This is a genomic window from Streptomyces sp. CB09001, from assembly GCF_003369795.1.
GTDB lineage: Bacteria > Actinomycetota > Actinomycetes > Streptomycetales > Streptomycetaceae > Streptomyces.
In genome coordinates, this window is record NZ_CP026730.1 from 7,581,727 (window position 1) to 7,637,131 (window position 55,405).

Here is a 55,405-nt window from a genome sequence, read left to right on the forward strand (position 1 = left end):
CTCGATGCGTGGCGCAACCCCGGCCGGCCGCCGTTCTCGGCCGGCGACGTTTCCCTGATCGAGGAGATCGCGTCCCGAGGATCGCTCAGCCTGGACAACGCCCGGCGCTATGTCCGGGAGCGGCGGACCACGGAAGTGCTCCAGCGCAGTCTGCTGCCACCGCCGGTGGTGCGCATGGCTGCCGTGCGGACGTCAGGGGCGTATGCGCCGGCCCGCACCGCCGCCGGAACCGGCGGCTGTTGGTACGACGTCGTACGTTTGTCGGGGGTCCGCACCGCCTTTGTCGTCGGCAAGGTCGCCGGGCACGGGATCCATGCCGCCGGCGCCATGGGGCGCCTGCGCTCCGCGGTGCAGACGCTGGCCGATCTTGATCCGCCTCCGGAGGAAATGCTCAGCCACCTCGACGACATGGTGCTGCACATCGGTGAGGACGAGAACGAGGACGGGCACGAACCGGAGCCGCCGGCCCTCGGCTCCCTGTCGAACGCGAGTTGTCTGTACGCGACTTACGACCCCATCACGGGCCAGTGTCAGGTCGCGACCGCGGGTGGTCTGTCCGCGGCCGTCGTCCGCGCAGGTTCCGCCACCGTGGACGAGATCCGCCTTCATCCGGGACCACCGCTCGGCGACGGCACGCAACCGTTCGAGACGGCGGAACTGCTCCTCCAGCCGGGAGACGTCCTGGCCCTGAGCAGCAGTCAACTCAACGTTGAACACATCCGTGACGGTGTCCACTCCGCCGCCGCACACGGAGACCTCTCGGTCACGGGCCTCACTGACAACGTGCTGGCACGGTTGCGGGACGAACCTCGCCACGAGGACCAAGCACTGCTCCTGGCCCACGTCGAGCGCATACCACCCGCACGGACTGCCTTCTGGCAGCTGTCCGCCGACCCCGCCCTGGTCGCGCGCGCCCGGGAACTGGTCAACGACCAACTCGTGGAGTGGGACTTGGAGGACATGGCCTTCAGTACCGAACTGATCGTCAGCGAGTTGATCACCAATGCCATCCGCTACGCTCACGGGCCCGTCGGCGTACGTCTCGTCAACGATCACCGTCTGGTGTGTGAAGTCTCCGACCCCAGCCAGTCCCAGCCCCACCTGCGGCGCGCACGCCTCTCCGACGAGGGCGGGCGCGGTCTGTTCCTCATCGCCCAGTTCTGCCATCGCTGGGGGAGCCGGTACACCCCGAACGGCAAGACCATCTGGACGGAGCAGCTCGTCGACGCCGGCTGAATCGACACGAGACGTTCGTCCGCATATTCGGAGACCACCCTCCGCTTGATAAGCTGACGTCATGGCAGCTCCGGGGAACACGCAAGCCGCCACACGGAAGCTCCGCGCGGATGCCCTGCGAAACAGGCAGCGCATCCTGGAGGCCGCCCGGCAGGTCTTCGAGGACCGGGGGCTGGACGCGCCGCTGGACGAGGTCGCAGAGCGGGCCGGTGTGGGCGCCGGCACGCTGTACCGCCGCTTTCCCACCCGCGCGGCCCTGGTCGAGGCAGCCTTCGAGAAGGAGATCCTGCAAGCCACGCGCATAGCCGAGGAGGCGCTGCATTGCGAGGATCCGTGGGTCGGGTTCAGCACGTACTTCGAGCGGCTCTGCAGCGCGATGGCCGCAGACCGGGGTCTGAGCGACCTGCTCACTCTGAGGCTGCCCACCTCAGATCTGGCCGCGGGGTGCCGGGATCGCCAGGCGCGCGCCGTGGCCGGCCTCCTGCGCCAGGCGCAGGAGGCCGGTGCCGTCCGGGACGACCTCGTCCCTGAGGACATCTTCCTGTTCCTTGTCGCCAATTCGGCGGTGACCAGCGTGACGCGCTGTTCCGCGCCCCACGCATGGCGGCGGCTGGTCGCACTACTGCTGGACGCCTGCCGGCCGGAGAACACCGGTCCACTGCCCGCAGCGCCGACTCCGCTGCAGACCATGCGGGCCGAACAGGAGCACGCGCAGGCCAAGGGGTTGGGATATGCACCCGGATCTGCACCCTCTCGCGGTGCGTGACACACGTCATACGTGTTACGGGAAATAAGCGGAGAGGAAAGTCCGGTTGTCCCTGATCGGAGAGCGGGAAATGCGTGAGCGCATTTCCCGCGCATTGCGACTCCGAATGATCAGGAGGCTACGAATGAGCCCGTCCAAAGCTGTGAAAAGCAGTACGTCCTCGTCGCCGGCCAGGCTGGAACCACCCCGGCGCGTCATGGCGCTCTGGGAGGCGGCCGCCGCCCACAACCTGGAACCTGGCTCCACCTACATCGTCGCCGGCGAACCTCGAAGACACGGCACCGGGGCGCCCCGGTGAGTTCCGCCGACGCCGGTGGCCATCACGGGTGGTGGCGGGCCCGGCGCACGGTGGACGCCGTCCGGTCCCCGTCGCGAGGGTCGCAGGTCAGGCGGGCCGTCGGAGGCGCGGTGGCGGGAGTGGCGGCGACCGCGGTCGTCTACATCGTGCTCCTGGTGATGCCGGGCCACGCGGAGACCTCGCACCATGCCGGCCCGATGCCGGTCTTCGCCGAACGTCTCCTCCAAGATGGGACCGCCCTTGGCGAGCGGGTGGCGTCGGTCGGACCGGATGCGGCCCATGTCCTGGAGCGCGTCAACACTCTTGCGCCGTGGTCGCTGGTCGCGCTCGGCCTGCTTTGGCTGGCCCGCCGTGACCAGACCCTCTATGTGCGGTTCGCGTCCGCACTGGTGCTGTGCGCCGCGGTGAATCTCGTCATCTTCCTTACCGGGCGGAGCGCACCGGTCCGCGAACTGCCGCTGGTCCATGGCTATTGGACCCTGCCCGCCATCCGCGCGGGCTGGTATGTGCTGCTGGCGCTGGTGGCCGCCGCCACCACTGTGAAGACATGGCCCCGGGTCGCTGTCACGCTGGTCGCGACGATCGAGGTGACGGTCGCGGTCGTGGGCACGGACCGGCAGATGCTCGCCGTCCTCTCCGCCGCGGTCGTACCCATCGCGGCGTGGTACTCCGCAGGGCGCCTCCGCCGCCGGAAGGCGAAGCCGCAGGCCGGCTCGGAGCCCTTGCCGTTGCCGCGGGCGGGCTGAGCGCCACGCGGGTCAACGTTCCGCTCGAGACAGCCGGATGGCATGAGCGGCGACAACCTCGGCCACAACACGCTCGCACGACACAAGCCAGTCCATCCATCCCTCACAAACAGCCCTTGCCAAGGTGATCTCCAGATGACTGAAAAAGTGCAATTCGAGAGCGTCGTCGGCCCTCAACTGGCCGGAACCATCGACCAACCGGAGGGCAAGATCCGAGGCTGGGGAATCTTCGTGCACGGGTTCACACTCGGCAAGGACTCACCCGCCGCTTCCCGCGTGAGTAGGCAACTGGCACGTGAGGGTATCGGAATGTTGCGCTACGACAACCTCGGGATCGGGGACTCCGGGGGCGATTGGGGGGACGGCTCCTTCACGATCAAGGTTCAGGACACCATCCGTGCAGCAGCACTGATGGCCGAGCGAGGCACCCCAGCAGACGTGCTGGTGGGCCACTCGTGGGGAGGCGCCGCGGCCATCGCCGCAGCAGCCGAGGCAACCGGAGTCCGCGCGGTGGCCACCATCGGGGCGCCTGTCGACCCCAGCCACGTCGAGAGACAGTACGACACGGTCATGGATCGCGTTCTCAGTGACGGGGCGCACGAATGGTTCGTCGGCGGGAGAACCCTGGTCCTCAAACGTGCCTTCGTCGACGACGTCCATCATGCTCGCCTGCGTGAGCAGATACGCGAATTGCGCCTGCCGATACTGGTCCTGCATTCGCCCATCGACAATACAGTCGACATCGCCAACGCCAGGGAAATCTTCCAAGAGGCGCGACACCCCCGAAGCTTCGTCTCCCTCGAGGGCGCAGACCATTTCCTGACCGGGCGAGGGCAAGCACAGCGAGCCGCCCGCGTCATCAGCGCTTGGGCCGACCAGTACGTCCACGAGTCGCGGCCTGCAGTGGACACATCACAGGCGATCAGAGTGCCGCACGGATAGCGTGTGGTCCAGGGAGGCGAGGTGGCTGTCGGTGACCTGCTTCAGGTACCCGGCGTCCGCCTTCGACGCGTGCGGGCATACGTCGCCTCCTCATGCGGGCCAGCCCGTCTCGCTGTACGGCTCCCCGTTTCGGATCCTTGCAATGGCCACCCGGGTGTAGGGGACGAGGTCGTCGGGGAGCGCGGCGGGGTCCCAGAACTTCCACTGGGTGCACTTGTCCGGCTCGCGCAGTTCCGGCTCGCCGCTCCAGGCGCGGACGCGGAAGAACAGGCCCGTGCGAGGGCGGTCCCCGGCCTTGTCGATGTGGTGGATCACGTGGGCGAGTTCGACGTCCTTGCGCTCGATGTGCAGGCCGGCTTCCTCCTGTGCCTCCCTGATCAGGCAGGTGACGGCGCTCTCCTGCTCGCAGTGGCCGGCCAGGACGTGCCAGGTGGACGGCGCGAACGCGGAGTCGGGGTGGCGCAGCCCGAGCAGTACCGTCCCGTCGGGCCGCTCCAGGTAGAGGTGGACTCCGATGACGTTGAGGACCGCGCCGTGCGGCGAAGCCCGGCGCTCCTCCTGTGGTGCGAGCCCGTTCTGCGGCGCGGTGCTGGGCGGGAGGCCGGAGGCGTGGCGCCGTACGAGGTCGCTGGTGGTGGACGCGATACGCAGGCGGTGGAGGTCGTGGGGGGCGAACCAGGCCAGCATCACCCCTTCTGTGAGTCGGAGGTCGCGGGGGTCACCGTTCCAGCGGCCGGCGTGGATGGCGATGGGCACCGTCGAGCCGGCGTCGTCGGTGGCGTACTCGGTGCCGAACGGTGTCAGGTCGGCGAGGTCGAGGCCGGCTTCCTCGGCCAGTTCGCGCCGTACGGTGTGTTCCAAGGTGGCGTCCTGGGGTTCTCGGCCGCCGCCCAGCAGGGACCACATGCCCGGCTCCCAGATCCGGCCGGGGAAGTAGTCGCGCAGGTGCAGCAGGTATTCTCCGCGGTCGTTGTAGATCAGCGCGGAGGCGTTGGCCCTCTCCGGTCCGGCCTGGAGCGGGAGCCCGAGGAGCTTCAGGCGCAGGGAAGGGGAGGCCGCCTTGTCCACGGGCCGCCACTCGACACCGCCGACCTGCTCGTCCCGCAACATCACCTCCACCTCCCTCGCGGTGTGCAGGCGGAAGAGGAACCGGAGGCCGAAGTGCTGGCGGCCCGGTTCGCCATCGCCCGGGTGGGCGTCGATGTCGTGGATGTCGATGTCGATGTCGAACGGCACCGTCTCGTAGCCGGGCCACGGCGCGACCGCCTGGGGCGGGATCCCGGTCTCCTCGTGCAGTTCCCGCAGCGCGGTCCCGGCCAGGGACTCGTCAGAGGGCTCGGCGTGTCCGCCGGGGACGAGGACCTTCCCGCTCGACCGGTGCCGAACGTGCAGGACGCGGCCGAGCGGGTCGAGGACGATCGCGCCGCAGGTGACATGTCCGGTGAGGGTGGAGCGGCCGGCGATGTCGGTGGGACGTTCGAGGGCGTCCAACAGTTCGCGGAGCCGCTCGATTTCGTGAGGGTGACGAGCGAGGTAAGTCTCGACGGCGGTGCGGATGTGGTCGTGCGACAGCGGCATGGGGCTACCTCGGGGGACGTGGAGCGGGACGAGTCGAGGCGGAGCGGGGTACGGGTCAGTTCGGTTCGGCTCAGCCGCGTCTCCTCCGCCGGCATCCCCTCGGCAGGGCGCCCCGCGGGCCGTGGTCCGGCCGTCTGGTGCAGCGCGGTATGGGCCATGGTGGAATGGTCCCGCACGAGCAACTCCTATGGGTCACTTCTGGACTCTGCCGATCTGTGCGGGCACCGTGTCGGGGCCGTGCCGGTCCTGAAGGCCGGCTGACGCAGCGTCCGTCCGACACGGCTGCCGACGACTGCCGCGGGTCGGGACGTGCGCAGCACTGCTGGACGCCGTCCTCGGCCCCGGTGACTGAGTCAGGGCCTCGCGGGCCGGAGTCCGCGGCCGTACACCCGCTGCCGCGAGAACGCCGTGACGGGGTCACTCCGACGTGTCACGGGGCAACAGGATGCGGAAGGTGGCGCCGGCACCCGGCGAGGTGTGGAGGTCGACGTGGCCGTTGTGGGCGCGTACCAGGGAGTCGACGATGGCCAGCCCCAGACCGGCGCCGCCCTCTCCCGTGCGGGCGCGGGCCCGGTCGGCGCGGTAGAAGCGGCTGAAGACCCGCTCGGCCTGGTCGCCCGTCATCCCCGGACCTTCGTCCGCGAACTCCAGGACGGCGTACTCGCCCTCGGTGCCGACCCCGATGCGGACCGGCGTGCCGGGCGGCGTGTGGGCGACGGCGTTGCCGACGAGGTTGGAGGTGACCCGGCGCAGCCGGGCCTCGTCGCCGAGGACGGGGGCGGCACCGGACCGTCCGCCACCCAGGCCGGTGAGGCCGACGGGCCGCCCCGGGTCGAGGGCGCGCAGGTCGTGCAGCGCGTCGACGGCCAGGGTGCGCAGGTCCATCGGCGTGAAGTCCAGTGGGAGCGCGGCGGCGGTGCCGTGCTCGTCGAGCCGGGCGAGCAGCAGGAGTTCCTCCACCATGTCGACCAGACGGGCGGCCTCCCGCTCGATCCGGCCCATCGAGGTGTCGACGTCGGCACGCTCGGGCATGCCGCCCATCCGGTACAGCTCGGTGAATCCCTTGATGCCGGCGAGCGGGGTGCGCAGTTCGTGGCTGGCGTCGGCGATGAACCGGCGCATACGCCGTTCGGAGTCGGCACGGGCGGCGTCGCCCGCCTCGATCCGGTCCAGCATGCCGTTGAGCGCGGTGGACAGCCTGTCCAGCTCCGTGTGCGGGGCGGCCAGCTGCGGAACCCGGCTGGAGAGGTCGCCGGACGCGATCGCGGCAGCGGTGGTCTCGATACGGCGCAACGGCCTCAGACCGGCCCGTACCGCGAACCACCCGGCGAACCCCAGAAGCGCCAGGACGACCGTGTCGAGCACCAGGACCCGGCCGGCGAGGTGCCACACGGCGTCGTCGACCTCGCCGAGCGAACCGGCCGCGACCACGCTGCCACCCCGGTCGCCCTGCTCGGCGGCGCGCGGCACCGCGATCACCCGCCAGTCTCCCGTGCCGCCCCCGCCCCGGGCGGTGAACGCCCTGCCCGACCGTTCGGCGACCGCCGGGCTGTCGAGCCGCGGCAGCGCGGGCGGCTCCCGGACGGCGGGCCGGACCACGCGCTCGATGCGACCGTCGGGGGTCAGGTACGTGACGTAGACGTCCCGCACCCACTGCGTTTCCACCGTGTCGCGCACCAGTGGGGCATCCTCCTCGCCGACCGCCCGCGGCAGCGCGGGAAGCCGTGCGGTCACCTCGGCCACGCCGCGGAGCCGCTCGTCCAGTTGCTCCACGAGGCCGCGCCGGAGCTGGTCGACGGCGATCCCGGTACTGCCGAGCAGGGCGGCCACCAGCAGGGCCACGGTGATCAGGAGCAGCCGGCCGCGCAGCGACAGGCCCCGGACACGGAACGGCAGGGCGTTCTTCACGGCCCTCACCTCGAAGGCCTGCGCAGTACGTAGCCGGTGCCGCGCACCGTGTGGATCAGTTTGGGCTCGGTGGCGTCAACCTTGCGGCGCAGGTAGCTGATGTACGAGGCGACGATGCTGTCGTCACCGCCGAAGTCGTAGTGCCACACGGCCTCCAGCAGCTGCCGTTTGGTCAGCACCTGGCCGACGTGTTCCATCAGCACCCTCAGCAGGCTGAACTCGGTGGGGGACAGCAGGACCGGCACCCCGCCGCGGGTCACGTGATGGCCCTCGGGGTCGAGAGCGAGGTCCGCGACGACCAGGTGGCCGTCCGGCTGCCGGCCGCCGGTGCGTCGCAGGATGGCCCGGATGCGCAGGATCAGCTCCTCCAGGTTGAACGGCTTGGTGACGTAGTCGTCGCCGCCCGCGCTCAGCCCGCTGATCCGGTCCTCGGCCGCGTCCCGGGCGGTGAGGAACAGCACCGGCGGCGGCCCGGCCGGCGCCGGCCGCCGCTGTCCGCCGTCACGCAGCCTTCGTACGACCTCGAACCCGTCGAAGTCCGGCAGCATCACGTCCAGGACGATGAGGTCGGGCGGTTCGTCCAGGACCGCGGCCAGCGCCTCGGCGCCGGTCGTGACCGCCCGGACCTCGAAGCCGGCCAGTCTCAGGCTCGCCGACAGGAGCTCGCGCAGCGTGCTGTCGTCCTCCACCACCAGGAGCTGTTCCGCCATGGCCGTCCCGTTCCGATCGCGCGTCCCGCTCGTTCTCGTCGGCTGCCGTGTACCGATCCTGCTACGCGTCCCGCCGGCGGAAGGTGAACAGCGCCGCGGCCAGCAGGACCGTCACGCATCCTGCCATCACGATGAAGCCCGGCCACGGGTTCAACAGGCCGGGGTCGTGGTAGCCGGTCACGATCTGCCCGCCCGCGGAAGGCGGCCAGTACTTCGCCACCCCGTCCGCGAGCGCCCCGGGGAGGGAGGGGGCCAGCGCGGGGACGACGAGTGTCGTCACGAAGAGAGTCGTCACCGTGGCCGTGGTGCTGCGGATCATGGTGCCCGCGGCGAGCCCGAGGAGCGCGGAGAGCGCCAGGAAGAGCCCACCGCCGAGGACGGCGCGCCACGTACCCGGGTCGCCGAGCGCGACGTACGGGGCACCTGAGGACTTCAGCGACGCCTGGCCCGCGAGGAAGCCCCCGAGTGTCGTCAGCAGTCCCGTCGGCAGTGCGATCGCCAGGACCACGACGGCCTTGGCCACGAGCACCCGGCCGCGGCGGGGGACCGCCGTCAGCGTGCTGACGATCGTGCGGCTGCCGTACTCGGACGCGATGGCCAGCCCTCCGAGCAGCGCAAGAGTGAGCTGCGCCAGCACGACTCCCTTGAGGCTGGTGGCCAGCGGGTCGAAGGTGAGCCTGTCCGCGGCCGACATCGCGGCGTACTCGTCGCCCGCCGAGGAACCGTTCAGGGTGCCGAGACCGGCCCCGGCGGCCAGGGTGGCCAGGACCACGTACAAGGTGGAGCGCATCGTGCGCAATCTGATCCACTCCGCGCGCAGGCTGTGCCCGAAGGTTGCCCGCCGCACGGGCCCCGCGGACGGAGCCTCGCGTCCGGCGCGCCGCGGCATCGCGGGCCGTTTCAGCCGTGACCTGCGGGTTTCGACCGTGCTCCGGCTCATCGCGCGGCCTCTCCTTCGGTGGCGTACTCGACGCTGTCGCGGGTCAGTTCCATGAAGGCCTCCTCCAACGACGTCTGGCGCGGTGCCAGTTCGTGCAGCTCGACGCCCGTGGCGGCGGCCAGCGCCCCGATGTGCGCGGCGTCGAGCCCGGACACGACCAGCTCGTCCTGCTCAAGCATCCGTACGGCGGCCCCGGCGGTCGCCAGCCGGCCGGCGAAGAGGCCCGCCTGGGGCGTGCGCACCACGACCTCCTGGTGGGCGACCGAGGCGATGAAGTCGGCCATGCCGGTGTCGGCGATCAGACGGCCGCGGCCGACGACGACCAGGTGGTCGACGGTGAGCTCGACCTCGCTCATCAGGTGGCTCGACACCATCACCGCCCGCCCCTCGGCGGCCATCCGCCGCATCAGCCGGCGGATCCACACGATGCCCTCGGGGTCGAGCCCGTTGAGGGGCTCGTCGAGCACGAGTACCGGTGGATCGCCCAGCAGGGCGCCCGCGATGCCGAGCCGCTGCCGCATGCCGAGCGAGTACGTGCCGGCCGCCCGGCGTGCCACTCCCGACAGCCCCACTTCCTCCAGCACGGCGTCGACCCGGCCGGGCCAGAAACCGTTGCTCGCCGCGAGCGCCAGCAGATGGTGGTACGCGCTCCGGCTCGCCAGTACCGCGCTCGCGTCCAGCAGGGCTCCCACGGCCCGAATCGGCACGGGATGCTCGGCGACGGGGCGGCCGCTGATGGTGGCGGTGCCGGAGGTGGGGGCGTCCAGGCCCAGGATCATCCGCATGGTGGTGGACTTTCCGGCGCCGTTCGGGCCGAGGAAGCCCGTCACCTCCCCGGGACGCACACTGAAGTTCAGATCGTCGACGGCCAGAACCTCGCCGTAGCGCTTGGTCAGCCCGCGAACCTCGATCATTCGCTCTCCCTGATCCGCTCGTTGACAAGCCGCACCGTCGTGTGCGGCGAGACCCAGACTCGCCGGGGCCGATGGGAGCGTCATGAGTGGTTGTGTGAGCCGGATGGGAAACGCGAGCGACAGTGGGACGACAATGGCCGAAATGTTCCCTTTGGGTGGCGGTTGGCCCGGTGTCGGCGAGGAGACTCCCAGAGCATTGTCAGGACAGCAGTGACGGGTCGACGCTCCATGAGTGGCACCACAGCCGCCGAGACGACCACGGCGACCCCACTCGCCACCGCCCCGGCCTCACCGCCCATCGCGCGCCCCTCTAACATCGCACTGCGTTCCGCAACGGACACAGATATTCGATGTCGGCCGTGCATCGCCGCCCGGCAAGGCAGGACCACGTCCACCGCGGGGGCGACGGACCGGCCGTCGAGAAGGGGGAAGACCCATGCGCGCCCGGAGCATCGGCACCGCCGCCGCAGCGGCATTGGCCCTGGTGGCCGCCCGCGACCTCGTCCAGAAGAAGCACGCGCTGCTGAGGAACTTCCCGCTGGTCGGGCACGCCCGGTACCTGCTGGAGACGATCGGGCCGGAGCTGCGGCAGTACATCGTGACCTCCAACGAGGAGGAGCGCCCCTTCAGCCGCGACCAGCGCACCTGGATCTACGCGTCGGCGAAGGAGGAGAACAACTACTTCGGGTTCGGCACCGACGTCGACGTCGAGCATGTGCAGGGACGCGCGTACGTGAAGCAGCGCACCTTCGCCGGCCGCCTGCCCGAGGCGCACGGCGGTCCGGGCCTCCCCGACGTCCTGCCGTCCGCCAAGGTGCTGGGGGGACCGCGGGGCCGGGCCAAGGCGTTCCGGCCGAAGAGCGTGGTGAACATCTCGGCGATGAGCTTCGGTTCGCTCTCCGGCGCGGCGGTCACGGCCCTCAACAAGGGGGCGGCGCTGGCCGGGACGATGCAGAACACGGGTGAGGGCGGACTGTCTCCTTACCATCGCAACGGCGCCGACCTCGTCCTCCAGATCGGTACGGCGTACTTCGGCTGCCGCGACGAGCACGGCGGCTTCCACCTCGACAGGCTCAAGGAAGTCGTCGCAAGTGCCCCGGTCAGGGCGATAGAGATCAAGCTCTCCCAGGGTGCCAAGCCCGGGCTGGGCGGGATGCTGCCCGGAGCGAAGGTGACCCCGGAGATCGCCGAGATCCGCGGCATCCCGGAAGGCAAGGACTGCGCCTCCCCGTCGCGCCACACGGCGTTCGGCGACGTCGACTCGATGCTGGACTTCGTCGAACTGATCGCCGCCGAGACCGGTGTGCCGGTCGGCATCAAGAGCGCGGTGGGCGAGATGGACTTCTGGCGCGAGCTGGCCAGGCTGATGGCACGCGGCGACCGCGGGGTCGACTTCGTGACCGTCGACGGCGGCGAGGGCGGCACCGGAGCGGCACCGCTCACCTTCACGGACTCCGTGTCGTTGCCCTTCCGGATGGGCTTCTCCCGGGTCTACGGCACCTTCGCCGAGCTGGGACTGACCGACGACGTGACGTTCATCGGCTCCGGCAAGCTCGGCCTGCCCGACAACGCCGCGGTTGCCTTCGCCCTCGGCGCCGACATGATCAACGTCGGCCGTGAGGCGATGCTGTCCATCGGCTGCATCCAGTCGCAGAGGTGCCACACGGACAAGTGCCCCACGGGAGTGGCCACCCAGAACCCGTGGCTGGCCCGCGGCCTCGACCCGGAGTCGAAGGCCACCCGGGCGGCCGTGTACCTGCGCACCCTGCGCAAGGAGCTGACGAAGCTCTCGGCGGCCGTCGGTGTGGCCCACCCGGGGCTCATCACGGCCACCGACATCGAAATACTCAACGGCGACTACGACGCCCGTACCCTGGCCGCCGTCTACGGCTACAAGGACGGCTGGGGCGAACTCGGCCCGCACCTCGCCGAGGAGATCACCGCACTGCTCACCGCCGGGCCGGGAACTCTCCGGGGCAGTCGGGAGGCCTGACCTCCGGTACGTGGGGGATGCCCGCGGCGGTGCAGGGGCGAGGGGAGCGAACCGTCAGGTCTCCACCTGGCGTTCGAGCGCCTGGCCGAAGGTCCCGAGTCCCTGGTCGCCTCCGCGCGGCCCGTCCTCGACCCGTCGGGACGGGACTCCGCCGAAGGGCTCCCGGTGCCGTGTCGGGGACGGCGCGTTCACGAGGTACGGCTTCCTGTCGGCCGGCCCGACGGCGAGCCGCAACCGGTGTGGCCGACGTGCACCACGGTCGCAACCGCGCGGCGCGCGAGCAGGGTGCGTCTGAGGCCGCGGGTGTTCTTCAGGAAGCAGGTCTGCCTGTGCTCGTCGGGCTTCGGCAGTGGTTCGGCAGTGGTTCGGCCGTGTGCGGTGCCATGGCGGCTTCCGCCCTGGCAGTCAGGAGGTCACCTTTCGGGCCCCGACGCCGTGGGACGCGGAGGGCAACAGCGCGGGGTTGTTCGACACGCTCCTCGCCCTGCGTTCCCCCGGCCGGCGGCACGTCCTGCGTGGGTCGGGCGGCAGGTCGTCACCAGGCCCCGTCCAAGCCGTTCGCAGCCCGACGTTCCTCACCCGGAACCGCGGCACCGATCACCTCGGCCGGCCAACGCTACGCTCATTCCATGCGCTTCGCCGTGGTGCTAGTACTGCTGCTTCTGGTCGGCTGCGGCAGTTCGCCCGAGCCGCCGTCCCCACCCGACCCCGATCCGCTTCCGGTTCCGGTCACCGGTGCCGAGCCGGACCGGGTCACCGACGACAAGGAGATCGAGGAGACGCTGCCGAAGTTGCCGGGAAACCCATCGCTGACTGAGAAGGTCCTGCACGAGATTCGCGTGGAGACCGTGAGCAACGCGGAGTTCATGGCCAGGACCAGTGCCGACTGCGAAGGCGGCAAGGTGAGCACGGAGCCGAACGCGATCACGAAGTGCCACGTCACGTACGACGACGTGACCGTGCCGTGGCGGGTCACCGTGGACTCCGGCGGCGACACCGCCCTCACCGTCTTCTACTCCACCGCGCCGCTCAAGGGTCTGCTGCTCGCCCGCGCCGTTCACGGTTCCTTCTGGAACGGCCACCAGAAGGACCACGAAGACCTGCGGTGCGGTGACATCCCGGAGATCTCCCTCGTCGAACTCGGCAACGACACCGGGTACCGGTGTCAGTACGCCCAGCGAGGGCCGGACGGATCGCTGGTGCGCGAGAACGTCGAGGTCCACCTCGGCGACCGGGGCCGAGTGGAATTCCACGTCCCCATGCCGTGACGACCCCGTCCCGCGTGATGGCCCGCCGCCCCTTCACCGGGTGTTCCGAGGCCCGGATGCGGGTCAGGTTCCACGCGGCTTCCGCGGCGGGCGGGTGCTGGTGAACGCCGGGTTGCGAACGAGGCGTTGGCGGCGTCGGCCGTAGCGCGTGAGAGCGATGCGGGTTGCCGCTCACCTCGCCGGAGTCGCGGGGCACCCTGGTGGGACAGGTCCAGCGCGAGCGTCGACACCTGGGCCAGGTGCTCGGCGCGCAGCTGCAGGTCGGCGAGCTGAGACAACGCTGGTCAACCTGCATGCCCGTGGGCATCGGGCTCAGACGAGGGCGGTGACCAGGCAGGCGAAGGCGACGACGATGACGGCGACGCGGACGTAGTGGTAGCGGTCCCAGCGGTTCATCTGCTCCTTCCAGTCCGCGGGCCGGTTCTCGGGGGTCCACGTCTTGCCCTGGTTGTTGATCGGGACGAGCAGCAGGAGCGACATGACCACGCTCACGATCAGCAGCGCAGCGGCGATGACGACGAGTCCGGCGCCGGAGCGGTCCCATCCGGCGACGGCCCAGATCGCGCTGAGGACGAGCGAACCGATGTACCAGAACGGCATGAGGGCGCCGAGCATCCGGCCTCCGTGGGCGCGGGCGAGCTGGTCACTGTCCTCGGGAAGGGCGTTGAAGATCCGGTTCATGACGAAGGCGACGGAGAACTCCACCCCCACCATCAGGCCGACGATCACGGTGGTGAACACCTGAAGTGCGTTGAGCATGATGACCCCTCCTGGGATCTAGCGTCGCTAGCTGATGAGGCAACGCTAGTACTACTGCCGCTCTCTTGTCTAGCGGTGCTAGGATCGAAGCATGTCGGTACAAGAACGCAAGCAGCGCGAACGGGCGGAGCGCGAGCGCCTCATCCTGGCGACGGCCCGCGAACTCGCCGAGCAGCAGGGCTGGGACGCGGTCACCACCCGCCGGCTCGCCGAGCGCATCGAGTACAGCCAGCCCGTCCTCTACAGCCACTTCCGCGGCAAGCGGGAGATCATCGGCGCCGTCGCCCTGGAGGGCGCCGCCGAGCTGGCCGCGGCGGTGCGTGCCGCGGCCTCCGCCGCAGACGGCCCACGCGAGCGGGTCGCCGCGCTCGCCCGCACCTACCTCGACTTCGCCGCACGCAACCCAGCGGTCTACGACGCCTTGTTCCAGCTCGACGGCGGCCTGCCGTACGCGCAGGAGGACACCCCGGAGCCGCTGAAGGACGCCTTCGCCGCCCTGCTGGAGAGCCTGGCCGAGGTCGCCGGGGACGGTGCCCACCCGGGGCTGTTCACCGAGGTGTTCTGGGCGTCCCTGCACGGCCTCGCGACCCTGACCCGGGCGGGACGGCTGCTGCCGGAGGACGCAGCGCAGAGGGTGGAGCTGCTGGTGGACCGGCTCGCCGTGGTCTGAGACACAGTTCCGGCAGGCACGCAGCCGGGCCCCTCGGGCCCCCGCCGCTGCCTGCGGCAACGCTTCCGGTCACTCGCGTCCACACCGGAGGTCTTCGCCATGATCAAGCCCGGTCGGCGCTGACAACGCTCGTGATCAATACACCTAGCGTCCCCTTCGCCGCGTGGCGATCCCATGGCCGATGAAGTCGCCCGCTCCCGTGCGGAGGCGATCAGCAGCGGGGCGGTACGCCCAGGAGGGCACCTACGAGCTGCAGCGCCGGCTCGCCGCGCACGGAATCCACCGGCGCGGTGGCCGCACACCCCGGCAGGTCCAGCACCGGACTCGCCCGAAACACCCCCGGCAGGTCCAGCACCGGACTCGCCCGAAACACCCCCGGCAGGTCCAGCACCGGACTCGCCCGAAACACCCCCGCGGCCCTTGGCTCCCGCTCAGCCGGCTCGCGCCGCTGATCACCCAGACACCGGCGATGGGCGCGCTGCCGACCCTGCGCGCCGCCACCGACCCCGCCGTGCTCGGCGGCCAGTACTACGGCCCCGGCGGACGCAACGAGGTCAAGGGCCACCCCCGGCTGGTCACCTCCAGCGCGGAGTCGTACGAGGGAGCCGTCCAGCAGCGGCTCTGGGCCGCTTCCGAAGACCTCACCGGGGCGAAGTTCGCCATCGCTCGGTCCGAGGAGAGCCCCCGTCCCTCCGGACCGGCCGCACCCACAGCGCGAAGACTTCGCTTCCGGACCCGGCGACGTCAGGCTTCGCGTACGAGCAGGTCGTGCGCGGACTCCCGGAAGTGGGCGACGAGCGGGTTGGCGTCCGAGTGTCGAGCGGCGACCACCACCTGGCAGGGTTCCACTCCCTGGACCGGGACGGTGGCGAGGTCGTCGCGGAGTGTGCACCGCCGGTCGTCGGCCGGCACGAGGGCGACGGCCCGGCCGTCGGCGACGACTTCGAGCTTGTCCTCGAAGGTGTCGACGAGCATGGGACCGAGCGGAGCCGGGCTGCCGTCCGGACGCGGGTCGAGCCGCCAGAACCCGGTCCACAGCGCCGCCATGCCGGCGCAGGCCACGAGGGGCTCGTCGGTGAAGTCGTCCGGGGTGACCGACTTCTTGCGGGCGAGACGGTGGAAGGCGGGTACGAGCAGCGCCCGGGGTTCGTCGTAGAGGACGGTCACGTCCAGACCGTCGCCCGGGATCGGCAGCGGCGTGCGCAGGACGAGCACGTCGACTCGTCCCTCGGGCAGGGCGCGGGCTTCGTCCCAGTCCAGGTGAAGGGTGCGGACGTGGGCGTCGGGGTGACGGCGACGCAGATCCCGCACCGCGGGGGTGATGACGAGGTCCTCCACGTAGCCGATGGTGACCGTACGCGGCGGCGCGGCGGCGCGTGCGCTGAGCACCGCCCGGTGCGCCGTGTGCAGGAGGATCTGTGCCTGCGGGAGGAAGGCCGCGCCGGCTGCGGTGAGGCGACTGCCCTGAGTCGTGCGCTCCAGCAGGCGCACACCGAGAGCGTCCTCCAGCCGCTGGATCTGACGGCTCAGGGAGGGCTGGGCAACGCGGAGCGCGGCGGCCGCCCGCGCGAAATTCAGATGCTCGGCGACGACCGTGAAGTACCGCACCAGTCTCAGATCCAGGTCAGGGCCAGGGCTGCGCAGGGTCGAGGGCAGGACTTCGTCGGACATACCGGCAGCCTACCCGTGATGCAGATTCTGCATGACGGGGTGCAGAACGGGTCTTGGACACCTGATTCGGACGGTTGTTGACTCGAACCTGTCCAGCGAGGTTCGACCGCTCGGACGTAAGCCAATAGCCGTAGCAACAGATGGAGTGTGTCCGAAATGGGCGAGTACGCAGGTAAGCGTGTGGTGATTACCGGAGGCAGCAGCGGTTTTGGACTGGCTACCGCGCAACTGCTCGTGGACGGAGGGGCACACGTGCTGATCACCGGGCGGAACCAGACCACTCTGGACGCCGCCCGAGACCGGCTCGGCGAGAGGGCGATCGCGGTCCGCAGCGACGCCGCATCGCTGCCCGACATCGACGCCCTGGCCGACCGGGTGAAGGCCGAGTTCGGCACGGTCGACGCCCTGTTCGCCAACGCCGGAGTCAACGGCTTCGCACCGTTCGAGGCGACCAGCGAAGCGCTCTTCGATCAGCTGCTGGCCGTCAACGCCAAGGGCCCCTACTTCACGGTGCAGAAGCTCGCTCCGCTACTGGCGGAAGGCAGCGGTGTCGTGCTCACCACATCCGTGGCGAACGTGCTGGGACTCCCGACGCTCAGCGCGTACGCGGCCGGCAAGGCAGCGGTGCGCTCGATGACCCGCAGCCTGGCCCGGGAGCTGCTCACCCGAAAGATCCGGGTCAACGCGGTCAGCCCCGGCCCGATCGACTCCGGAATCCTGGAGAAGTCGATGCCCCGGGAGGCGGCCGAACAGACCAAGGCACAGATGGCGGCCGACAACCCCATGCTGCGCATGGGCACCCCCGCCGAAGTCGCCAGGGCGGTGGTGTTCCTGGCCTTCGACGCCACCTACACCACCGGCGCCGAACTCGCCGTGGACGGCGGCGGCTCCCAGCTCTGACGCTCGGCGCCGGGAAGCGAGGAAACGTCCACGCGTGTAGTCGTCATCGGCACCAGTGGCCCCAGCAGTGGCCCACCTCGCTTCCCGAGCGCTCACTCCCAGGTCGGCAACCGGTTCTCGGGCACGCTGACCCGTGACTTTCTCACCGCGGACCTCCCCGCCGGTTCTGGAGGGCGCCTTCGGGTGGAACCCGGACGGATGGGGCACCTCCGGCCCTTCCTGGTGGCCGGTCAAATCGGGTGAGCAGCGCTCGCCGGGAGCGAGCTCAGCAACCGGCCGCTGCCCGCAGAAGCGGACGCTCCACAACGCGTACCGCTGCTGATCGGTACAGCGATAGGTCTTGCCGAAACCGTTGTCGAGGATCTCGGTCCAAGCGTCGCCCTGTCCGTAATGCGCGAACAGCCGGTCACTGCGCCGCGACGCATCCTCCCCGGACTCGGCCGGGGTCTGGTAGATCACCTCATGCAGTTGGCCGCGCCAGTGAGTGAGAAGCAGCCGGCCGCCGTCGACCAGGTAGGTGTCCACGACCGCGTCGGGAGCGTTCTGGTGAGGGCGTGAAGACTCGAGTTCGCCGGGGACCCGCGCTTCGTCGGCGGCGCACGACAACTCCAGCAACGGCAGGTCATCAGCGGATGCAAGTATGTGACCTGCGTGTTCTCTGTCGTACCCACAATTTTTCAAGCTCCTTCAACACGCATGTCGGGGGCCGCGTATCCCCTGGTGACCACATCGTCTGCGGAAATGGACGGCAACATGGCCCCCTGGCACGGATCGGACACGGACGGCCGTGTCGGTGAGCGGTAGCCCCGTGAAGTGGCTGCGTGGACGGTTCGCGTCGAAGGGCGTGGAGCCGACCGCGCTGCGCACCGACCGCCAGGTGCGGGCCGCCTACGATCTCTACGGGGGTGAACTCTTCGGGTTCGCGTTCAAGGCCCTGGACGACCGGCAGCTCGCCGAGGACGTGGTCCAGGAGACCTTCGTCCGAGCCTGGAAGTCGCCCCGCGGTTTCGACCCGGCGCAGGGGTCCATGCGGACCTGGCTGTTCGCCATCGCCCGGAACGCGGTGGTGGACGCCATCCGGCGGCGCAAGGTCCGCGAGGGCACGGGCTGCTCGTCCTGGGACGCGGTGGCCGAGTCGTCCTCGGCGTTCGACCCCGTCGATCAGCTCCTGGAGCGGATCCAGCTGGGGGAGGCGCTGGAGCGGTTGAGTCCGCAGCACAGGGAGGCGGTGGTGGAGGTGTACTTCGGCGGTCGTACCTGCGCAGAACTGGGTGAGGAGCTGGGGGTCCCGGCGTCCACCATGCGCAGCCGGCTGTACTACGGCGTGCGGTCGTTGCGGCTCATCCTCGAGGAGAACGGGTGGCTGGCACCATGAACAAGGCATGCGTCCCGTATCGGCCGCTCCTGACCGAACACCTGCTGCTCGGCACCCCGCTGTCCGAGGAACTCTCCCGGCACCTCGACCAGTGCCCGGACTGCGCCCGCGAAGCCGCCGAGACCGAGGACGTGGTGCGCACACTGCGACGGGCCGACCCCTTCGCCGACCCGGTGGGCGAAGGCGTCCCGGCGGTGCGTCCACGGCCTTCCAACGATCTCGGCGACCGTATCCGACGGGTCGTGGCCACCCCGCCGCGGCCCGCCCCCCGGCCCCGCTACCGGCGCCGTATCGCCCTGGGCGCGTCCGCCGCCTTCGTCACGGTGGCCGCGGCGGTCGTCCCGCTCACGCTGGACCAGGACCGGCCGTCGCCCACGACGACGGCGTCCGTGGTGCTTGTCCGTGACGGAGGGATGGTCGAGCACCCCGGAGGCACAGAGGTGCCGGTGGTGCTGTCCGGGCTCAAGAAGGGCGAGACCTACCGGATGATGACCGTCAACGCCGACGGCAAGCGCATGCCGGGCGGCAGCGTACGGGCCGAGTCCGACGCAGACGTCTCCACCCGCATGATGACGGCCATGCGCCGTGACACCATCACCGCCCTGCTGGTCGAGGACGAATCGGGGCGTGTGGTGACTCACGTCCGTGTGCCGGCGCCGCCGTCCTCGCCGTCCGCGTCCCGGCCGGCCTGACAGCCCCAAACACACATACCAACTGACGCCGCATGCACCGGGCGCTCGGGCGGTCCGCCGTACCCGAAATCCCCGGCGCTCCGCCCTGCCCGAAAACAACAGCCAACAGACAACGGAGACCCAAGATGTCTACTGCGCGTCGTGCGACATGGATGCTCATCGCCACGCTGGGAGTGGGAGGCGGCGGTGTCGCGGCCGCTTCCATCGCACAGGCGAGTTCCGAGCCCGCGTCCAAGACCGTGGCCACGGACCAGCACCGCCCGGTCCCGGTCTCGGGCCGGGACCGGATCTACACCGCCGACCAGTCGTCCAACACGGTGTCGGTGATCGACCCGTCGACCAACAGGACGCTGGGCACCATCGCCCTGGGCGACCAGCGCGTCGGCAGCGCCTTCAGCCCGCAGTACACCGGTGACTCCGGGGTGCACGGACTGGCCTACTCGCCGGACCACCGTCTGCTGGCCGTGGTGAGCGTCACGAGCAACACGGTGCACATGGTGGACACCAGGACCAACAAGGTCCTCAACACCACCGACGTGGGCCGCGCCGCCCACGAGGGCAGCTTCACCGCCGACGGCAAGGAGTTCTGGGTCGCCAACCGCGGCCGCGACACGATCTCCGTCGTCGACACCGAGCACGGCGGCGTCACCGGCACCGTACGCGTCGGCGACGGGCCCTCGAAGGTGCTCATGAGCCCTGACGGCCGGTACGCGTACGTCAACTTCACCAGCAAGGCCGAGGTCGACGTGATCGACGTGCGCTCCCACAAGATCGTCAAGCGGATCACCGGGCTCGGTTCCACCTTCTCCTCCGACCAGGCCATCTCCCAGGACGGAAAGCAGATCTGGGTCTCGCACAAGCGCGACGGCAGGATCACCGTGCTCGACCTCAGGCACGACGAGGTCGTCACGGTGCTGAACACCGGCCCGGACACCAACCACCCGCAGTTCGTCGACAACCGCAAGGGGAAGTTCGTCTACCTGACGATGGGCGGGCTCGACGAGACCTGGGTCTACAAGCGGACCGACGGCGCCCCCGAGCTCCTCACCAAGATCAAGAACCGTGGCCACGCCCCGCACGGCGCCTGGGGCAGCGGCGACGGCTCCCGCCTCTACATCGGCCTGGAGAAGTCCGACGCGGTGGACGTCATCGACACGGTCACCAACAAGGTGGTCGACACCATCGCCTCCGGCCAGGAACCGCAGGCCATCGTCTACGCCCCCCGGGCCACCGACCGGCCCGGCAGCGCTCCCAACCTCGGCCACCAGGGACTGGGCCAGCAGGCCCACAACGTGCCCACCACGCTGCCCAACGGCGAGCGCGGCGACACCCTGGACCCGGTCAAGGGCCGCGTCCTGGAGGCCACCATCCGCCCCGTGGCCGGACTGGACATGATCCAGCTGCAGGCGCGCGGGCTCAAGGCCGACACCGTCTACCAGGCCTACTCCGTGGCCGACAACGGCAGGAAGACCCCGCTGCGGACCTTCCCCACCGACAAGAACGGCACGACGCCCATGGCGCTGTCCTTCGGCGCCTTCGAGGGCAAGGGCATCTCCATCGAGGTCAAGGGCGTCGTGACCCCCGTCCAGAAGGCGGCCTTCGCCTCGCAGGCCGGCGGTCACACCCACGGTGTGAAGACCGCCGACCTCCTGTTCTGCGACTGCTGCTGACCTCAACCCCGATCCCGACCTGAGAGGACGTTGCCATGTCCCGCCGCACTCGACGGCACCTCACCCCACTGATCACTGTCGCCGGGGCGGCGGGCGCGGTCCTGCTCTCGGCCGGCGCCGCCACGGCCCATGTCCGGGTCATCGGCGACGTCATCCCCGGCAAGCCGGCGACCCTGCAGTTCCGCGTGCCCAGCGAACTGGCGGAGGCCACCACCGTCCGCATCACGGTCGAGGTCCCGAAGGACCTGATGATCACCTCGGTGCCGAAGCTCGACGGATGGAACCAGGAGACGCTCCCCGGGACGGGAGGCAAGGGTACGCAGCTGGTATGGACGGCGGAGCAGGGACACGAGATCCAGCCCGCCCAGAGCGAGACCTTCCAGGCGAACGTCGGCCCGATTCCGGACCGGTACTCCCTGACCTTCAACACGGAACAGACCTACTCCAACGGCACGGCCGTCGCATGGAACCAGCCCAGGACCGGTGCCGAGGAACCGGAGTTCCCCGCACCGGTCCTCGTCGTGGACCCCGAGGCCGGCCCGCCGCCCGGATCCGCCGACGGTGCCCAGCAGCCGGGCACCTCCGCAGCCGCCCCCGCGCCCTCCGTCGACGCGGCGACACCCGCACCGGCCGCCGCGGAGGACTCCGACTCCGGGTCGCCCCTCCCGCTGATCGCGCTGATCGGAGCGGGAGTTGCGGTGGCCGCGGCCCTCGCCGCCGCCGTACTGCGACGGCGGGGGGCGCGGGACGGCTCGCACGTGTAGCACCCCGGCCCACCAGGACGTCCGACCGGGCCGACGAGATCGTGGCCCGGATGCCCGCGAAAGTGGACGCGGTGGGGGAGCGGGTGGCGGCCGTGCCCGAGGCGGAACGGCCCACGTACTTCGTCTTCGACCTCGGACACGCGTGGGTGACAGGGCCGAACCCAGGACGAGGGCGGTGACCTTCATGACCGACCGGATCGGGAACGTCACCCGGCAGCGTTACCAACAGCTCGTCACCCAGGCCAAGGAAATGATCGCGCGGGTCGCCCGCGCGCCGCGTGCTGTGCGGAGATCTCCCCCGAGCGACGGCTAGTCTCCGGCTGGCGGTTCACCAGTAGCGGTCTGCAGCGACTCGATCGCACGAACTGCCTCGGCTACGCCGGGTGGTTCGGCAGGTGCCGTTGGTGTCGACGATGAAGCTTCTCCGGTCGGGCCGAGGAAGTCCACGGCAGCGGCGCCGCCCGCCTGGGTGCCTGCCTTGGCTCGCGGACCTCTCGCCGGGCGCCGATCACAGGGCGTTGTCGAGACCGACGAACACCTTCGCGATACGCCAGTCGCCTTCGGCGTGTCGCAGCGTGACCGTGTAGAAGCCGGTCGCGATCACGGCCGGGCTCCCGCCCGCGTTCGACGTCAGCATCAGGTAGGCGCACACCACTGCGGTGTCGGCCTCCGCATGCTGGAAGACCGTGTTGACCAGGTTGTGCCTTCGCTGGTCGGTCTGCGCTGCCGTCGCCTCTCGCACCAGGTCGACAACCGCCGCGCGTCCGACGAACGGGCCCTGCTCGACCGCACCGGCGATCGAGGCCGTCCAGGTGGAGTCCTCCGTCAGGATGCCCTCCAGCGCCACCAGATCTCCGTGATCCAGGGCGAAGGCGTAGCGCGCCAGCGTCTGCTGCACGGCGAGCCGCTCTGCGGGGTCGAGATTCACCTCCCCCGCAGGGGTTGTGGTGAGGTAGCTGCTTGCCCAGCCGAAAGCCGCAGTCGTCGTCATACCGAACCTCGTTTCGCTCTGTGGCCGCGTGAAAGAACAGGCGCGCACAGCGAGAGCGGCCGGCTGCCGTGTGCGGGGAGGAGAGAACGCGTGACGAGCGCGGCGCGGCGCCCCGCCCCGCGACCGACCGCTCGGCCGTCGGGGCGCCGGACCACTGCCGAAACGGCTCGTACCTAAGCGACCGTGAGAACGATCTTGCCCTGGATGTGTCCTCGGGCGGCACGTTCGTGCGCCGCCCGGGCGTCCGCGAGCGGAAACGTGCTGTCCACGGCGACGCGGAGTGTGCCCGCGTCCAGCAGGCGTCCCAGTTCGCCGAGCTGCGCGCCGCTCGAGCGGACCTGGGCGGCCGTGACCGTGACACCCAGCTTCGCGTTCTCCTCGTCGTCGAACTGGCCGAAGTACACCGGGTACAGGGACCCGCCGCGCTTGAGGGTGCGCAGGAAGCGCCTGCTGTCGGGACCCCCGACGGTGTCCAGGACGAGATCGACGTCACGGGCGACTTCCTCCGGCCGCTCCTTGGTGTAGTCGATGAACTCGTCGGCGCCGAGTTCGCGCAGGAACGTCTCGTGGGCGCCGGAGGCCACGGCGATGACGCGGGCTCCCTTCCACTTGGCCAGCTGGAGAGCGAGGTGCCCCACACCACCGGCAGCGCCGTTGACGAGCACCGTGGTCTCGCTGTCGAGCCTCATCGGGCGGTGCTGGGCCTCCTGGAACGGCGAGGGATGGTCGTGCCCGAGTTCGATCAGGAACTGCCACGCCGTCAGCCCCGACATGGGCAGGCCGGCGGCCTGCACGTGGTCGACGGCAGCCGGCTTGAGTGCGAAGTCCGATGCCGGCGCGGTGACGTACTCGGCGTACGCGCCGCCTTGGAGAGTGGCGGGGAAGTGCAGCAGGCCGATCACCTCGTCTCCGACCGCGAACCCGTGGGCGTCGGTGGCCACGGCTGCCACGACACCCGAGACGTCGGTCCCCGGAATCAGGGGGAGATGGAACGGGGGCTTGAGCTCGGGAGGTACGTCGGGCATTCCCTCGCGTGCGTACCAGTCGGGCGGGTTGACACCGACCGCGTGGACGCGGACGAGCACCTCGCCCGGCCCCGGTTCGGGAACCTGCACGTCCTCATGACGAAGCACTTCGGGACCGCCGAACTCGTGCAGCCGGATCGCCCTCATCGTGTCTGTCGGCATTGCTTTCTCCTGCCCCTGTCTGGGGATAGACTTATTCGGATCAGTGGTCCAGGTATCCGAACCACTGATCCGAATATATGGACCACTGATCCGGATAGTCAAGAGGGGACAGGGACCGATGCGGGCAGACGCCAGGAAGAACCGCGACCACCTGCTCGTAGTCGCGGGCGCCGCCATCATCGAGCAGGGCGTGGACGTATCCATGCGCGACGTCGCACGCAGGGCCGGCGTAGGGCTCGCGACGCTGCTCCGGCACTTTCCGACGCGCGAGGCGCTGCTGGATGCCCTGCTCCGCACGAGCTTCGACGACATGACGGCAAAGGCAGACGAGCTCGAGACGTCGAGCTCTCCCGAGGACGCTCTCGTTGCGTGGCTGCGCGACTGCGTCGCGTGGACGACGGAGTACCGGGGCGTGACCGTGCTGATGGCGGCCGCCATCGACGACACCGAATCCGCACTCCACGCCTCGTGCGTTACCTTGCGTGCGGCCGGTGCGCGGCTCCTCACCCGTGCCCAGGCCGCGGGCGTGGCGCGAAGCGACATCGATGGCGCTGATGTGTTCGCGCTGATATCCATGCTCGCCTGGCTCGGCGATCAACCATCGCTCGCGCCACGCGCCGATCACCTCTTCGAGGTTGTCGCGAGCGCGATTCTGACGACCGCAGGCAGCAGTCACACGGAGGGGGAGCACCGCCCTCAGGCCCGTAGCTGAGGAAGCGTGGTCCCGGACGCGCGGACGACGTCCTCCGTGTCCACCACGCGTGTGGTACGTGGGTGCCGACATCGTCTTCCGCGTGGCCACCGTCGGCAGGGGCGGCCCCGGGGACCCTTACGCCGCGTCGTCGAGGTTGTGGCCTTCCTCGATGTCGGCGAGCAGCCCGGGGTGCGTGGGCACCCACCCGAAGCGCTCCCGGGTCGGTGCGCTCGACGTCGGGTTGTCGAGCGCGCTGACGTACCGGGCGAGTCGGACCGCACGGCCGGCGGGAACACGGCCGGCGCGTTACGCCGGTGCACCGATGGCCAGCGGTTCGATCCCTCGCCGACGAGGGCGTCCGCGATCAGCTCCGGCAGGGCCGACTCGTCGTTACACGATCCAACGGCGGCAAGCTATCAGCCATACCCGAAACCTCTGGGTCCGCCGATCTTGCGAATGACCAGCTCAGTCGCTGCTTCTGAGGCCAAGTTCCCTGCCGGCGCTCGTTGAACTTTCAGGACATGTTCGACGAGTGACTCCCAGCATGATGCTCGAGCAGGAGTGCGGTGGCGGCGGCCCGTAGAGCACCTGCTGCTGGAATGTGCGGTCGGCGTCGTCGAGCAACGCGGCGAAGATGCCCGCCCGGCCGAAACGCCGGAAGACGGATCCCTTGGCCAGCGTGCCCAGCTTGGCCCGCTTGGCCCGCTCGGCCCGCTCGGCCAGTGCGTCCATGGTGACCCGCCTCGAGCCCCTTTCGGCGATCATCTCGCGCGCGACCTTCAGCAGGTGTTCACGGTCGCGGGCGGCGTCGGCACGCTCGGCGCCCGGGGGGCGATGTGCAGGCGGAATGTGTTCACGGTCACACACCCTACCCGAGCGGAATAACTAACCGGGGTAAAGTCCGTTTAGGGGGAAGTCCGCTTGTGATGGTGCGGGCCACGGAGCCCGCCTCACAACCCCGCCGCCCCAAGGGCGGGCAAGACCGACCAAGGAGTTGACCATGACCCTGTTCCGACTCGATGCCAGCATCCTGCCCGCGGCTTCCGCCAGCGCGGAGATCGCCGACGTGGTCGAGGCCAAGTGGGTGGCAGCGCATCCCGGCGAAGAGGTGGTGCGCCGCCACCTGGGGACCGACCCGCTGTCGCCCCACACCTGGGCGAGTGCCGTCGTCGCCGGCTTCATCCCCGAATCGGAGCGCACTCCCGCCCAGCGTGAGGCGCTCGCGGACGCCAAGGATCTCGTCGAGGAGCTGGCGTCCGCGGATGCCGTCGTCCTGGCCGTGCCGTTCTACAACTTCGGCGTCTCCCAGCACTTCAAGACGTGGGTCGACCTGGTGATCGCCGCCGCAGGTCCGACCACGCCCGTTCTGAAGGGCAAGCCGACGGTGCTGGTCACCGTGCGCGGCGGCGGCTACGGCCCGGGCACCCCGCGCGAGGGCTGGGACCACTCCACCCCCTACCTCAGGCGCATCCTCGCCGATGTCTGGGAGGCCGATCTGACCGTCATCGAGCGTGAGCTCACCCTCGCGGCCACCACCCCCGGCATGGAAAGCCTGCGCGATCTTGCCGCCGAGCTGCGTACCAGGGCTCTCGAGGAAGCCGACAAGGTCGGCACCGGCATCGCCACCATCTGACTCCGACCCCGGCGGTCTCGACCCGGCCACTGCCGAGGCCACCGCGACAGGAGAAGCGGCAGGGCGGCCTCAACGACCACGGCGCGCCCCACGCCCCACTCCACGCTGACCCTGACTGAACTCTCAACCCGCGCGCCCACACCAGCGGCGCTCCAAGAACCAGAGAACAAGCACCAAGTCATGCAGAGCGGCGCCCAACTGTGACGCCCGACCGAACGGAGTCCCCGATGTCCACGCAGATCACGCCCGGCCACTACACACTCGACCCGGCACGCAGCACGGTCCGCTTCCGGCGAAAGACGTTCTGGGGCCTGACGACCGTCAACGGCCTCTTCGGCTCGGTGCAGGGCACCGGCACGCTCGCGTCGGCCGGTACCGCCGATGGCGGTCTCGTCATCGACGTCGCCTCGATCGACTCGAAGCACACCAAGCGCGACACCCACCTGCGCAGCAAGGACATGCTCGACGCCGAGTCGTTCCCGAAGATCACCTTCGACGCCGACCGCATCACGCCCACGGGCCTGAACTCGGCCGACGTCCAGGGCAAACTCACCGTCCGCGGGACCAGCCGAAAGCTGAGCTTCCCGGCGAATTTCAGCCCGCAGGGTGCCAATGCGGTCGTGCTGCGCGCCGCCGTCGAGATCGATCCGGCGCAGTTCGGGCTCAAGAACCCTCTCGGCATGATGAAGGGCTCGGCTGTCATCGATCTCGACCTGCGCTTCACCGCGTGAACTGAACACGGCCCCGGCGCCGGCTCGGCCTCGACCGTGGGCCATACCTCGGACGAGCGAGAACACCGAAAGATCGAGAAGAAAGAGTCCAATCATGAGCAGCATCAGCATCGTCGGGACGGGGAACATGGCCCGCGTCCTGGGCAGCCGCGCACTCGCGGGCGGCAACGCGGTCGAGGTCATCGGCCGCGACGCTTCCAAGGCCGACGCTCTGGCGAGGGAGATCGGCGGCGGCGCCACGGCGGGGACGATCGGCGCGGCCCCGGCCGGCGACATCGTCATCCTCGCTGTGCCCTACGCCCACGCCGTACCGCTCGTGCGCCAGTTCGGCAACGCGCTGTCGGGCAAGGTGATCGTCGACATCACCAACCCGTTCAATGCGAACATCACGGGGCTGGTGACGCCCGAGGACAGTTCCGCCGCGCAGGAGATCGCCAAGGCCGCCCCCGCGGATGCGCACGTCGTCAAGGCGTTCAACACCGTCTTCGGCCACGTGCTGGCCGCCTACACGCCCGAGGACCTCCGCCCGCTGGACGTGTTCATCGCCGGCGACGACGCCGACGCCAAGGCGCGCGTGTCGTCGTTCGTCGAGAGCCTCGCGCTGCGCCCGCTCGACATCGGCGACGTGACGAGCGCTCGTTGGCTCGAAGGAACGAGCGTGCTGTTGATGCGCGCCATGTTCGGCAAAGCCGTCGACAGCAACAGCTTCACTGTCGGACTCACCGTTCGCGGCTGACGGCACGCACGCCTGTCATGCGCCAAACGGTTCACAGTGATCGCGGCTGTGAACGCCGCCCTGCTGGGCAACCCGGTCGAAGACGGCAAGCTGTTCGAAGACAAGCTGCTGCGATGTCGCAAGCCGCGCGTCGACACGACTGTGGTCGACGCCGACATCGACCACCTTACGGACCTGACCTCCTCGAACACGGAGTACGCAAACTGGGCCGACCGGTTGGGCGGATCAAGGCGTCCGGGGCAGCCGGCCGCACCCGCTTCCGTGATCGCAGCCGGTCGGCGGGGCGCCGCTTGAAGGAGATCTCGCGCATGCTGCGCCGACGTACCGGCCAGGCACTGGACGAGATCGATCGGCTCACCGGTGACAATGCCGCCATGGCCCGCGCGGGCGGGCGGGCCGCGGCGGCGGTGGAGCGCAGTGCCCGGCACCCCCTGGGCAAGCGGCCTTCGGGCCACTGACACACCTGATGGGCGAGCTGGCCGCGACCTCGGCCGGCACCCGCCGACTCCTGGAGCAGACCGACTTGCGGCTGGCGGGTATCCGCACCATCCCCGACCCGCTGATCTCGTGGGCGACCCCGACGCTCGACCGATCCGCAGGGAAAAGCCCCAGCATCCGACCCAGTTCGGCTACACCGCACTTGTGGCCGAGGACGAACGCGGCTTCATCGTCGATCACCAGGTCCAGCGCGGGAACAACCGGAGAGTCGGCATCGACGCCCGCACACTGTTCTCACCGGATTCCTGGCGCGGGTGCGGTGACGATGGCGTGTCCGGTAGGACGATCCGCGGTTCCGCTCGACTGCTGCGGGTCAGGGCTGGTCGCCCACGAGAGCGACTGCGCGCGTCTCGGGAACTCCCAGCATGAGCAGGCTCGTGATCGTCGCTGCTTGGGCGCCGAGGGTCCCGTCCGACAGGTCACTGTCCGCAAGGGCGAACACGACGCCGTAGGCAACCTGGCTCAGAATGCCCGCCGGCAGGTGCTGCGCGAACACTTCGCTGTCCTGGCCCCGTTTCACGAGGTCGGCGAGGAGCTCATCGACTGGCCCGAGCAGACCGTGGATCGCCTCGCCGTACTCGCCACGGCGCAGCGCCAACAGCACTCGGTACCGGTGGGCCACCGGCCAGACGCGGGCGATGAATTCGACCCACGTCGCGTCCGCTTCCGCGCCGGAGGCGTTGACGTCGGTGAGTACGGCCGTCACCTCGGTGACAGCCTGTTCCGTGAGTGTTTTAACCAGGTCGAGGCGCGAGGGGAAATGGTCATAGACCGTGCGACGGACCACGCCGGCAGCGGAGGCGATGTCGCCCATTCCGGCGTCGGGGTTCTCTCCCAGGACATCGAGGGCAACGTCGAGGATGCGACGGCGGGTCTCGATCATCGAGCGCACACGAGCGGACTGATTGGACACTGCACCAGTATTGCACATGGGTGTACAGTGAGCTTGGCTGTACACCCGTGTGCAGTGAAGAGTTGCGCCGCGCTTCGAAGCTCATGAGAAGAGGAGAAGGCAATGACCGCACCGGTGCCACCCCCCGCGACCCTCGTCCGCCCGTTCACCGTCACGATCCCCGAATCGGAGATCGACGACGTCAAGCAGCGACTGGCCAGAACTCGATGGCCGGATCCGGAGACGGTGGGCGACTGGTCGCAAGGGGTTCGCGTGGAGAACGCCAGATCTCTGGTCGACTACTGGGAGCGCGGCTACGACTGGCGACGCTTCGAGTCCGGCCTCAATCGCTTCCCCCAATTCCTGACCGAGATTGATGGGCTGGACATCCACTTCATCCACGTCAGGTCCAAGAATCTCAACGCGATGCCGCTGATACTCACGCACGGATGGCCAGGCTCGATCGTCGAGTTCCTGAAGCTGATCGGCCCGCTGACCGATCCGGTTTCGTTCGGGGGAGACGCCGCCGATTCATTCGACGTCGTCGTCCCGTCGCTCCCGGGGTTCGGGTTCTCCCAGAAGCCCACGGAGACCGGGTGGACGGTATCGCGCATCGCCGGCGCATGGGCGGAGCTGATGAAGCGACTCGGCTACACGAGATGGGCCGCGCAGGGCGGCGATTGGGGTGCCGTCGTCACCACCGCCCTGGGGGCCATGCAGCCTGAGGGGCTTCTCGGAATTCATCTGAACACCCAGTACGCCTTTCCCGCACAGATACCCGACACCTTGACGCCCGAACAGCGCTACGCCGTGGAGACCCTCGCCCTCTACGCCGGTGATCTCGGCGGGTCGAACCACCTTCAGGGCACGAAGCCGGAGACTGTCGGTTTCGCCCTGGCGGACTCTCCGGCCGGCCAGGCGGCCTGGATCTACGAGAAGTTCCAGTCCAAGACCGACAACCACGGGCTCGCCGAGGATGCTCTCAGCCGCGACGACATGCTCGATGCGATTTCCCTCTACTGGTTCACCAACAGCGCAGCGTCGTCCGGCCGCATCTACTGGGAGAACAAATCGCTCACTTTCGCCGGACCGAAGGTGACGCTTCCGGTCGCGGTGACCGTCTTCCCGAGGGACATCCCACGCGTGCCACGTAGCTGGATCGAAGAAACTTACAGCAACCTGATCCACTACGGCGAGGCCGACAAGGGCGGGCACTTCGCGGCCTTGGAACAGCCCGAAATCCTGGTCACCGAAATCCGCACCGGCCTGCGCGCCCTTCGTTCCTGACGCCAACGCGCGAGCTCTGGAGGGCACGGTGCCACTTCGAGACCGTTTCTGAAGGAGCCCGGCGCGCTCTGAGTGGGCCTCGATCGGGTTGGTCCTGGACGCGTGGATGTCTGGTGGGGCGGGTGGTGCCGTCTTGAGGACGAAGTCCTCGTCGTCAGGACCGAGCAGGCGGGGACGGCCTCTCGTCCACCGAGGGGCCAGGCGTGCCAGGGCGATCTCGTTGAGCCGGTGGATCAGGTCCCGGACGGTGTCCTCGTCGGCCTGGACCGGCTCGGCGATCACCGGGGCCCGATTCCCGCCGGCCGATGCCAGCAGCATCATCACGCACGGCCGGACCGGCCGGCGTAGTCACGCCGGTGAGGACCGTCGGCCCCTGTCGTCCGCCCCGGAGCCGCCCTTCTCCCCGGCGGCGTCCGTGCGCGGATCCGTGCGTGTGTCCGTCAGCGGATCTTCATCGGTGCGGCCGTCCATCTCCTGCCGCCACAAGCGGTGTTCCCGGTCGGCCCAGGTCCGCGAGACCGTCCCCCGCCACATGCCCTCCCGGGCCCCGGGGTCACCGGCCGCCTTCCAGACGTGACCGGCCAGCACCACCGCGATCGTCAGCGCGAGCCAGTCGTGCACGAAGGTCGCGCCCATGCGGACGGACAGGGAGGCCAGTTCGGGGAACCAGAGCAGCAGCCCCGTCCCCACCATGACCAGTCCCGCGCCCGCCGTCCAGGAGGCGTAGAGCTTCTGGCCGGCGTTGAACTTGCCGGAAGGGATGTTCGTCGTGCCGGTGCGACGGACCGCTGCCCGCAGCCAGCGTCGGTCGTGGGGCGCGAAACGGCCGAGCCGCCGCAGGTCCGAGCGCAGTGCTCGGGACACCATGCCCACCAGCACCGGTACGGGAAGCGCGATTCCGGACCACTCGTGCACCACGGTCACCAGCGGCCGGCGGCCGACGAGCTGGGAGAGCGGCGAAATGTACAGGCACGCGGCCGTGAAGACGCACACCCCCGCCAGGAGCGCGGTGGCGTGATGGGCCCAGCGTGCCGAGGCGGTGAAGCGCAGCAGCCGGCCGGCCCGTGACGGGGGCGAACCTTCGGCGGAGTCAGGCCGTGGGGGCATCGTCACGTCCGTTCGAGCGTCCCACCCATGCGTCCACGTCGTAGCCACGGCGTTCCCAGTAGCCGGGGATCACCTTGTCGGTGGCGTCGATGCCGGACAGCCACTTGGCGGACTTGTAGAAGTACATCGGGGCCACGTAGAGCCGGACCGGGCCGCCGTGGGCGTGGGTGACCGGCTCGTCCTCCATGCTGGTGGCCACCAGCACTTCGGGATGCCGGGCCTGTTCGAGGGTGAGGCTCTCGGTGTAGGCGCCGTCGAAGCAGGTGAACCGGATGGCCTTGGCCCTGGGCGACACGCCCACGGCGTCCAGGAGGGTGGACAGGCGCACTCCGGCGAACGGCGTCTTCGGCACCCGCCAGCCGGTCACGCACTGCACGTCCCGCACCAGCCGGGTCTGGGGCAGCGCGGCCAGGTCGGACAGTCGGAAGGTTGTCTCCTTGTCCACCAGGCCGCCGATCTGGAGACGGTAGGTCGTCTCGTCCATCTCGGGGGTGTCGGAAGTGACCGTGTAGTACCGGAAACGGTTCCCCGGCAACAGGTTCGCCAGGCCCGTCGGATCCTTCTGCGCCACGGTGTCGATGCCCTTGGCGACCACGTCCTGGATCGGACCCCCGGCCACGACGCCGAGGGCGCCCAGCCCGAGCATGCCCAGCATGACGCGCCGGCCCACCGGGGTGTCACCGTGGTCGGCCTCGGGGTCCGGGAGTGGGGACGGCACGTTGGAAGGATAGTCGTTCATGCCTGGTATACGCACGTGTGCGGCACGGTGTTGAAGGGACCTCGGCGGGCGTGCCGGCGCGGCGCCGAGCTCACCGGAGGTGGCGAACCGGGGAGATCCCGGTCATGGTCGGCGTCGAGATCAGTCCCCAGCCGCTCCACGGTGCCGGGACAGCCCGGACCGCCGCGTGCGGGACGACGACGCTGTCCGGGACGGGCTGGAACGTGCCCTGGGAAGAGGAGTTGAACCGCAGGAGCGGTCCGCCGGTACGGCCGCCGGACCGCTCTGAGTGGCCGAGGCGTCCGGGACTGTCAGTCACCCAGGACGTCGGTCACCCTGAGGTGCTCCACATCGACCTCGGCGACGGTGAGGTCGTCGCAGCACCCACGCCGTCTTTGAGTCGGCGCTGAAGCCGATCGCCTGGCGGGGGAGAGCGCGGCGCCGTAGGGCTTCTCACCCACGGGGACCGTAGTGATCGTCGTGCCGGACGCGGTGTCGACGACGGAGATATCGGCGGTCTCGGTGTTGGCCGCGTACAGGCGGTCGCCGGCGCGGTTGACCGACACCGCGCGCAGACCGTGGAACCCGCCGATCTGCCGCATCGTGCGGTCCTTGCTCCCGAGGTCGACGACCGTGACGGTGTCGGCCGCCGCGTTGTTGGCGTACAGCCACTTGCCGTCCCTGGTCTGCGCGGTGCCGAACACACCGGCCCCGAGCGGCAAACGCCGGGTGACACGGAAGCCGAACACGGAGATGCGGTCCACGACACCGCGCGCGCTGTCGGACACGGTGAAGCTCTTGCTGTCCGGGGCGAACAGGATGTTGCGCGGGCTGACGTACCCCTTGCTCTCGGCGATCTTCCGGCCGCTGTGCACGTCGATGACGACGAGGTGGTCGGAGTGGGAGTTCGTCGCTACGGCGAGCCTCTCGTTGGGGCTCACCGCGAGGGTGTTGTTGGTGGCGTCGACGGTGGGGTCCCGGTCCTCGGGCTCCTCGGGGTTCTCGACCTCGACCTCGCTGGTGTTGGCGCCGAAGTCCACCACGGTGGAGGCGAACCCCTTCGACGACGACTTCTTCTCTGGCTTCTCCGGCTTCTCCGGCTTCTCCGGCTTCTCCGGCGCGTCCGCGCCGGCCGTGGTCACCGCCGCACCGGACAGGGCGAGCGCGGCGAGCGCGGTGGTGGCGATCATCGTCCGGCGCGTGGTCCTGAGGCGTTTCACCTGGGCTGTCTCCTTGATCTGAATGTCCCCGCCGCGCATGACCGGTGTCCGGGCGTTTGTAGCGCCGGAGTCTCCACGAGGACCGGTTCGCGTGCTCTGTCGGCTCTGCAACCGTTGTCATGAGGGGTACGCCGCCGTGCCACGTTGTGTTGACGGAGAAGTGGATCAATCCCGAGGTGTCGCTCCTCCGCGTCACCCGAACATGCCTTGCGTTCTCCCCGAACCGGCACCGCTACCGGCCGGATCCCCCGGGAGGCCCCACCTGGCGCGGTAGTGCCTGCGCTACCGAGGCTCGGCAGCGCACGGGATCGAGATGCGGCGGACCCCGGAGGAGGCTGATCCGTGTCAGCAGGAGCGTCCAGCAGAGAGATTCCCCCGTGTCCCAGCATCGTGCCTCGAAGTCCCGCCTGCGCCGGCGTTCGGCCCTCGCGGTCTCCGCCCTCGCGGGCGGCGCGGCCGGGCAGCTCGTCGCCCGCCCCAGCGACGTCAACCGCCTCCTGACCGCGCTGATGGACGGCAGGCTCCTCAAGCCCGCCCAGCTCAGGGAGATGCGGACCACGGTCGAGACCAAGGGCCTGCACGACGGCTGGCGCGCTACGGCCTCGGCATCGTCGAGATACCGCTGAGCTGCGGCGGTGTCGCCTGGGGCCACGGCGGCGACTTCGACGGCTACGAGAACCGCAACGGCGTCACGGACCGCGGCCGGGCGGCCACCGTCGCCGTGACGGCGACGCCTTCCACCCTGGAGGGCGCGGAAGCCGTCAACAAGGCCCTGGACACCGCCCTGTGCACGTGCTGACCCCGATTTCGCCCATCCCGCCCATCCTGCCCTCCCGCTTCCGCGTTCCGCGTTCCGTGTTCCGTGTTCCGCAAGGAGATCTCCATGTCCAAGCCCAGCCGACGTCGTACCCTGACCGCCCTGAGCGGGGTCGCCGCGGCCCTCGCCCTGTCCGTGCCCGCGGCCGACGCGTTGACGAGCCACACGACCGCCACCCCGGCCGAGCACAGCCAGGACGCCTTCAAGAGCCGGACCGACGCTGCCGTCCGCAAGAGCCTCACGTCACTGGTGAAGAAGGACGGCTTCCCGGGCGCGCTCGCCTCCCTCAGCGATCCGGACGGCCGCGCCCGCAATTACACGGCGGGAGTGGGCAACCTGAAGACCAGGTCCAAGGTGCCCACCGACGGCCAGGTGCGCATCGCCAGCAACACCAAGATGTTCACCGCGACCGTGGTCCTGCAACTGGTCGGTGAGGGCAGGATCGACCTCGACGTGCCGATCGAGACGTACCTGCCGGGTCTGGTGCGCGGCGACGGCATCGACGGCCACGACATCACCGTGCGCCAGCTGCTCCAGCACACCAGCGGACTGGCCGACTACGACGAGGAGGTCGTGCAGGACTACCTGACCAAGCAGCAGCACCGCTACTTCGAGCCCCGCGAGCTCGTCGAGTTCGGGCTCGGCAAGAAGGCGCTGTTCGCCCCCGGCACCGGCTGGAGCTACAGCAACACCAACTACGTCCTGGCCGGCCTCCTCGTGCAGAAGGTCACCGGCCGCCCCATCGGTGAGGAGATCACCAACCGCGTCATCGAGCCGCTGGGCCTGCGCCACACCTACTGGCCCGGCGTCGGCGACCAGACCATCAAGGGCCGCCACCCTCATGGGTACTTCGCCACCGCGCCCAACACCCCCTACACCGACGTCACCGAGCAGGACCCCTCCGCCGGCTGGGCCGCGGGAGGGCTCATCGGCACCCCCAGCGACCTGAACCGGTTCCTCACCGCGCTCCTCGACGGCAAGCTCCTCGAACCGGAACAGCTCAAGGAGATGAAGACCACCGTCGACGCCCCCGACCTCGACACCGTCGGCGACGGCCACTACGGCCTCGGCCTGGCCACCTTCAAGCTCAGCTGCGGCGGCTACGCCTGGACCCACGGCGGCAACGCCCCCGGCTACACCACCCGCAACGCCGTGACCGAGGACGGCCGGGCGGCCACCATCGCCGTCACCGCGTTGCCCACGGCCCTGCCCGCCGCCGAGCACATCGAGGCCGCCCTCGACACCGCGCTCTGCACCCGCTGACCCGGCTGCCGGACCGACCCCGCTGCCGAGACCGCCGCCGGTGATCGCGACGGGGGAGTGGCTCGTACTCATGGAACTCCCTGACCGACGCCGGCCGCCGCGAGCTGCTGCGCAGACAGCGGGACGCCGACGGCCTGGACACCACCGACAGCCACGATCGCCCGTGCCACCGGCCGCGCGGAGGGGACCTGGCTTCGGGAAACGCAGGCCTGACACGGGCACCGCCAGCAGGCACCCGTCCTCGGCCCGACGGGTCAGGTGATCGGTGTGGAGAGCGTGCCGATGCCGTCGACGGTCACCTCGACCCGGTCTCCCGTCCTCAGGTACCAGCTCGGGGTCCGGGCTCGGCCCACTCCGCCGGGGGTGCCGGTGAGAATCAGGTCGCCGGGTTGGAGTGGGATCATGGTCGACACGTACGCGACCAGGTGCTCCGGGGTGAACAGGAGGTCTGCGACCGGGTGTTCCTGGACCGGGACGCCGTTGACCGTGGTGCGCAGTGTCGCGCTCGACGGGTCGAATTCGTCGCGGGTGACCAGGACGGGGCCCACGGGGGTGGTACGGGTCCAGATCTTGCCCTGAAGCCACTCGGTGGTGCGGTTCTGCCATCCGCGCATCGAGATGTCGTTGGCCACCGTGAACCCGGCGATGTACCGGCCCGCCTCCTCCTCCCGCACCCGGTAGGCGGTGCGCCCCACGACGACGGCCAGCTCTCCCTCCCAGTCCATCTCCGGGTCCTCCGGCACGGTCGCCACCGGATCGGCGGGGCCGGTCAGGGTGTCGGCGAACTTCGCGAAGAGCGTGGGGTGGGCCGGCAGATCGCGGCCCATCTCCTTGATGTGTTCCTTGTAGTTGAGTCCCGCGCACAGCACGTGGGAGGGGTGCGGAACCAGTGTGTGCAGTTCGGCCTCGTCCCGGCGGTGTTGGGGACCGGTGGCCGTCCGTGCGATCTGCCGCCAGTCCTCGTCGGCCAGCAGGGAGCCGACGTCGGCGTGACCGGGTATCTCCGTGAGCACCTCACCGTCGAGTCGGGCGGCGCTCGTTCCCGTGCGCGTGCGGATCGTTGCCAGTCTCATCCGTGTCCCCTTCTCTCAGGCGCCGGCGGCGGTGGTCTCGGGGACGACGAGGTCGAAGAATCCCCAGTGCGAACCGGTGGGCAGGGTGCCCGACAGCATGCGGCCGCACTTCTGCGTCACGATGTGCGAGGAGCCCCGGTGCTGGCTTCCGGCGTGGCTGTCGCGGAAGAAGCGCTGCAGGACGCCGTCCCGCATGACCTGCGCGCCCGCGAAGCGGTGCACGAGCTGGCTGATCTCCAGCGCGGTCCGGGTGGCGAGGCTGCAGGCGAGGCGCGACATGGTCTCCTGCTCGTCGTTCAGCTGCGCGCCGTCCGCGAGCGCGGCCTCGTTGTCGCGCCAGGTGTCCCGCAGCAGGGCCTGGGTGCCCCGCACGTGCGAGTAGTGGCGGGCGAACTCGGCGAAGAACTCGTCGCTGGTGACGGGGGACCCCTCTGCGGGGTCCTTGCGGCGGGTCAGCTCGCGCAGCTCGTCGAGCATGCGCCGGCCGACGCCCTGGGACCAGGCCGCCTGGTGCAGCCCGGCCATCAGGGCGGGGCTCGGCCCGTTCGCGGCGCGGCCGCGCGGAGAACGCGGGCCCACGGCGAAGACGTACTTGTCGTCGACCAGCAGCTCCTCGGCCCGGTAGTCGAGGCTGGAGGTCGCGCGCAGTCCGAGCATGTCCCAGTTGTCACTGATGCGCAGGGCCGGGCGGGGCACCAGGCAGACCAGCCGCTGTCCCGTTCCCTCGACCGTCACCGCGAGGTTGAGGTGGGTGGCCATGGACACCCCGGGGGCGAACTGCCAGGTGCCGTTCACCCGGTAGCCGCTCCCGACGCGCACCGCACGGCCGGTGAAAGCGGTGGACCGGCCCGCCACCAGGGGGAACGTGCCCTCGGCGAAGAGGGCGGCCACGGCCTCGTCGCCCAGGTAGGTGGCGGCGGTCGCCGTCTCGCTCGCCACGGCGCGCACGAGCCAGCCGAGCGAGGCGTCGGCGTGGGACAGCTTCTCCATGACCCGCATGATCTGCAGCGGGGTCGCCTCCATGCCGCCGAGTGCGGCCGGCGCCATCAGACCGAAGACCCCGCTCGCGCGCAGCGCCTCTTGCACGGCCGGTGTCGGACGCCGCAGGCGTTCGCTGTCCGCGGCCTCGCGCTGGAGCAGCGGGTAGATGTCGTCGAGGACCGTCAGCAACTCGCCGACGGCACCGTCCTGTTGCGCGCGCACCGTCACGGCCGCCTCCCCTCGGGGGCGTCGGATTCCTGGGCCAGCGCGCTCCACTGGCCCCGGTAGAAGAGGAGCGGGCTGGAGTCGTCCCGCTGGCCGTGGGACACGACCCGGCCCAGGACCAGGACGTGGTCGCCGCCGTCGTACCCGGCCCACGGCGTGCACTGGAAGTACGCGGGCGAGCCCCCGATCCTCGGTGCGGCCCCGTCCTCGACCCATGTGACGGGGCGCGACCGCGGCTTGCCCGCGAAGTGCAGGGCGGTGTCGAGCTGGTCGTTCCCCAGGACGTTGACCGCGAAGGGGCGTTCCAGCAGGTATGTGAGCGACCGCGAGGTCCGCTGCATGGAGACCAGCACCAGGGGCGGGTCGAGCGAGACGGAGGTGAAGGAGTTCACCGTGATGCCGTAGTACTCGCCGCCGGACTCGTAGGTGAGGACGACGACGCCGGTGGCGAAGTTGCCCAGGGCGTTGCGCAGTTGACGGGGATCGGCGAGCGACGGGGCCGCGGGGCCCGACCCGGGGGTGCCGGCGTCGGCCGCTTTCTCGTAGATCTCGGAGTCCCACATGATGTCGGTCATCTCGACCTCCTTGACTCGTGGGTCCGGCCCGGTGCGGGGCCGGCGGAAGTGACGGGCTTTGGTGGACCGGCGGGTGCGGGCGTCCCCTCGCACCCGCCGGGGTTTCAGACGGCTTCCTCCGCGGCCTCCTGGTCGGAGACGAAGGAGGTGCCGGTGCCCTCGGGCAGCATGTGCCGCAGCACCGGGTAGACGACGAGCGTCAGCGCGAAGGAGACCAGGAACCCGAGGGAGAACACGTCGGTGGCCATCAGGGCGATGCCGACGGCGGCGGACAGCACCAGGGTGATCACTCCGGCCCAGTTCCACCTCTCCACCCGGTGTGTGCTCCGGTCGTAACGGGCACGTCGTACGAGGTAGTAGTCGGCGATCATCACGCCGCAGATGCCGAGTGTCATGGACCCGAGGTAGGCCAGGTAGTCGGTGAACTTCTCCAGGATTCCGGCGGCGATCATCACCAGGGCGACGATGTTGCCGGCCACCACCATGACCGCGCGGCCCGGTTTGCGGCCGGTGAGCGAGTCGACGAGGTTCACCAGGGAGAGCGAGCCGGAGTAGGCGTTGATGGCCTGTGCCTTGGCCTGGGCGGCGTAGATGGTGATGAAGCCGGCCCAGCCCGCGAAGATGACGAAGAAGGCACCCGTGTTCTGCATGACGTAGGTGCTGCCCGCCGCGGCGGCGGCCTCGGGCCCCAGGTCCGTGTTGTGGGCCATCAGGTAGTCGACGACCTCGGGCATGCCCCCGATCACGACGAGCGATCCGAGGACAGTCATCAGGACGTTCTGCGTGAGGGGGCCGGCGGCTGCGAGGATCGTGACGTCGCGGCGCGTGCGGCAGTAGCGGGCGAAGTCCGTCGTGACCAGTGCGATCGTGCCGGCGGTCGCGCCCATGACCCCCACGGCGGCCTCGAAGCGCGGCCATACACCGCCGGGCACCACACCTCCGTAGCCGAACACCTCCGTCGGGTCGGCGCCCTGGATCACGTAGATGTGCACGATCATGTAGACCGTGACGAGCAGGGTGACGGCCGTCAGCACACCGGACGCGCGCAGGGCGAACTTCAGGCCGAAGACGGCGAGCGTGATCCACGCCAGCGTCATCAGGCCGTAGACGAGGATACGAGTCGGCCAGGAGTCGGGCAGGTCGAGCATGAGCAGGGTGCCCTGGTAGAGCAGGGCGGCCTCCACGGCGAGGAAGCCGAGGATCATGAACGCGAAGACGACCGACCCGAGCGCCGACCCCATGAAGCCGAACCCGAAGAACCGGGAGGTGACGGTGGAGGACATGCCGGTCTCGAACGCCATCCTGCCGAGGGACCTGCCGAGGAAGACCGCGAAGGCGGCGACGAGTACGCCGACGGTGAGGCCGACGGCGAAGCCGGCCAGAACGACGGTGAAGCCGGCGATGGCGAACACGACGAGCGCGGTCGCGACGCTGACCGGGCTGAGAGCGAGTTGGTAGCCGCTCTTCCGGTCGGCCGCGGGCACGCTGACCAGAGCGTGATCCTCCGCCGCGGCAGCCAGGGCCGACTCGGTGGATCTGGGAATTCCGGTGTGTGACGACACAGTTCTACCCCTCCGAGAATGTGACCACGCGTGGTCAGTCCGCGCTGCAGCCCGCGACGGCGACGGCTTCGATCTCCAGGAAAATCCCGGGCTTGGCGAGTGCCGAGACCTCGACCAGGGAGCAGGCCGGGAAGTCGCCGGTGAAGAACTCCCGGCGGGCCTTCCAGACTTCGGCGTTGTCCTTCATGTCGGTGACGAAGATCGTCATCTTGACGATGTCGTCCATGGCCGCTCCGGCCGCCTCGACCAGATCCTTGATCTTCTGGAAGACGGTCCTGGCCTGGGCGTAGGCGGTGTCGCCCAACAGGGTCTCCCCGTCGCGGCCGCGTGCCGTCATTCCGGAGATCATGATCAGGTCGTCCACCCGCAGGCAGTTCGACCACATGCCGTCCGCGGGCTCGCGCACGGCGTCGGAGCAGAAACGTTCCTTCTTCATGGTGGTGGTCCTCGGGGTTCTCGCGGTGGTGGCTCTCACAGATCGATCCGGTTGTCCCAGGCGGAGGTGCCGCCCCAGTTCACGCAGACGCTCTGGCGCCGCATGAAGCCCTTCCAGGCGTCGGAGCCGGCCGTCCGGCCGCCGCCGGTCTCCTTCTCGCCGCCGAAGGCGGAACCGACGTCGGCGCCGGTGGTGCCCATGTTGATGCGGACGATCCCGCAGTCACTGCCCCGGGCGGACAGGAACGTCTCGATGTGGGTGAGGTTGGTGCTGTGCATGCCCGAGGCCAGGCCCTGGGCCACCCCGTTGTGGATCTCGATGGCCTCGTCGAGGTCCCGGTAGGTGAGGACCGAGACGATCGGCGCGAAGGTCTCCGAACGGGCGATGGCGAAGTGCGGACGCACCCCGGTGACGATGGCCGGCTCGACGTACAGGCCGGGGCGGTCGATCACCTTGCCGCCGTACGCCACCGTGGCGCCCTCGCGCTCGGCGCCGGCGAGGACGTCCTGGTAGTCCCGCACCGCGTGCCGGTCGATCAGGGGGCCGACGACGGTGTCCCGCTCGCGCGGGTCGCCGATGGTGATCTGGTCGAAGGCCTTCCTCATCAGCTCGACCAGCTCGTCGGCGATGCTCTCGTGGGCGATCACGCGGCGGGTGCTGGTGCAACGCTGCCCGGTCGTGCCGACCACGCCGAAGGTGAGGGCCTTGGCGGCGAGTTCCAGGTCGGCGGTCTCGTCGACGATGCAGCCGTTGTTGCCCGAGCACTCCAGCTGGTACCTGCGGCCGAGGGTCGATCCGACCGTGTCGGCGATCTTGCGGCCCACGCCGGTGGAGCCGGTGAACGAGATCATCGCGACACGTGTGTCCGCGACGAGCCGCTCGGCGACGGCGTCGTCCTCGGGGAGGAAGAGCGAGAAGACACCCTCGCAGCCCAGCTCCGCCGCCGCCCGGTTGACCAGCTTCTGCACGGCGATCGCGGTCAGCGGCACCTTCGGGCTCGGCTTCCAGATCACCGTGTTGCCGGCGATCGCGGACAGGAAGCCGTTCTGCGCCCAGACGGCGGCCGGGAAGTTGTACGCGCTGATCAGGCCGACGACGCCGAGCGGCAGCCACTGGTCGTACATGCGGTGCTCCGCACGCTGGGACTGCTGGGTGAAGCCGTACAGCATCCGCGCCTGGCCGGCCGCCAGGGTGGACATGTCGACGGCCTCGCGCAGTTCGCCCTTGGCCTCCATCGTCGACTTGCCGGTGTCGAGCGACACGATCGCGGTGAGGCTGTCGAGGTGCTGCTCGATCAACTGCCCGATGCGGCGCACGAATTCACCGCGCCGGGGCGGCGGCACCATGCGCCACTTCTGCTGGGTCTCGACCGCGGCACTCACCAGGGCCTCGTAGTCCCGCGCGTCCGAGGCCGCGACCCGGCCGACGGTCCCGCCGTCGGCGGGGCACTGCGCCTCGATGACCGGCCGGTCCTCGACGGGCCCCCAGCCGAGCGAGTCGGCGTAGGTCCCGGAGTGCAGGTGGTCCAGGCCGAACTCGGCCAGCACCTTCCCGGTGTCGAACACGGTGCTGTTCGTCTCGCTCATCATCGCCTCATCAACGTCGCGGTTTCGAATTCGAAGGGGAGTCGGGTACGGGGCGGCGGTTCAGTCCCGGGCAAGGAAGTCGCCGATCGTCTCGTCGGTGTGGTACTCGGGCTTCTCGTAGTAGTGCGGGCCGTCGTAGATCTCGATCAGCCTGCTGCGCTCGTGCGCCAGGGTCGGGCCGTGCGGGTGGTCCTTGGGGTTCATGTAGAAGGAGCCGGGGCGCAGCCTGAGGCCCGAGTCGGTGTACTCGTAGTCGCCTTCGAGGCAGTACATGAACTGGTTCGAGGCGTGCGTGTGCCTGGTGGGGATGGTGCCGCCCTTGTCGTAGTCGAGCAGGGCGATGCTGGCTCCGGTCTCGGCGTTCTTGAAGAGGAAGTACTGGCGGAAGCCGTGGTCGGGGTAGTCGATCCAGTTGTCCTCGTCGAGGTCCGCCGCGTGGATCAGGACCTCCAGGGACTTCATGGTCTCGGCGTTGATGTCCACTTCTTCACTCCAAACCGGGGCGGCCCGCTGCCACCCACGTGTCGTATTCCTGACGGCTGTCGGACGTGCCGGGGAAGAGCCCGAAGAGGGACCGTCCCCGTTCGATCTGCAGGGCGGTGAACTCCTCGTAGGCGGCGGCGTCGGCGCCCTCGGCGGCCACCTCCGCCACCAGGTGGCGGGGGACGACCACGACGCCGTCGGCGTCGCCGAGCAGGACGTCGCCCGGGTAGACGGCGACGCCGCCGCAGCCCACGGGCTCGTCCAGGGCGACCGGGTGCAGGGCGACGGGTGTGGCCCTCGGGGCGTTGTCCCGCTGGAAGCAGGGCAGGCCGGTCCGGGCGACGGCGGCGGAGTCCCGGTAGCCGCCGTCGGTCACCGCGCCCGACACGCCGCGGTGCTTCAGGCGCGCCGCCATCATGTCGCCCATGGAGGCGGCGGCCGTGGAGCCGAGTGCGTCGATCACCAGCACCGCGCCGGGCGGGCACTCCTCGATGGCCCGCCGGTGCAGGTGGTCGCTGCTCGCGTAGCCGGCCAGGGTGTCGAGGTCCTCCCGGGCGGGGATGAAGCGCAGGGTGTAGGCCGGGCCGACGAGTGGCCGCTGCCCGGCCGTGAGGGGCCGTACGCCGGCCATGAGCACGTTGCGCAGGCCGCGCCGGAGCAGCATGTTGGCGATCGTGGCCGAGCCGGCGCGCGTCAGTTGGGTGCGGACCGTCCGGGACAGCGCTCCGGCCGGGTCCGGGTCCGGGTGCGCGGTGCCGGTCACCGGAAGAACTCCAGGGGCGGGCGGTTGCCCCACTGGGTGGTCTCGGAGGCGGTGCCGTTGAACCGGGCCGGGCGGTGGCTCGCGTCCACGACGTCGCCGTCGGTGTAGTGCTCGATGCGGAAGCCGAAGGGGTCCTTCCAGTAGTCGAAGATCTGGCTGCCGAGGAGGTGGCGGCCGACTCCGACGTCGAGGCTGAATCCCTCCTGGACGAGGTAGTCGTGCGACGACATCACCGCGTCCATGTCGGTCACCTCGAAGGCACTGTGGTGGACGCCCACCCAGTCCGACTCCAGCAGCAGCATGAAGTGGTGGTCGACGAGCTGCTCGCCGAGGTCCAGCCGGATGAACGTGCCGACGATCGGGCCGTCCTCGCCGGGCGGCAGGAAGTGGTCGGAGGGCAGGAAGTTGAACCGTTCGTTCAGCCAGGCCATGGACGCGTCGTGGTCCTTGACGTGCAGGACGAAGTGGCCGAGGCGCGCGACGGTGCAGGGGGCGACGGACTGGCGGACGGGGGTGTGCAGGCGGTTCTTGTCGCGGATGTTGTTCATGGCGAACGGAGCGCGCTCGGGGAGGGGTTCCGCCTTTGCCCGGCCGCAGACCGCGCGGATCTCGATGCCGTCGGGCATGGTCATCGCGACTTCGTGACCGCCGCCGGGCTCGGTGGACGCGCGGACCGGGGAGGACCCGGGCAGGGCGGCCAGTTCGGCCAGGTCGTCGTGGCCGGCGACCTCGATGGAGGCGCCGACGAAACGCTGTTGCGGGGCCTTGCGGGTGACATGGATGTGGTGCTGGGTGCCGGTGCCCCGCATGTACAGGGTCCGGTCGTCGCTGCCCTCGACCCTGGTCATGCCGAAGGCGGTCAGGAACTTCTCCATCAGGGCGAGGTCGGGTGCCTCGTAGGTGACTTGGGCGGCGTCGATTGCCGTGGCCACGGTGCCTCCTGTGGTGGGTGGGAGCGGGAGCGGCGCGGGGTCAGCGCTTGAGGATGCTGACGTCGTCGGGGCCGACGAGGTCGGGCACGGTCCAGCCGTTGAGGTCGTACTCGTCCATGGCGCTCTGCGCGAAGTCCTTGAGGCGGTCCAGGAGGCCGCTGCCGCGCGCGCCGAACAGGTTGGTCTGGCGCGTCACGTCGTTGCTGCCGATGTAGTTGATCTCGTACAGCTCGTGGCGCGCGCCGAACTCCGTGCCGATGGAGTCCCAGAGCATCTTCATGACCTTGACGCGTTCCTCGGCGTCGATGCCGCCGGTGCCGCGCAGGTAGGTGTCGAGGTAGCCGCGGATCTCGGGGGTGGCGAAGTCCTTGGCATGGGAGTTGAGGTAGATCAGCCCACTGGCGACGACCTGCTCGATGATGTTCTTGATCTTCGGCATGGCGAGCTGGTTCATCACGCGGTACGCGCCGGCGAACTGCGGGTCGGGCTGGATCATGCCGCCCTTCCACGGCACCGCGCTCTTCGCCATAGCGTCGGACAGCGCCCAGAAGGTGTTGCGCCAGGCGATGACCTCGCCGAGCTGGGACATCACGCCGTGGAACTGACCGGCCCCGGTGACGTCGAGCGCACGGGCCAGCAGGCCGACCAGGAAGTCCATCTTGACGGCGAACCGGGTGCAGCCGTGCAGCGAGGCCCGCTCCAGGTAGCCGGAGTGGATGTTGTACTTGTTGGCCTGCTCCAGGTCGTTGTAGATGAAGGCGTTCTCCCAGGGGACGAACACGTCGTCCAGGACCAGGATCGCGTCGTTCTCGTCCAGCCGGCTGGAGAGCGGGTAGTCGAAGGGGCTGCCCAGCGCCGCCGCCCGGTACTCGTTGGAGGTACGGCAGAGCAGCTTCACGCCGGGGGCGTTGGTGGGTGTGATGAAGACGGGGGAGAAGGCCGGGTCCTGTACGGCGACCTGGCCGACGTGGCCGACGAAGGTGTGGTGGGTGAGGGCCGAGCCCGTGGCCACCACCTTGGCGCCCTTGACGTAGAACCCCGCGTCGGTCTCCCGGGTGACCCGGATGAAGACGCCCTTGCCGGCGTCGGCGCCGAGCCCGCGGTCGACCGGCGGGTTCATGATGGCGTGGTTGATGTACCAGGTCTTCTCCTGCGCCTTGCGGTACCAGGCGCGGGCGTTGTCCTCGAAGCCGCGGTAGAACTCGGCGTTGGCACCCAGGGTGCCGAGGAAGCAGCCCTTGTAGTCGGGCGAGCGGCCCATCCAGCCCCAGGCGATCTTCTGCCACTCGGCGATCGCGTCGCGGGAGGCGACCTGCTCCTCCACGGTGCCGGGCGCCCGGTAGAAGCGGTGGGTGAAACCGCCCCACTCGGTGGGCGCGGTGAGGACGTCCTTGCGCGCGGGATCGTGCAGGGCGTCGTACATGCGGGCGATCATGCGGGCGCTGTTGCGGAAGGCCGGGTGTTCGGCGATGTTCTCCACCCGCTCGCCGTAGATCCACACCTCGCGGCCGTCATTCAGGCTTTCCAGGTATTCGGCCCCGGTAAAGGGAATGTGCTCGCGGCCCGTCGGGGTGTTCGCCGACTGATTCATGTTTCCCGCCATCACTGACCGGCCCCTTCTGTTCGTTCACGGAACCGGGCCGAGCCGTCGGTTCGTGCAACCAATGTGCGGGCAGCGATCCGGTGTCGGGGCATTTCCCGTACCGATCCGAAGCCGCCTGCGCCGTCGAATTGCCGAGGAGACTGGCACGGTCGTACGGAGGGCGGCAAGGGTTTCCGTGAAGGGTGCCGAGAGGCCGGCGCGGGCGTCCCGGGCGTGGGGCGCCGACCCGGGACTACTCCGGTAGACCTCTCTGAACAGCGGGTTCTTCCTGTGTCGGGCGGGTCCGCGACGTACGGAACACCCAACCTCGTGTGACGCGCGTCACTCGCTAATCAAGAATTTCCCAGGGCTTTTCGCTCGCATTCCACTGGCCTTTCCATACGAGGTGCGAAGGGGGGCTGTGCGGTTCCTTGTATGGCCCGGGTCACGACGAGATGGCCCGGCGGTGCTCCGCGATGGTGCGGGTCGCCTCGATCCACCGCCTCATCAGCGGGGTGACCTCCGCGCCGCGCTTCCACAGGAGGGTGGCCTGCATGGGCGGCAGCCAGCTCGGCGGGTCGAGGAGGGCGACGGAGTCGCTGCGGCCAGCGATGCGTTCGGTCACTGGGGCCACGCCGAGGCCGGCGGCGACGAAGGCGAGCGCGGTCTGGGGCGTGGAGACTTCGAGGACCTCGAACGAGGCGTCCCCCGCCAGGGCCTTCTCGGCGGCGTCCGGCATTCCGGAGAAGGCGGGGATCCGGGCGGGCAGGATCCAGCGCCCCCAGCCCCTGCCGTCGGGATGCGACTCGCCCGTGCGGTACCTGGGGACCGCGAGCTTGATCGGGATGTCCAGGATCGGCCGCCAGTCGCAGCCGTCCGCGACGAACCCGGCGAACTTGTGCGGGCCGAAGGGGATGCATCCCATGTCGAGCTCGCCGGTGAGAACCCGCTGGACGATGACGTCGGGCGTCACGTCGGCCAGGCTGACGCGCGCCCCGGGGGCCTGCTCCAGGAACTCCGCCAGCACGTCGGCGATGAGTTCGTTGACGACCATGGGTTCCACGCCGAGGTGGAGATCGCCGACCGCGCCCTCGCCCATCATCCGCAGCGTCTCGACGACCCGGTTGCGGTCGGCGATCAGACGCTCGCCGGTGGCCAGGAGGTGGAGCCCGGCCTGGGTCGGGTGGACGCCTTTCGCCGTTCGTTCCAGGAGGCGCACCCCCAGCTCGCGTTCGAGTTTGGCGATGGCGTGACTGACCGGCGGCTGCGTCATCCCGAGGTTCTTGGCGGCCCGTGAAACGGAACCCGCCTCGACGACGGCTCTGAAGTACTCCAGCTGACGAAAGTCCATGCCAGTGTGCATTTCACGCCCCTCGGGGATTGTCAACGGACCCGATCGCGTCGGTCGCCATACAGGAAACCATGGAACCCTCCATGGAAACGTGTATGGGATGTCCGAGTCACCTGTGCGCGATTCTCAGGAAGCGACCTCAATTCGGCGTGACCTGGACCACATTCGGCCCGGTGGATTTCTCGGCCCCATTGCCTGGCTCGAAAGCCCGTGCAAGACCTCCAGCGCATCGGACCGCGTCGATAACGGTCGACGGTGGGGCCGGCCGGGTCACCGCGGTCCCGCGAGCGAGGCCACCGCTCCCGTGGCCAGGCTGACCGCGCGCCGGGTCACGGCATCGAAGTCGTCGCCGGACTCCACCGCCGTGGTGGCCGCGTTGACGAAGCCCTGGAGCAGGCGCGCCGTGCGGTGCGGGGCGTCGTCACCGAGGTCGGTCAGCGCGGCGATCAGGGGTTGAAGGATCTGTGCGTGCGCCTGTGCCGCGCCCTCTCTGAGCACGACCGCGTCCCGGTCACCGGCCAGTGCCTGGGCGATGCGATGCTCCCCGTCCCGCACCAGGATCAGCTGCGCCCGTACGTAGGCCGCCACGGCCTCCTCCGGGGTCCGGGCGTCCGCCATCTCGGCACGGATCCGGGAGGTCCAGCGGGGCGTGGCCTCGCGCACCACCTCGGCCAACAGCTCTCCGCGGTCGGCGAAGTACTTGTAGACGCTGTTGCGGGCCAGTCCGGTACGGGCGGCCACCGTGGAGAAGGTGACGGCCGAGGCGTCGCCCTCCTCCAGGATCTCGCGCGCCGCGGCGATCAGCGCGGCACGCTGCTGGACCCGGTGGTCGGCGACGGAGGCTGCACGGATCTTGGGCACGTCGTCAGTGTAGGAGGCCGTCGACTCCGGGCGGACGGACCCCCGCTTGGGGACGCCGTGTCGCCATCCTCTATGTTGGGGACACAGTGTCCCCAACATTCTCCCTGGGAAGGCCCTCCCGTGTACTTGGCTCTGCTCGAACTGAAGGCGGCCCGTGGCCGCTTTCTCCTGATGGGTAGCGTCGTGGTCCTCGTTGCCGCGCTCGTCGGCATCGTCAGCGGTTTCACCACCGGACTCGGCGACGACACCATCTCCGCCCTGCGCAGACTCCCCGCGACCCACCTCGCCTTCGACCGCGGGGCCGACTCCGACCAGTTCGCCCGCAGCCTGGTGGACGAGGCCGAACTGGACGGCTGGCGCGAGCGCGACGGCGTCGAGGCCACCCCGCTCGGCGTCTCCATCGCCCGTGGCACCACGGACCGGAAGGTGGAGGTGGACTTCGCCGCCTTCGGTGTCGAGCCCGGCTCCTTCCTCGACCCCGACGCCGCCTCCGGCGCGGCCCTGTCCGCCGGTGAACCGTCCGGCGTCGTCGTCTCGCAGCAGCTGGTGAAGGACGGCGTACGCGTCGGCGACACCCTGACCGTCGACCGCCTGGGTCTCGAACTCGAGGTGACCGGCACGACCGGGCGCTCCTCGTACGGGCACGTCCCCGTCGCCTACCTGCCCGTCGAGACCTGGCAGCGCATCCGCTTCGCCACACCCGGCACACGGGCGGCCGACGTCGCGCCGCCGCACCAGTACAGCGCGGTCGCCCTCAAGGCCGGAGCCGGAGCGGATCTCACCGGGGCGGACCGGGCCCTGAGTACCCGGAGCGTGACCGTCGAGGACGCGTACGCCGCCGCTCCGGGTTACACCGGAGAACGCCTGACCATGACGTCGATCCAGGCGTTCCTCTACGCCATCGCGCCGCTCGTCGTGGGCGCCTTCTTCGCGGTGTGGACCGTGCAGCGCCGCCCCGAACTCGCGCTGCTGCGAGCGATGGGCGCCTCGCGGGCGCGGCTGCTGGGTCACACCCTCGCGCAGGCCGCGATCGTGGTGACGGCGGGTGCGGTGGCCGGAGCGGCGCTGGCCGCGGTGCTGGGCCTGGCGGTCGGCTCCGAGGTTCCCTTCAGCCTTCCCGCCGGGACACTCGTCGCCACCATGGCGACGGTCGTCCTGGTCGGCCTCGCCGGCACCGCCGTCACGCTGCGCAAGGTGACCACCGTTGACCCGATGACCATGCTGGGAGCCGGCCGATGAGCCTCGAACTTCTCGACGTCACCGTACGACTGGGCCACGGGGAGTCCCGCGTCACCGCGCTGAGCGAGCTGACCGTGAGCTTCGCGCCCGCCGCCCTGACCGCGCTGGTCGGCCCCTCCGGGTCGGGCAAGTCCACCCTGCTGGCCGTCGCGGGCGCCCTGCTGCGGCCGGACGCGGGCCGGGTGCTGCTCAACGGCACCGACATCGCGGGACTGTCCCCCGCCCAGCAGGCCCGGGTGCGCCGGGAGCGGATCGGCTACGTCTTCCAGAGCGGCAATCTCCTCAGCGGCCTCACCGCGCTCGAACAACTGCTGGCCGCGGCGTCCGTCGCAGGCCGCTCACCGCGAGCCGTACGCGCCCGCGCCACCGAGCTGCTGGCCGAGGTCGGTCTGGGGCACCGGCTGCGGCACCGGGCCGACCAGATGTCCGGCGGGGAACGGCAGCGCATCGCCATCGCACGCGCACTGCTGCTCGAACCGGACGTCCTGCTGGTCGACGAGCCGACGGCCGCGGTCGACCGGGAACGGGCGGCCGGCCTGGTGGACCTGCTCGCCGCCACGACGCGTCGCCACAGCTGCGTGACCGTGGTCGCCACGCACGACCCGGTTGTGGTGGACGCGGCGGACCACGTGGTCGACATGGCCCGGCTGCGCACCGGAGCGGACAGCCCGCTCTGACCGCCGGGCGGCGCCGACCGGCGAAGAGACCACTCCCGGTCCGGTCCCTCTACTGTGTCGGCTCACCGTGCGCCGCCTGCCCGTCAAACCCGTCGACAGGCAGGCGGCGCACAGCGCCCCGTCTCCACCGCAGAGCACCCCGTTGCTCGCCGGCGACAGGACGACGCGACCGACGGCATCGACCTGCTGCCGCGATCCGGGTCGTCGCCCGCCCGCATCGCCCAGCACCGGCCGGCCCGGTGGGCGCCCGGTGAGCGGCGGCTCCCGGCGACAGCAGAGCCCCCGACGGCTGCGGACGCACCCGACCTTGGACGCGGTCCGGAACACGCGAGCCAGTCATCGGACCGCTGTGACGTACCTGGGCCGTCGTCCCGGTCCCGTCAGCTCGTCGCCCGTGCCATCTTCTCGATCTCCTCGACCACGAGGGCGGGCCGGTCCTTGGGGATGTCGTGCGAGCTGCCCTTCGCGGTGACCAGTGTCCGGTCCGGGCCCTGCCGCACGAAGGTCGCGGCGGCGTCCCGCCAGCGCTCGGCGTCTTCGGGCGAGCCCGCGAAGGGCGTCTTCCCCGACACGATGACGGCTGCCGGGACGGTGCCGGGCCACGTGGCCCGGTGATACGCCTTGTGCAGCGGGACGTAGCTCTCCGCGATGGAGATCAGCTGCCTGTTCCGGGGCTCGGTGGGATCCTTCCTGGCGGCGTCGACCGCGGGCTGGTTCGCGGCGGCGAGGCGGGCCGTCTCCTCGTCCGTGTACAGCGGGGGCAGGCTTGCGTCAACGAGTACGGCGCCGGCCACCAGGCCCGGGTTCTCCTTGGCGAAGTAGGTCGCGATCTCACCTGCCTGTGAGTGGGCCACCAGAAGCACGTTCCCGGTCACACCGAGCTTTCGAAGGCCCGTCCTCAGGTCGCTGACGGCGTCCTCCACTTGCCACGCTCCGGGGACGGCATCGCTCTGGCCGAGACCGGCCCGGTCGTAGGTGATGATCTCGGCCCCGGTGGCCGCGTGGAGCCTGGACACGATGTCCTTCCAGTAGGAGGAGTCCTCACCGCCGCCCGAGTCGAGCACGATGGCCGGACCATGCCCCTCGGTGACATGGAACGCGAGCCGGTGACCACCGTTGTCGATCATGTGAAGCGTCTGCCCGGCCGTTCGGGCCGCCCCCGGGGGTGACGGGGCGGAGGAGGAGGGCACGGGGTCCGGCCGGTTCGGTGTCTCGTCGTCGCCGCAGGCTGTGAGACCTCCGACGGTGACCGCGAGCAGGACGGCGGCCGGAATCACGCGGTGTGCGGACCGGCGGGAGAGGTGGACACGTGCCATGAGTGCTTCCCGAGTGCAGATGATGCGACGACGTACGGACGAGTGCCATGCTCGCCGGAACCCGTCCCCGCGGGGCAGCCGGACACCCCGCCACTTACCGGTGCTGCTGCATCCACTGGCACGCTGGGGAAAACCCCACCACGATCACGTGGCCGGCCTTGCGCGGGCAGGCGGCGAGTTTGCGGATCGACCAGCGAGCGGGTGAGGGGCCGGCTGAGCCTGGTCGGGCGGGTGCGGCCGTCTCGATGACGAAGCACACCGGCAGGCTCTGCCCACCCTTGCGCCCCCGCTGCCGCGTCGTGAGGTGACCCGGTCGAGGATCACACGGTGAGGACGCCGCCGACGAAGGTACGTTCCGGCGGTGACGCCACGAGTTCGACCATCGTGCCGGCGCGGAGGTCATTGCCAACGACGCGCGTGATCGCATCGGTGAGCGCGGTTCCGAGGCGCTCGCTGATCCGGGCGGCGTCGGAGCGGTCGAATACACCGGCACGGACGCCCAGAGTCACCGAAGCGTTGGTGTCCACGGCCTTGCCGCCCTGCGCGAAACGGCCCGCGGGGACTCCGGCCAGGCGGATGCTCACGAGGTCTCGGGCCCATTCGCCGTAGACGTCGACGACAGCGTCGGTCAGTGCGGCGACGAGCACGGGTTCGTTCCCGGTCAGCCTGTTCTCGGGAAGGTGGACGGTCAGATGCGGCATAGTGGACCTCGTTTTCTTTGAACACAAAGCCTTTACTTGCAAAGGTATATGGGAGAGGTCGCCGATGTCCAAGGAATCCGACGGACCAGCCGTCAACGAGGCAGTCCGCACCCTGCTGTTGCTCATGCCACGGCTCGTGGGCCGCGCCAAGCGCCTGCCCGTACCGCCGGCGCTCCAGGGACTGGACCTGGCACCGCGACACCTCGCACTGCTGGCCCACCTGGAGTACGACGGCCCCACGAGTGTCAACGAGTTGGCCGCTCGGCTGGAGGTGGCCCCGACGACCGTCAGCCTCATGGTCAGCGAGCTGTCACGACCGGGCGTCCTGCAACGCACTGTTGATCCCGCCGACCGCCGCCGCCGCGTCATCGCCATCGCCCCCGCCTACGCCGCACCGATCGACGAATGGCTTTCCGCCAGCGCCTCCGCCTGGGAAGGCGTCATGCGCGGCCTCGCCCCCGCGGAACGCGCCACGGTCATCGCCGCCCTGCACGCCTACGAAACCGCCTTGGAACAGGCGGGCAGCCGGCATCGGAACACCCGGCCGGGTCAGAGACGAGGCTGACTCGTAGTCATGGCGTTCCACACCGACGACGACGCCGGCGAGGCGGGAGTCCCGCTCGGGACGACCGGTCCCGGGGGGAAGGGGCCGACATGGGACCGGAGAACTGCTCCGAACGACGCGGGTGTTAGCTTCCTTCCGTGTTGACACACCAGGACAAGACCAGGGCGGCCTACGACGGGGTTGTCGAACTGTATGCGTCGATGTTCGCCAACCGGTTGGAGACGCAGCCGTTCGCGCGGAACATGATCGGCACCTTCGCCGAGCTCGTGCGTGGCACGGGGAACCTACGGACGGCCGACGTCGGGTGCGGGCCCGGCCATTTGACGGCCCTGCTCCACGACTTGGGGTTGGACTCCTTCGGGCTCGACCTCTCCCCGGCCATGGTCGCCCACGCCCGGCGAGCCCATCCGGCGCTGCGGTTCGACGAAGCACGAATGGAGGCCCTGCCGGTCGAGGACGGCGCGCTCGGCGGAGTGCTGGCCCACTACTCGATGATCCACACCCCGCCTGAAGAATTGCCCGCGCTGCTCGCTGAGCAGGTGCGTGTCCTGGCACCAGGGGGCCTGCTCCTGGTGTCCTTCTTCGGCACCGAGGGGCCGGAGCCTGTCCGCTTCGACCACAAGGTGGCGCCTGCCTACAGCTGGCCGGCGGACCGGTTTGCCGAGGTGCTGGCCGGGGCCGGACTCGTCACGATGGCTCAGCTGCTCCACGACCCAGCGTCCCAGCGGGGCTTCCTCGACACCCACCTGCTGGCCCGCCGCCCGTAGAACGTGACCCGGGGCCGGGGCCGGGGAGGCGTCGGCGGTGAGAGCCGTGCCCAGCGCGGCCGAGGTCATGGTTGGCCGAAGAGGCTGCCCAGTCGCTTCACGGCTCGACGATGATGGTGCCTATGGACGATTCCGGACCGGGCCCTTCCGGACGGTCGACCTTCCACCAACCCAGCACGTCCTCATACTCCGGCTGTGGGAGTGCGCGCCCTTCGGCAGTCATCAGGCGTCCCTGATACCCCTGGGCGTAACGTGCTCGAACCGAGTAGACGCCGGGTTCGTCGGGAACAACGAGGTCGCACGACACATTCACCCACTCCGCCGGACCTGGGTTGTCTTCCGCCAGCGCCTCGACGGGCGTGCCGGCGTTGACCATCTTCAAGCCGCCCCCGCTGCGCTGCTTGCCGTTCCATACCGACGCCTGGGCTCGATCCTGGCCCGCCAGACCAACGATCACCTGGTTGATGGCGTTGCCGCACTCCGAGCAGTCGTGCAGCACGTCGAAACCGACCTCGTGCGAGCCTCCTCCGCGAACGTGTACCACGTTGCCCAGGCCATCGATCTTCACGTTGCGGATCTTGAATCGAAATCCCTTCCCGCCTCCGTAGGGCTCGACCATCTCGGTGTCGGGAGTGAGCGCCGTGGTTTGGTGGGCATCGCTGTAACTCATCTTGTCGGTCATAGGCCAAGTAAACAGGTGGCCACTGACAAGGACGGGCCCGCCCTTCAACGAGGTTGGTACGTCAGCGTCAGGACACGGCCGGACAGCAGCCTTCGGGGCTGCCGCTGCCGTGCACTCCCTAGGCGGGCCCGCGGTTCTTCCGTGGCTCGTCGGAATCCGTGGCCCGGACCGGTACGCGCATGCGCAGCCATGACAGGATCTGCTCGGAGTCCAGCCCCGGGGCCCACGCGTCGGCCTGCCCGCTGCCCTCTTTTGGCAGAGGCCCCACGCCCAGCACCCTCAGGCCGGCGCGTGACGCCGACTCGACTCCTGTGAGGGAGTCCTCGATCGCGAGTGCGGACCGCGGCGCGACCCCGCACAACGAGGAGGCCCTGCTGTAGACATCGGGCCATGGTTTGGGCCGCACGGCCTGCTCCGCCTGGTCGTTCGGTGCCGCGTCCGAGTCGTCGAAGTCCTGCTGCACGGTGGGCACGACGACGTGGCGGAAGTACCGGCGCAGGCCGGCCCGCAGAAGGCTTTCGTCGACCACCTCCATCGGGCAGTTGCTGGCGACGGCCAGGGGAAGCCGATGCCAGCACAGCCGAACGAACTCGGTGGCGCCGGGCATGGTCAGCGGATCCTCCGCGACGAGCGACATGAAGTGCGCGAGCAGGGCCGTGGAGAGGTCGGAGGCCAGATCGGGCTTGTTCGTCTCCTGCGCCATCAGGCGGCCGCAGTCGAGGTAGTGCACTCCTTTGGCCCGCTCGGCGAAACCGGGCGGCGTCGGCAGTCCGAAGTCACGGAACGTCCGTGTGCGGGCGTCCTGCCAATGACGCTCGGTGTCCATCAGGGTTCCGTCACAGTCGAAGACGATGGCCTCGGGTGACCAGTTCGGCAGGGTGCGTGAGAGGGGCGTCACGGTGGCCTCCTTGGGGGTCTGCGCATTGCGGACCACGAATCGCGGTGATGCCGGCTCACGTGAAGTGCTTCGGGGGCCGTCTCCGTTCCCTTCCGGTTTCCGGTCGTCAGAAGGGCCCGCATTTAGGGCATCAGCCGCAAAAGGAAAACATTGCGACCGCTACGTTATTTCCGTCTCGAAACGAGACGCAATCACCATTTCGAGTGCTCGCTCGTCAAGCGTTCATGGTGTATGTGCCACGGAGGCGTAAGATCGTCGGAGGTTCCTGACTGACCGTCATCAAAGGTACGCAGAGCACGACTTGATGACGTCGCTGGCCCAGGCCCCTCCTGCGGGGGCGGGCGGCGGCGTACGATGCGAGCGGCCAGGAAGAGCACCTGGTCGGGTCACGTATCACCCGCACGCGTGCATCTTCGAAAGATAGACGCACCAACCCGCGCACGGTTGACGCCGGACTGCGCCACGCGTACGCGGGCGCACTACATTTTCCGTCGTTCATTCCACAACGAGCGGAAAGCGCGGAACTGTGCAGGAACGGGCCAGAGAAACCCGCAGATCACTCCTCGAGGCGGCCGC

At 69.8% G+C, this 55,405-nt stretch carries 56 protein-coding genes and 4 pseudogenes (2 of these 60 running past the window's edge); 28 read left to right on the forward strand and 32 right to left on the reverse strand.

Translation table 11 applies throughout. From position 1 onward, the window contains the following. The 4 genes from C4J65_RS34940 to C4J65_RS34955 form a co-directional block, all read left to right on the forward strand. Positions 1-1,236 carry the 3' portion of a SpoIIE family protein phosphatase gene (locus C4J65_RS34940; RefSeq protein ID WP_240330669.1) on the forward strand. 1,131 nt of this gene lie to the left of the window's left edge, so only the last 1,236 of its 2,367 coding nucleotides appear in the window; its start codon lies off the left edge, out of view; it ends in the stop codon at positions 1,234-1,236. A 61-nt stretch (positions 1,237-1,297) separates the two neighbouring features. After that, positions 1,298-2,002, forward strand: coding sequence for a TetR/AcrR family transcriptional regulator (locus tag C4J65_RS34945; RefSeq protein ID WP_115746065.1), 705 nt, complete (start codon positions 1,298-1,300; stop codon positions 2,000-2,002). A 417-nt stretch (positions 2,003-2,419) separates the two neighbouring features. Beyond that, positions 2,420-3,046 carry a hypothetical protein gene (locus C4J65_RS34950; RefSeq protein WP_162833497.1) on the forward strand — a complete coding sequence of 209 codons (627 nt, stop codon included), beginning with the start codon at positions 2,420-2,422 and terminating at the stop codon, positions 3,044-3,046. A 135-nt stretch (positions 3,047-3,181) separates the two neighbouring features. Continuing rightward, positions 3,182-3,988: an alpha/beta hydrolase gene (locus C4J65_RS34955; RefSeq protein ID WP_115746067.1), complete on the forward strand. Its 807-nt coding sequence runs from the start codon at positions 3,182-3,184 to the stop codon at positions 3,986-3,988. A 90-nt stretch (positions 3,989-4,078) separates the two neighbouring features. On the opposite strand, the gene C4J65_RS34960 is transcribed toward C4J65_RS34955, so the two are convergent. From C4J65_RS34960 to C4J65_RS34980, 5 genes are all read right to left on the reverse strand, one after another. Beyond that, positions 4,079-5,566 carry an NUDIX domain-containing protein gene (locus C4J65_RS34960; RefSeq protein ID WP_115746068.1) on the reverse strand — a complete coding sequence of 496 codons (1,488 nt, stop codon included), beginning with the start codon at positions 5,564-5,566 and terminating at the stop codon, positions 4,079-4,081. 417 nt (positions 5,567-5,983) lie between these two features. Next, positions 5,984-7,474 carry a HAMP domain-containing sensor histidine kinase gene (locus C4J65_RS34965; protein WP_240330588.1) on the reverse strand — a complete coding sequence of 497 codons (1,491 nt, stop codon included), beginning with the start codon at positions 7,472-7,474 and terminating at the stop codon, positions 5,984-5,986. Positions 7,475-7,479: 5 nt separating this feature from the next. Beyond that, positions 7,480-8,184: a response regulator transcription factor gene (locus C4J65_RS34970; RefSeq protein WP_115746069.1), complete on the reverse strand. Its 705-nt coding sequence runs from the start codon at positions 8,182-8,184 to the stop codon at positions 7,480-7,482. A 61-nt stretch (positions 8,185-8,245) separates the two neighbouring features. Next, positions 8,246-8,974, reverse strand: a complete 729-nt coding sequence (locus tag C4J65_RS34975) for an ABC transporter permease subunit (RefSeq protein WP_240330589.1) — start codon at positions 8,972-8,974, stop codon at positions 8,246-8,248. Positions 8,975-9,120: 146 nt separating this feature from the next. Beyond that, entirely contained in the window at positions 9,121-10,038 is a 918-nt protein-coding gene (locus tag C4J65_RS34980) for an ATP-binding cassette domain-containing protein (RefSeq protein WP_115746071.1), read from the reverse strand. Positions 10,039-10,474: 436 nt separating this feature from the next. Between C4J65_RS34980 and C4J65_RS34985 the strand changes: the two genes are divergently transcribed. Next, positions 10,475-12,031 (forward strand): FMN-binding glutamate synthase family protein, encoded by a 1,557-nt coding sequence (locus tag C4J65_RS34985; RefSeq protein WP_115746072.1) that lies wholly within the window; start codon positions 10,475-10,477, stop codon positions 12,029-12,031. Positions 12,032-12,085: 54 nt separating this feature from the next. Here the strand turns inward: C4J65_RS34985 and C4J65_RS34990 are convergent, their stop codons facing one another. Then, on the reverse strand, positions 12,086-12,223 hold the full coding sequence (locus C4J65_RS34990; RefSeq protein ID WP_162833498.1) for a hypothetical protein: 138 nt from the start codon (positions 12,221-12,223) through the stop codon (positions 12,086-12,088). A gap of 437 nt (positions 12,224-12,660) precedes the next feature. Between C4J65_RS34990 and C4J65_RS34995 the strand changes: the two genes are divergently transcribed. Then, positions 12,661-13,299, forward strand: coding sequence for a hypothetical protein (locus tag C4J65_RS34995; RefSeq protein WP_115746074.1), 639 nt, complete (start codon positions 12,661-12,663; stop codon positions 13,297-13,299). Between the two features lie 312 nt (positions 13,300-13,611). Here the strand turns inward: C4J65_RS34995 and C4J65_RS35000 are convergent, their stop codons facing one another. Further along, positions 13,612-14,058: a DUF1772 domain-containing protein gene (locus tag C4J65_RS35000; protein WP_115746075.1), complete on the reverse strand. Its 447-nt coding sequence runs from the start codon at positions 14,056-14,058 to the stop codon at positions 13,612-13,614. A 91-nt stretch (positions 14,059-14,149) separates the two neighbouring features. Between C4J65_RS35000 and C4J65_RS35005 the strand changes: the two genes are divergently transcribed. Continuing rightward, the gene (locus C4J65_RS35005) at positions 14,150-14,728 is read left to right on the forward strand and encodes a TetR/AcrR family transcriptional regulator (protein WP_115746076.1); all 579 of its coding nucleotides are present in this window, start codon (positions 14,150-14,152) and stop codon (positions 14,726-14,728) included. Positions 14,729-15,102: 374 nt separating this feature from the next. Then, a pseudogene (locus tag C4J65_RS36955) lies at positions 15,103-15,377 on the forward strand (short-chain dehydrogenase); the annotation flags it as partial. A 95-nt stretch (positions 15,378-15,472) separates the two neighbouring features. Here the strand turns inward: C4J65_RS36955 and C4J65_RS35015 are convergent. Beyond that, the gene (locus C4J65_RS35015) at positions 15,473-16,399 is read right to left on the reverse strand and encodes a LysR substrate-binding domain-containing protein (protein WP_115746077.1); all 927 of its coding nucleotides are present in this window, start codon (positions 16,397-16,399) and stop codon (positions 15,473-15,475) included. 156 nt (positions 16,400-16,555) lie between these two features. Here C4J65_RS35015 and C4J65_RS35020 point away from each other — a divergent pair, with 156 nt between their 5' ends. The 7 genes from C4J65_RS35020 to C4J65_RS36260 all read left to right on the forward strand — a co-directional run bounded on the left by C4J65_RS35020 (position 16,556) and on the right by C4J65_RS36260 (position 22,113). Next, positions 16,556-17,299: an SDR family oxidoreductase gene (locus C4J65_RS35020; RefSeq protein ID WP_115746078.1), complete on the forward strand. Its 744-nt coding sequence runs from the start codon at positions 16,556-16,558 to the stop codon at positions 17,297-17,299. 793 nt (positions 17,300-18,092) lie between these two features. After that, the gene (locus tag C4J65_RS35030) at positions 18,093-18,674 is read left to right on the forward strand and encodes a sigma-70 family RNA polymerase sigma factor (RefSeq protein ID WP_240330590.1); all 582 of its coding nucleotides are present in this window, start codon (positions 18,093-18,095) and stop codon (positions 18,672-18,674) included. Next, positions 18,659-19,366: a hypothetical protein gene (locus tag C4J65_RS35035; RefSeq protein WP_162833499.1), complete on the forward strand. Its 708-nt coding sequence runs from the start codon at positions 18,659-18,661 to the stop codon at positions 19,364-19,366. Before C4J65_RS35030 ends, C4J65_RS35035 begins: the two co-directional genes overlap by 16 nt. 125 nt (positions 19,367-19,491) lie before the next feature. Continuing rightward, complete coding sequence (locus tag C4J65_RS35040) at positions 19,492-21,036, forward strand: beta-propeller fold lactonase family protein (RefSeq protein WP_162833500.1); 1,545 nt, start codon at positions 19,492-19,494, stop codon at positions 21,034-21,036. A 35-nt stretch (positions 21,037-21,071) separates the two neighbouring features. Further along, positions 21,072-21,800: a DUF1775 domain-containing protein gene (locus C4J65_RS35045; protein WP_115746081.1), complete on the forward strand. Its 729-nt coding sequence runs from the start codon at positions 21,072-21,074 to the stop codon at positions 21,798-21,800. Positions 21,801-21,850: 50 nt separating this feature from the next. Further along, entirely contained in the window at positions 21,851-21,979 is a 129-nt protein-coding gene (locus C4J65_RS37145; protein WP_275898181.1) for a hypothetical protein, read from the forward strand. Continuing rightward, a complete protein-coding gene (locus tag C4J65_RS36260; protein WP_162833501.1) occupies positions 21,976-22,113 on the forward strand; it encodes a hypothetical protein in 138 nt (45 codons plus the stop codon). Before C4J65_RS37145 ends, C4J65_RS36260 begins: the two co-directional genes overlap by 4 nt. A gap of 195 nt (positions 22,114-22,308) precedes the next feature. On the opposite strand, the gene C4J65_RS35055 is transcribed toward C4J65_RS36260, so the two are convergent. Beyond that, positions 22,309-22,791 (reverse strand): nuclear transport factor 2 family protein, encoded by a 483-nt coding sequence (locus tag C4J65_RS35055; RefSeq protein WP_115746082.1) that lies wholly within the window; start codon positions 22,789-22,791, stop codon positions 22,309-22,311. Between the two features lie 173 nt (positions 22,792-22,964). Then, positions 22,965-23,978, reverse strand: a complete 1,014-nt coding sequence (locus C4J65_RS35060) for an NADP-dependent oxidoreductase (protein WP_115746083.1) — start codon at positions 23,976-23,978, stop codon at positions 22,965-22,967. Positions 23,979-24,096: 118 nt separating this feature from the next. Here C4J65_RS35060 and C4J65_RS35065 point away from each other — a divergent pair, with 118 nt between their 5' ends. Further along, complete coding sequence (locus C4J65_RS35065) at positions 24,097-24,690, forward strand: TetR/AcrR family transcriptional regulator (protein WP_115746084.1); 594 nt, start codon at positions 24,097-24,099, stop codon at positions 24,688-24,690. 549 nt (positions 24,691-25,239) lie between these two features. Here C4J65_RS35065 and C4J65_RS35070 read toward each other — a convergent pair. Next, positions 25,240-25,521: pseudogene (locus tag C4J65_RS35070) on the reverse strand (helix-turn-helix domain-containing protein); the annotation flags it as partial. A gap of 151 nt (positions 25,522-25,672) precedes the next feature. Here C4J65_RS35070 and C4J65_RS35075 point away from each other — a divergent pair. The 4 genes and pseudogenes from C4J65_RS35075 to C4J65_RS35090 all read left to right on the forward strand — a co-directional run. Next, positions 25,673-26,305 carry an NAD(P)H-dependent oxidoreductase gene (locus C4J65_RS35075; RefSeq protein WP_115746085.1) on the forward strand — a complete coding sequence of 211 codons (633 nt, stop codon included), beginning with the start codon at positions 25,673-25,675 and terminating at the stop codon, positions 26,303-26,305. 227 nt (positions 26,306-26,532) lie between these two features. Further along, entirely contained in the window at positions 26,533-27,036 is a 504-nt protein-coding gene (locus C4J65_RS35080) for a YceI family protein (RefSeq protein ID WP_115746086.1), read from the forward strand. Between the two features lie 94 nt (positions 27,037-27,130). After that, positions 27,131-27,772 (forward strand): NAD(P)-binding domain-containing protein, encoded by a 642-nt coding sequence (locus tag C4J65_RS35085; protein WP_115746087.1) that lies wholly within the window; start codon positions 27,131-27,133, stop codon positions 27,770-27,772. Positions 27,773-27,820: 48 nt separating this feature from the next. Then, positions 27,821-28,468: pseudogene (locus C4J65_RS35090) on the forward strand (ISNCY family transposase); the annotation flags it as partial. A gap of 115 nt (positions 28,469-28,583) precedes the next feature. On the opposite strand, the gene C4J65_RS35095 reads toward C4J65_RS35090, so the two are convergent. Beyond that, entirely contained in the window at positions 28,584-29,183 is a 600-nt protein-coding gene (locus tag C4J65_RS35095) for a TetR/AcrR family transcriptional regulator (RefSeq protein WP_115746088.1), read from the reverse strand. A 102-nt stretch (positions 29,184-29,285) separates the two neighbouring features. Here C4J65_RS35095 and C4J65_RS35100 point away from each other — a divergent pair, with 102 nt between their 5' ends. Beyond that, a complete protein-coding gene (locus tag C4J65_RS35100; protein WP_115746089.1) occupies positions 29,286-30,449 on the forward strand; it encodes an epoxide hydrolase family protein in 1,164 nt (387 codons plus the stop codon). Positions 30,450-30,575: 126 nt separating this feature from the next. On the opposite strand, the pseudogene C4J65_RS36960 reads toward C4J65_RS35100, so the two are convergent. The 4 genes and pseudogenes from C4J65_RS36960 to C4J65_RS35120 form a co-directional block, all read right to left on the reverse strand. After that, positions 30,576-30,770: pseudogene (locus C4J65_RS36960) on the reverse strand (helix-turn-helix domain-containing protein); the annotation flags it as partial. A gap of 27 nt (positions 30,771-30,797) precedes the next feature. Continuing rightward, positions 30,798-31,556, reverse strand: coding sequence for a cytochrome b/b6 domain-containing protein (locus C4J65_RS35110; RefSeq protein WP_115746090.1), 759 nt, complete (start codon positions 31,554-31,556; stop codon positions 30,798-30,800). Continuing rightward, positions 31,540-32,211, reverse strand: coding sequence for a molybdopterin-dependent oxidoreductase (locus tag C4J65_RS35115; RefSeq protein WP_240330670.1), 672 nt, complete (start codon positions 32,209-32,211; stop codon positions 31,540-31,542). Before C4J65_RS35115 ends, C4J65_RS35110 begins: the two co-directional genes overlap by 17 nt. 374 nt (positions 32,212-32,585) lie before the next feature. Beyond that, entirely contained in the window at positions 32,586-33,494 is a 909-nt protein-coding gene (locus C4J65_RS35120; RefSeq protein ID WP_162833502.1) for a hypothetical protein, read from the reverse strand. A gap of 377 nt (positions 33,495-33,871) precedes the next feature. Between C4J65_RS35120 and C4J65_RS37270 the strand changes: the two genes are divergently transcribed. Together C4J65_RS37270 and C4J65_RS35130 are read left to right on the forward strand one after the other, a co-directional pair. Beyond that, positions 33,872-34,120: a hypothetical protein gene (locus tag C4J65_RS37270; protein ID WP_115746093.1), complete on the forward strand. Its 249-nt coding sequence runs from the start codon at positions 33,872-33,874 to the stop codon at positions 34,118-34,120. Between the two features lie 257 nt (positions 34,121-34,377). After that, positions 34,378-35,574, forward strand: a complete 1,197-nt coding sequence (locus C4J65_RS35130; RefSeq protein ID WP_115746094.1) for a serine hydrolase domain-containing protein — start codon at positions 34,378-34,380, stop codon at positions 35,572-35,574. A gap of 254 nt (positions 35,575-35,828) precedes the next feature. Here the strand turns inward: C4J65_RS35130 and C4J65_RS35135 are convergent, their stop codons facing one another. The 12 genes from C4J65_RS35135 to C4J65_RS35190 form a co-directional block, all read right to left on the reverse strand. Continuing rightward, positions 35,829-36,647, reverse strand: coding sequence for a fumarylacetoacetate hydrolase family protein (locus C4J65_RS35135; protein WP_115746095.1), 819 nt, complete (start codon positions 36,645-36,647; stop codon positions 35,829-35,831). A gap of 15 nt (positions 36,648-36,662) precedes the next feature. Further along, positions 36,663-37,856, reverse strand: coding sequence for an acyl-CoA dehydrogenase family protein (locus tag C4J65_RS35140; RefSeq protein ID WP_115746096.1), 1,194 nt, complete (start codon positions 37,854-37,856; stop codon positions 36,663-36,665). After that, positions 37,853-38,428 (reverse strand): flavin reductase family protein, encoded by a 576-nt coding sequence (locus tag C4J65_RS35145; RefSeq protein ID WP_115746097.1) that lies wholly within the window; start codon positions 38,426-38,428, stop codon positions 37,853-37,855. Before C4J65_RS35145 ends, C4J65_RS35140 begins: the two co-directional genes overlap by 4 nt. A 104-nt stretch (positions 38,429-38,532) precedes the next feature. Further along, on the reverse strand, positions 38,533-39,912 hold the full coding sequence (locus C4J65_RS35150; RefSeq protein ID WP_240330591.1) for a cytosine permease: 1,380 nt from the start codon (positions 39,910-39,912) through the stop codon (positions 38,533-38,535). Positions 39,913-40,024: 112 nt separating this feature from the next. Continuing rightward, complete coding sequence (locus tag C4J65_RS35155) at positions 40,025-40,426, reverse strand: RidA family protein (RefSeq protein ID WP_115746099.1); 402 nt, start codon at positions 40,424-40,426, stop codon at positions 40,025-40,027. 35 nt (positions 40,427-40,461) lie between these two features. Next, entirely contained in the window at positions 40,462-42,012 is a 1,551-nt protein-coding gene (locus tag C4J65_RS35160) for an aldehyde dehydrogenase family protein (protein WP_240330592.1), read from the reverse strand. A 60-nt stretch (positions 42,013-42,072) separates the two neighbouring features. Then, positions 42,073-42,495, reverse strand: coding sequence for a cupin domain-containing protein (locus C4J65_RS35165; protein ID WP_115746101.1), 423 nt, complete (start codon positions 42,493-42,495; stop codon positions 42,073-42,075). Between the two features lie 4 nt (positions 42,496-42,499). Continuing rightward, complete coding sequence (locus C4J65_RS35170) at positions 42,500-43,258, reverse strand: dimethylmenaquinone methyltransferase (RefSeq protein WP_240330593.1); 759 nt, start codon at positions 43,256-43,258, stop codon at positions 42,500-42,502. Continuing rightward, positions 43,255-44,190: a VOC family protein gene (locus tag C4J65_RS35175; RefSeq protein ID WP_240330594.1), complete on the reverse strand. Its 936-nt coding sequence runs from the start codon at positions 44,188-44,190 to the stop codon at positions 43,255-43,257. Before C4J65_RS35175 ends, C4J65_RS35170 begins: the two co-directional genes overlap by 4 nt. Positions 44,191-44,230: 40 nt before the next feature. Beyond that, positions 44,231-45,781 (reverse strand): 4-hydroxyphenylacetate 3-hydroxylase N-terminal domain-containing protein, encoded by a 1,551-nt coding sequence (locus C4J65_RS35180; protein ID WP_115746102.1) that lies wholly within the window; start codon positions 45,779-45,781, stop codon positions 44,231-44,233. 436 nt (positions 45,782-46,217) lie between these two features. Continuing rightward, on the reverse strand, positions 46,218-47,123 hold the full coding sequence (locus tag C4J65_RS35185) for a LysR family transcriptional regulator (RefSeq protein ID WP_115746103.1): 906 nt from the start codon (positions 47,121-47,123) through the stop codon (positions 46,218-46,220). Positions 47,124-47,393: 270 nt separating this feature from the next. Beyond that, positions 47,394-47,984: a TetR/AcrR family transcriptional regulator gene (locus C4J65_RS35190; protein WP_115746104.1), complete on the reverse strand. Its 591-nt coding sequence runs from the start codon at positions 47,982-47,984 to the stop codon at positions 47,394-47,396. Between the two features lie 120 nt (positions 47,985-48,104). Between C4J65_RS35190 and C4J65_RS35195 the strand changes: the two genes are divergently transcribed. Next, complete coding sequence (locus tag C4J65_RS35195; protein ID WP_115746105.1) at positions 48,105-49,223, forward strand: ABC transporter permease; 1,119 nt, start codon at positions 48,105-48,107, stop codon at positions 49,221-49,223. After that, the gene (locus C4J65_RS35200; RefSeq protein ID WP_115746106.1) at positions 49,220-49,900 is read left to right on the forward strand and encodes an ABC transporter ATP-binding protein; all 681 of its coding nucleotides are present in this window, start codon (positions 49,220-49,222) and stop codon (positions 49,898-49,900) included. The genes C4J65_RS35195 and C4J65_RS35200 overlap by 4 nt, the downstream gene beginning before the upstream one ends. A gap of 380 nt (positions 49,901-50,280) precedes the next feature. On the opposite strand, the gene C4J65_RS35205 is transcribed toward C4J65_RS35200, so the two are convergent. Then, the gene (locus C4J65_RS35205; RefSeq protein ID WP_115746107.1) at positions 50,281-51,216 is read right to left on the reverse strand and encodes an alpha/beta fold hydrolase; all 936 of its coding nucleotides are present in this window, start codon (positions 51,214-51,216) and stop codon (positions 50,281-50,283) included. A 320-nt stretch (positions 51,217-51,536) separates the two neighbouring features. Next, positions 51,537-51,917, reverse strand: coding sequence for a tautomerase family protein (locus C4J65_RS35210; protein WP_115746108.1), 381 nt, complete (start codon positions 51,915-51,917; stop codon positions 51,537-51,539). 64 nt (positions 51,918-51,981) lie between these two features. Here C4J65_RS35210 and C4J65_RS35215 point away from each other — a divergent pair, with 64 nt between their 5' ends. Next, complete coding sequence (locus tag C4J65_RS35215; protein ID WP_115746109.1) at positions 51,982-52,482, forward strand: helix-turn-helix domain-containing protein; 501 nt, start codon at positions 51,982-51,984, stop codon at positions 52,480-52,482. A gap of 137 nt (positions 52,483-52,619) precedes the next feature. Continuing rightward, positions 52,620-53,249, forward strand: a complete 630-nt coding sequence (locus tag C4J65_RS35220; RefSeq protein ID WP_115746110.1) for a class I SAM-dependent methyltransferase — start codon at positions 52,620-52,622, stop codon at positions 53,247-53,249. 97 nt (positions 53,250-53,346) lie between these two features. Here the strand turns inward: C4J65_RS35220 and C4J65_RS35225 are convergent, their stop codons facing one another. Together C4J65_RS35225 and C4J65_RS35230 are read right to left on the reverse strand one after the other, a co-directional pair. After that, the gene (locus tag C4J65_RS35225; RefSeq protein WP_115746111.1) at positions 53,347-53,931 is read right to left on the reverse strand and encodes a hypothetical protein; all 585 of its coding nucleotides are present in this window, start codon (positions 53,929-53,931) and stop codon (positions 53,347-53,349) included. 118 nt (positions 53,932-54,049) lie between these two features. Beyond that, complete coding sequence (locus tag C4J65_RS35230; RefSeq protein ID WP_115746790.1) at positions 54,050-54,829, reverse strand: HAD family phosphatase; 780 nt, start codon at positions 54,827-54,829, stop codon at positions 54,050-54,052. 526 nt (positions 54,830-55,355) lie between these two features. On the opposite strand from C4J65_RS35230, the gene C4J65_RS35235 reads away from it, so the two are divergent. Next, on the forward strand, positions 55,356-55,405 hold the start of the coding sequence (locus tag C4J65_RS35235; protein WP_115746112.1) for a ScbR family autoregulator-binding transcription factor. Its footprint extends 661 nt past the window's final position; 50 of the gene's 711 nt are visible here — the first part of the coding sequence; its start codon is at positions 55,356-55,358; the stop codon falls past the right edge of the window.

What these genes read in the sequence shown, in the direction of transcription:
- C4J65_RS34945 (WP_115746065.1), top strand. Translation starts at nt 1,298, where the DNA reads ATGGCAGCTCCGGGGAACACGCAAGCCGCCACACGGAAGCTCCGCGCG.
- C4J65_RS34955 (WP_115746067.1), top strand. Translation starts at nt 3,182, where the DNA reads ATGACTGAAAAAGTGCAATTCGAGAGCGTCGTCGGCCCTCAACTGGCC.
- C4J65_RS34960 (WP_115746068.1), bottom strand. Translation starts at nt 5,566, where the DNA reads ATGCCGCTGTCGCACGACCACATCCGCACCGCCGTCGAGACTTACCTC.
- C4J65_RS34970 (WP_115746069.1), bottom strand. Translation starts at nt 8,184, where the DNA reads ATGGCGGAACAGCTCCTGGTGGTGGAGGACGACAGCACGCTGCGCGAG.
- C4J65_RS34975 (WP_240330589.1), bottom strand. Translation starts at nt 8,974, where the DNA reads ATGCGCTCCACCTTGTACGTGGTCCTGGCCACCCTGGCCGCCGGGGCC.
- C4J65_RS34980 (WP_115746071.1), bottom strand. Translation starts at nt 10,038, where the DNA reads ATGATCGAGGTTCGCGGGCTGACCAAGCGCTACGGCGAGGTTCTGGCC.
- C4J65_RS34985 (WP_115746072.1), top strand. Translation starts at nt 10,475, where the DNA reads ATGCGCGCCCGGAGCATCGGCACCGCCGCCGCAGCGGCATTGGCCCTG.
- C4J65_RS34995 (WP_115746074.1), top strand. Translation starts at nt 12,661, where the DNA reads ATGCGCTTCGCCGTGGTGCTAGTACTGCTGCTTCTGGTCGGCTGCGGC.
- C4J65_RS35000 (WP_115746075.1), bottom strand. Translation starts at nt 14,058, where the DNA reads ATGCTCAACGCACTTCAGGTGTTCACCACCGTGATCGTCGGCCTGATG.
- C4J65_RS35005 (WP_115746076.1), top strand. Translation starts at nt 14,150, where the DNA reads ATGTCGGTACAAGAACGCAAGCAGCGCGAACGGGCGGAGCGCGAGCGC.
- C4J65_RS35015 (WP_115746077.1), bottom strand. Translation starts at nt 16,399, where the DNA reads ATGTCCGACGAAGTCCTGCCCTCGACCCTGCGCAGCCCTGGCCCTGAC.
- C4J65_RS35020 (WP_115746078.1), top strand. Translation starts at nt 16,556, where the DNA reads ATGGGCGAGTACGCAGGTAAGCGTGTGGTGATTACCGGAGGCAGCAGC.
- C4J65_RS35040 (WP_162833500.1), top strand. Translation starts at nt 19,492, where the DNA reads ATGTCTACTGCGCGTCGTGCGACATGGATGCTCATCGCCACGCTGGGA.
- C4J65_RS35045 (WP_115746081.1), top strand. Translation starts at nt 21,072, where the DNA reads ATGTCCCGCCGCACTCGACGGCACCTCACCCCACTGATCACTGTCGCC.
- C4J65_RS37145 (WP_275898181.1), top strand. Translation starts at nt 21,851, where the DNA reads ATGCCCGCGAAAGTGGACGCGGTGGGGGAGCGGGTGGCGGCCGTGCCC.
- C4J65_RS35055 (WP_115746082.1), bottom strand. Translation starts at nt 22,791, where the DNA reads ATGACGACGACTGCGGCTTTCGGCTGGGCAAGCAGCTACCTCACCACA.
- C4J65_RS35060 (WP_115746083.1), bottom strand. Translation starts at nt 23,978, where the DNA reads ATGCCGACAGACACGATGAGGGCGATCCGGCTGCACGAGTTCGGCGGT.
- C4J65_RS35065 (WP_115746084.1), top strand. Translation starts at nt 24,097, where the DNA reads ATGCGGGCAGACGCCAGGAAGAACCGCGACCACCTGCTCGTAGTCGCG.
- C4J65_RS35075 (WP_115746085.1), top strand. Translation starts at nt 25,673, where the DNA reads ATGACCCTGTTCCGACTCGATGCCAGCATCCTGCCCGCGGCTTCCGCC.
- C4J65_RS35080 (WP_115746086.1), top strand. Translation starts at nt 26,533, where the DNA reads ATGTCCACGCAGATCACGCCCGGCCACTACACACTCGACCCGGCACGC.
- C4J65_RS35085 (WP_115746087.1), top strand. Translation starts at nt 27,131, where the DNA reads ATGAGCAGCATCAGCATCGTCGGGACGGGGAACATGGCCCGCGTCCTG.
- C4J65_RS35100 (WP_115746089.1), top strand. Translation starts at nt 29,286, where the DNA reads ATGACCGCACCGGTGCCACCCCCCGCGACCCTCGTCCGCCCGTTCACC.
- C4J65_RS35110 (WP_115746090.1), bottom strand. Translation starts at nt 31,556, where the DNA reads ATGCCCCCACGGCCTGACTCCGCCGAAGGTTCGCCCCCGTCACGGGCC.
- C4J65_RS35115 (WP_240330670.1), bottom strand. Translation starts at nt 32,211, where the DNA reads ATGCTGGGCATGCTCGGGCTGGGCGCCCTCGGCGTCGTGGCCGGGGGT.
- C4J65_RS35130 (WP_115746094.1), top strand. Translation starts at nt 34,378, where the DNA reads ATGTCCAAGCCCAGCCGACGTCGTACCCTGACCGCCCTGAGCGGGGTC.
- C4J65_RS35135 (WP_115746095.1), bottom strand. Translation starts at nt 36,647, where the DNA reads ATGAGACTGGCAACGATCCGCACGCGCACGGGAACGAGCGCCGCCCGA.
- C4J65_RS35145 (WP_115746097.1), bottom strand. Translation starts at nt 38,428, where the DNA reads ATGACCGACATCATGTGGGACTCCGAGATCTACGAGAAAGCGGCCGAC.
- C4J65_RS35155 (WP_115746099.1), bottom strand. Translation starts at nt 40,426, where the DNA reads ATGAAGAAGGAACGTTTCTGCTCCGACGCCGTGCGCGAGCCCGCGGAC.
- C4J65_RS35160 (WP_240330592.1), bottom strand. Translation starts at nt 42,012, where the DNA reads ATGAGCGAGACGAACAGCACCGTGTTCGACACCGGGAAGGTGCTGGCC.
- C4J65_RS35180 (WP_115746102.1), bottom strand. Translation starts at nt 45,781, where the DNA reads ATGAATCAGTCGGCGAACACCCCGACGGGCCGCGAGCACATTCCCTTT.
- C4J65_RS35185 (WP_115746103.1), bottom strand. Translation starts at nt 47,123, where the DNA reads ATGGACTTTCGTCAGCTGGAGTACTTCAGAGCCGTCGTCGAGGCGGGT.
- C4J65_RS35200 (WP_115746106.1), top strand. Translation starts at nt 49,220, where the DNA reads ATGAGCCTCGAACTTCTCGACGTCACCGTACGACTGGGCCACGGGGAG.
- C4J65_RS35205 (WP_115746107.1), bottom strand. Translation starts at nt 51,216, where the DNA reads ATGGCACGTGTCCACCTCTCCCGCCGGTCCGCACACCGCGTGATTCCG.
- C4J65_RS35210 (WP_115746108.1), bottom strand. Translation starts at nt 51,917, where the DNA reads ATGCCGCATCTGACCGTCCACCTTCCCGAGAACAGGCTGACCGGGAAC.
- C4J65_RS35215 (WP_115746109.1), top strand. Translation starts at nt 51,982, where the DNA reads ATGTCCAAGGAATCCGACGGACCAGCCGTCAACGAGGCAGTCCGCACC.
- C4J65_RS35225 (WP_115746111.1), bottom strand. Translation starts at nt 53,931, where the DNA reads ATGACCGACAAGATGAGTTACAGCGATGCCCACCAAACCACGGCGCTC.